This window comes from Siculibacillus lacustris, from assembly GCF_004328075.1.
Lineage (GTDB): Bacteria > Pseudomonadota > Alphaproteobacteria > Rhizobiales > Ancalomicrobiaceae > Siculibacillus > Siculibacillus lacustris.
This window is the reverse complement of the sequence record NZ_SJFN01000023.1, coordinates 1-55,826: the sequence shown is the minus strand read 5'-3', so window position 1 is coordinate 55,826 and position 55,826 is coordinate 1. Positions and strand designations below refer to the sequence as shown.

Annotated in this window: 52 protein-coding genes, 1 other RNA gene and 1 riboswitch (1 of these 54 running past the window's edge); of the genes, 15 read left to right on the top strand and 38 right to left on the bottom strand. The window is 69.7% G+C overall.

What is annotated here, in order from left to right:
• The 5 genes from EYW49_RS15250 to EYW49_RS15230 all read right to left on the bottom strand — a co-directional run.
• On the bottom strand, nucleotides 1–212 hold the 5' portion of the coding sequence (locus EYW49_RS15250) for a 2Fe-2S iron-sulfur cluster-binding protein (protein ID WP_407695478.1). The gene continues 112 nt to the left of window position 1, outside the view; only the first 212 of its 324 coding nucleotides appear in the window; its start codon is at nucleotides 210–212; the stop codon falls past the left edge of the window.
• Between the two features lie 145 nt (nucleotides 213–357).
• Nucleotides 358–861: a DUF934 domain-containing protein gene (locus tag EYW49_RS15245; protein ID WP_131310451.1), complete on the bottom strand. Its 504-nt coding sequence runs from the start codon at nucleotides 859–861 to the stop codon at nucleotides 358–360.
• 4 nt (nucleotides 862–865) lie between these two features.
• The gene (locus EYW49_RS15240; RefSeq protein ID WP_131310450.1) at nucleotides 866–1,648 is read right to left on the bottom strand and encodes a phosphoadenylyl-sulfate reductase; all 783 of its coding nucleotides are present in this window, start codon (nucleotides 1,646–1,648) and stop codon (nucleotides 866–868) included.
• Complete coding sequence (locus EYW49_RS15235) at nucleotides 1,635–3,296, bottom strand: nitrite/sulfite reductase (protein WP_131310449.1); 1,662 nt, start codon at nucleotides 3,294–3,296, stop codon at nucleotides 1,635–1,637. Before EYW49_RS15235 ends, EYW49_RS15240 begins: the two co-directional genes overlap by 14 nt.
• Nucleotides 3,297–3,318: 22 nt before the next feature.
• Nucleotides 3,319–3,618: a DUF2849 domain-containing protein gene (locus EYW49_RS15230; protein WP_131310448.1), complete on the bottom strand. Its 300-nt coding sequence runs from the start codon at nucleotides 3,616–3,618 to the stop codon at nucleotides 3,319–3,321.
• 300 nt (nucleotides 3,619–3,918) lie between these two features.
• Between EYW49_RS15230 and EYW49_RS15225 the strand changes: the two genes are divergently transcribed.
• On the top strand, nucleotides 3,919–5,532 hold the full coding sequence (locus EYW49_RS15225) for an inorganic phosphate transporter (protein WP_131310447.1): 1,614 nt from the start codon (nucleotides 3,919–3,921) through the stop codon (nucleotides 5,530–5,532).
• A gap of 79 nt (nucleotides 5,533–5,611) precedes the next feature.
• On the opposite strand, the gene EYW49_RS15220 is transcribed toward EYW49_RS15225, so the two are convergent.
• Nucleotides 5,612–6,799: an MFS transporter gene (locus tag EYW49_RS15220; protein ID WP_165498276.1), complete on the bottom strand. Its 1,188-nt coding sequence runs from the start codon at nucleotides 6,797–6,799 to the stop codon at nucleotides 5,612–5,614.
• A gap of 289 nt (nucleotides 6,800–7,088) precedes the next feature.
• On the opposite strand from EYW49_RS15220, the gene EYW49_RS15215 reads away from it, so the two are divergent.
• From EYW49_RS15215 to EYW49_RS23275, 3 genes are read left to right on the top strand one after another with little or no spacing between them, the layout of a single operon-like run.
• A complete protein-coding gene (locus EYW49_RS15215; protein ID WP_407695477.1) occupies nucleotides 7,089–8,237 on the top strand; it encodes a cell surface protein in 1,149 nt (382 codons plus the stop codon).
• 17 nt (nucleotides 8,238–8,254) lie between these two features.
• Nucleotides 8,255–9,229, top strand: a complete 975-nt coding sequence (locus EYW49_RS15210; protein WP_228259629.1) for a DUF6384 family protein — start codon at nucleotides 8,255–8,257, stop codon at nucleotides 9,227–9,229.
• 4 nt (nucleotides 9,230–9,233) lie between these two features.
• Nucleotides 9,234–10,673 carry a hypothetical protein gene (locus EYW49_RS23275; RefSeq protein ID WP_206365482.1) on the top strand — a complete coding sequence of 480 codons (1,440 nt, stop codon included), beginning with the start codon at nucleotides 9,234–9,236 and terminating at the stop codon, nucleotides 10,671–10,673.
• Here the strand turns inward: EYW49_RS23275 and EYW49_RS15200 are convergent, their stop codons facing one another.
• Nucleotides 10,674–11,597, bottom strand: a complete 924-nt coding sequence (locus EYW49_RS15200) for a DMT family transporter (protein WP_131310444.1) — start codon at nucleotides 11,595–11,597, stop codon at nucleotides 10,674–10,676.
• 132 nt (nucleotides 11,598–11,729) lie between these two features.
• Here EYW49_RS15200 and EYW49_RS15195 point away from each other — a divergent pair, with 132 nt between their 5' ends.
• On the top strand, nucleotides 11,730–13,541 hold the full coding sequence (locus EYW49_RS15195; protein ID WP_131310443.1) for an ABC-F family ATP-binding cassette domain-containing protein: 1,812 nt from the start codon (nucleotides 11,730–11,732) through the stop codon (nucleotides 13,539–13,541).
• A 592-nt stretch (nucleotides 13,542–14,133) separates the two neighbouring features.
• Here the strand turns inward: EYW49_RS15195 and EYW49_RS15190 are convergent.
• The 5 genes from EYW49_RS15190 to EYW49_RS15170 all read right to left on the bottom strand — a co-directional run bounded on the left by EYW49_RS15190 (nucleotide 14,134) and on the right by EYW49_RS15170 (nucleotide 19,995).
• On the bottom strand, nucleotides 14,134–15,078 hold the full coding sequence (locus EYW49_RS15190) for an ABC transporter substrate-binding protein (RefSeq protein ID WP_131310442.1): 945 nt from the start codon (nucleotides 15,076–15,078) through the stop codon (nucleotides 14,134–14,136).
• Between the two features lie 25 nt (nucleotides 15,079–15,103).
• Entirely contained in the window at nucleotides 15,104–15,958 is an 855-nt protein-coding gene (locus tag EYW49_RS15185) for an ABC transporter permease (protein WP_131310441.1), read from the bottom strand.
• Between the two features lie 65 nt (nucleotides 15,959–16,023).
• Nucleotides 16,024–16,134: riboswitch (TPP riboswitch) on the bottom strand.
• A gap of 86 nt (nucleotides 16,135–16,220) precedes the next feature.
• Nucleotides 16,221–17,030: a 3-methyl-2-oxobutanoate hydroxymethyltransferase gene (gene panB / locus EYW49_RS15180; protein ID WP_131310440.1), complete on the bottom strand. Its 810-nt coding sequence runs from the start codon at nucleotides 17,028–17,030 to the stop codon at nucleotides 16,221–16,223.
• 34 nt (nucleotides 17,031–17,064) lie between these two features.
• A complete protein-coding gene (locus tag EYW49_RS15175; RefSeq protein WP_131310439.1) occupies nucleotides 17,065–18,486 on the bottom strand; it encodes a hypothetical protein in 1,422 nt (473 codons plus the stop codon).
• A 213-nt stretch (nucleotides 18,487–18,699) separates the two neighbouring features.
• Nucleotides 18,700–19,995: an adenylosuccinate synthase gene (locus tag EYW49_RS15170; RefSeq protein ID WP_131310438.1), complete on the bottom strand. Its 1,296-nt coding sequence runs from the start codon at nucleotides 19,993–19,995 to the stop codon at nucleotides 18,700–18,702.
• 422 nt (nucleotides 19,996–20,417) lie between these two features.
• On the opposite strand from EYW49_RS15170, the gene EYW49_RS15165 reads away from it, so the two are divergent.
• The 3 genes from EYW49_RS15165 (at nucleotide 20,418) to EYW49_RS15155 (ending at nucleotide 23,356) form a co-directional block, all read left to right on the top strand.
• A complete protein-coding gene (locus tag EYW49_RS15165) occupies nucleotides 20,418–21,356 on the top strand; it encodes a GGDEF domain-containing response regulator (RefSeq protein ID WP_131310437.1) in 939 nt (312 codons plus the stop codon).
• A gap of 108 nt (nucleotides 21,357–21,464) precedes the next feature.
• Nucleotides 21,465–22,367, top strand: a complete 903-nt coding sequence (locus tag EYW49_RS15160) for a DMT family transporter (protein ID WP_131310436.1) — start codon at nucleotides 21,465–21,467, stop codon at nucleotides 22,365–22,367.
• Between the two features lie 86 nt (nucleotides 22,368–22,453).
• Nucleotides 22,454–23,356: a DMT family transporter gene (locus EYW49_RS15155; RefSeq protein ID WP_131310435.1), complete on the top strand. Its 903-nt coding sequence runs from the start codon at nucleotides 22,454–22,456 to the stop codon at nucleotides 23,354–23,356.
• 68 nt (nucleotides 23,357–23,424) lie between these two features.
• Here EYW49_RS15155 and serA read toward each other — a convergent pair whose 3' ends face one another.
• From serA to EYW49_RS15070, 17 genes are all read right to left on the bottom strand, one after another.
• Nucleotides 23,425–25,011, bottom strand: a complete 1,587-nt coding sequence (gene serA / locus EYW49_RS15150) for a phosphoglycerate dehydrogenase (protein WP_131310434.1) — start codon at nucleotides 25,009–25,011, stop codon at nucleotides 23,425–23,427.
• 133 nt (nucleotides 25,012–25,144) lie between these two features.
• Nucleotides 25,145–26,311: a phosphoserine transaminase gene (locus EYW49_RS15145; protein WP_131310433.1), complete on the bottom strand. Its 1,167-nt coding sequence runs from the start codon at nucleotides 26,309–26,311 to the stop codon at nucleotides 25,145–25,147.
• Nucleotides 26,312–26,512: 201 nt separating this feature from the next.
• The gene (locus tag EYW49_RS15140) at nucleotides 26,513–27,388 is read right to left on the bottom strand and encodes an outer membrane protein (protein WP_131310432.1); all 876 of its coding nucleotides are present in this window, start codon (nucleotides 27,386–27,388) and stop codon (nucleotides 26,513–26,515) included.
• Between the two features lie 582 nt (nucleotides 27,389–27,970).
• On the bottom strand, nucleotides 27,971–29,317 hold the full coding sequence (glmM, locus tag EYW49_RS15135; RefSeq protein WP_131310431.1) for a phosphoglucosamine mutase: 1,347 nt from the start codon (nucleotides 29,315–29,317) through the stop codon (nucleotides 27,971–27,973).
• Nucleotides 29,318–29,481: 164 nt separating this feature from the next.
• Nucleotides 29,482–30,834: a nucleobase:cation symporter-2 family protein gene (locus tag EYW49_RS15130; RefSeq protein ID WP_131310430.1), complete on the bottom strand. Its 1,353-nt coding sequence runs from the start codon at nucleotides 30,832–30,834 to the stop codon at nucleotides 29,482–29,484.
• 203 nt (nucleotides 30,835–31,037) lie between these two features.
• Nucleotides 31,038–32,966, bottom strand: a complete 1,929-nt coding sequence (ftsH, locus tag EYW49_RS15125) for an ATP-dependent zinc metalloprotease FtsH (protein WP_131310429.1) — start codon at nucleotides 32,964–32,966, stop codon at nucleotides 31,038–31,040.
• Nucleotides 32,967–33,101: 135 nt separating this feature from the next.
• Nucleotides 33,102–34,427, bottom strand: coding sequence for a tRNA lysidine(34) synthetase TilS (gene tilS / locus EYW49_RS15120; RefSeq protein ID WP_165498275.1), 1,326 nt, complete (start codon nucleotides 34,425–34,427; stop codon nucleotides 33,102–33,104).
• A complete protein-coding gene (ybgF, locus tag EYW49_RS15115) occupies nucleotides 34,414–35,409 on the bottom strand; it encodes a tol-pal system protein YbgF (RefSeq protein ID WP_165498274.1) in 996 nt (331 codons plus the stop codon). Before ybgF ends, tilS begins: the two co-directional genes overlap by 14 nt.
• Before the next feature lie 300 nt (nucleotides 35,410–35,709).
• On the bottom strand, nucleotides 35,710–36,216 hold the full coding sequence (gene pal, locus EYW49_RS15110) for a peptidoglycan-associated lipoprotein Pal (RefSeq protein ID WP_131310426.1): 507 nt from the start codon (nucleotides 36,214–36,216) through the stop codon (nucleotides 35,710–35,712).
• 231 nt (nucleotides 36,217–36,447) lie between these two features.
• Complete coding sequence (tolB, locus tag EYW49_RS15105) at nucleotides 36,448–37,824, bottom strand: Tol-Pal system beta propeller repeat protein TolB (RefSeq protein ID WP_131310425.1); 1,377 nt, start codon at nucleotides 37,822–37,824, stop codon at nucleotides 36,448–36,450.
• A gap of 59 nt (nucleotides 37,825–37,883) precedes the next feature.
• Nucleotides 37,884–39,083: a hypothetical protein gene (locus tag EYW49_RS15100; RefSeq protein ID WP_131310424.1), complete on the bottom strand. Its 1,200-nt coding sequence runs from the start codon at nucleotides 39,081–39,083 to the stop codon at nucleotides 37,884–37,886.
• Nucleotides 39,084–39,087: 4 nt separating this feature from the next.
• Nucleotides 39,088–39,537, bottom strand: a complete 450-nt coding sequence (locus tag EYW49_RS15095; protein ID WP_131310423.1) for an ExbD/TolR family protein — start codon at nucleotides 39,535–39,537, stop codon at nucleotides 39,088–39,090.
• Nucleotides 39,538–39,553: 16 nt separating this feature from the next.
• Nucleotides 39,554–40,270, bottom strand: a complete 717-nt coding sequence (tolQ, locus tag EYW49_RS15090) for a protein TolQ (protein WP_131310422.1) — start codon at nucleotides 40,268–40,270, stop codon at nucleotides 39,554–39,556.
• 285 nt (nucleotides 40,271–40,555) lie between these two features.
• Nucleotides 40,556–40,987, bottom strand: coding sequence for a tol-pal system-associated acyl-CoA thioesterase (ybgC, locus tag EYW49_RS15085; RefSeq protein WP_131310421.1), 432 nt, complete (start codon nucleotides 40,985–40,987; stop codon nucleotides 40,556–40,558).
• Between the two features lie 323 nt (nucleotides 40,988–41,310).
• Nucleotides 41,311–41,598 carry a GIY-YIG nuclease family protein gene (locus EYW49_RS15080; protein WP_131310420.1) on the bottom strand — a complete coding sequence of 96 codons (288 nt, stop codon included), beginning with the start codon at nucleotides 41,596–41,598 and terminating at the stop codon, nucleotides 41,311–41,313.
• Between the two features lie 183 nt (nucleotides 41,599–41,781).
• On the bottom strand, nucleotides 41,782–42,822 hold the full coding sequence (gene ruvB / locus EYW49_RS15075) for a Holliday junction branch migration DNA helicase RuvB (protein ID WP_131310419.1): 1,041 nt from the start codon (nucleotides 42,820–42,822) through the stop codon (nucleotides 41,782–41,784).
• 76 nt (nucleotides 42,823–42,898) lie between these two features.
• Nucleotides 42,899–43,996, bottom strand: coding sequence for an acyltransferase family protein (locus EYW49_RS15070; protein WP_131310418.1), 1,098 nt, complete (start codon nucleotides 43,994–43,996; stop codon nucleotides 42,899–42,901).
• Between the two features lie 147 nt (nucleotides 43,997–44,143).
• Here EYW49_RS15070 and EYW49_RS15065 point away from each other — a divergent pair, with 147 nt between their 5' ends.
• From EYW49_RS15065 to EYW49_RS15055, 3 genes are all read left to right on the top strand, one after another.
• Nucleotides 44,144–44,851 (top strand): helix-turn-helix transcriptional regulator, encoded by a 708-nt coding sequence (locus EYW49_RS15065; RefSeq protein ID WP_131310417.1) that lies wholly within the window; start codon nucleotides 44,144–44,146, stop codon nucleotides 44,849–44,851.
• 46 nt (nucleotides 44,852–44,897) lie between these two features.
• Nucleotides 44,898–45,266: a VOC family protein gene (locus tag EYW49_RS15060; RefSeq protein WP_131310416.1), complete on the top strand. Its 369-nt coding sequence runs from the start codon at nucleotides 44,898–44,900 to the stop codon at nucleotides 45,264–45,266.
• Nucleotides 45,267–45,383: 117 nt separating this feature from the next.
• Entirely contained in the window at nucleotides 45,384–46,217 is an 834-nt protein-coding gene (locus EYW49_RS15055; protein WP_131310415.1) for a hypothetical protein, read from the top strand.
• Between the two features lie 24 nt (nucleotides 46,218–46,241).
• On the opposite strand, the gene ruvA is transcribed toward EYW49_RS15055, so the two are convergent.
• The 4 genes from ruvA to EYW49_RS15035 form a co-directional block, all read right to left on the bottom strand.
• Nucleotides 46,242–46,862, bottom strand: a complete 621-nt coding sequence (gene ruvA, locus EYW49_RS15050; RefSeq protein ID WP_131310414.1) for a Holliday junction branch migration protein RuvA — start codon at nucleotides 46,860–46,862, stop codon at nucleotides 46,242–46,244.
• Between the two features lie 22 nt (nucleotides 46,863–46,884).
• Nucleotides 46,885–47,397, bottom strand: a complete 513-nt coding sequence (ruvC, locus tag EYW49_RS15045) for a crossover junction endodeoxyribonuclease RuvC (RefSeq protein ID WP_131310413.1) — start codon at nucleotides 47,395–47,397, stop codon at nucleotides 46,885–46,887.
• Nucleotides 47,398–47,454: 57 nt separating this feature from the next.
• Entirely contained in the window at nucleotides 47,455–48,078 is a 624-nt protein-coding gene (locus EYW49_RS15040) for a LysE family translocator (RefSeq protein ID WP_131310412.1), read from the bottom strand.
• A gap of 132 nt (nucleotides 48,079–48,210) precedes the next feature.
• On the bottom strand, nucleotides 48,211–48,960 hold the full coding sequence (locus EYW49_RS15035; protein ID WP_131310411.1) for a YebC/PmpR family DNA-binding transcriptional regulator: 750 nt from the start codon (nucleotides 48,958–48,960) through the stop codon (nucleotides 48,211–48,213).
• 541 nt (nucleotides 48,961–49,501) lie between these two features.
• On the opposite strand from EYW49_RS15035, the gene EYW49_RS15030 reads away from it, so the two are divergent.
• From EYW49_RS15030 to EYW49_RS23660, 3 genes are all read left to right on the top strand, one after another.
• Entirely contained in the window at nucleotides 49,502–49,864 is a 363-nt protein-coding gene (locus EYW49_RS15030; protein ID WP_131310410.1) for a hypothetical protein, read from the top strand.
• Between the two features lie 49 nt (nucleotides 49,865–49,913).
• Nucleotides 49,914–51,128 (top strand): sodium ion-translocating decarboxylase subunit beta, encoded by a 1,215-nt coding sequence (locus EYW49_RS15025; protein ID WP_131310409.1) that lies wholly within the window; start codon nucleotides 49,914–49,916, stop codon nucleotides 51,126–51,128.
• Nucleotides 51,129–51,320: 192 nt separating this feature from the next.
• On the top strand, nucleotides 51,321–52,574 hold the full coding sequence (locus tag EYW49_RS23660) for a methyl-accepting chemotaxis protein (RefSeq protein WP_131310408.1): 1,254 nt from the start codon (nucleotides 51,321–51,323) through the stop codon (nucleotides 52,572–52,574).
• Nucleotides 52,575–52,636: 62 nt separating this feature from the next.
• Here the strand turns inward: EYW49_RS23660 and EYW49_RS15015 are convergent, their stop codons facing one another.
• The 5 genes from EYW49_RS15015 to EYW49_RS14995 all read right to left on the bottom strand — a co-directional run bounded on the left by EYW49_RS15015 (nucleotide 52,637) and on the right by EYW49_RS14995 (nucleotide 55,003).
• Nucleotides 52,637–53,452, bottom strand: a complete 816-nt coding sequence (locus EYW49_RS15015) for a TIGR00282 family metallophosphoesterase (RefSeq protein WP_131310407.1) — start codon at nucleotides 53,450–53,452, stop codon at nucleotides 52,637–52,639.
• The gene (locus tag EYW49_RS15010) at nucleotides 53,449–54,060 is read right to left on the bottom strand and encodes a 5-formyltetrahydrofolate cyclo-ligase (RefSeq protein WP_228259627.1); all 612 of its coding nucleotides are present in this window, start codon (nucleotides 54,058–54,060) and stop codon (nucleotides 53,449–53,451) included. Before EYW49_RS15010 ends, EYW49_RS15015 begins: the two co-directional genes overlap by 4 nt.
• Before the next feature lie 40 nt (nucleotides 54,061–54,100).
• Nucleotides 54,101–54,257, bottom strand: a non-coding RNA gene (ssrS, locus tag EYW49_RS15005) — 6S RNA.
• Nucleotides 54,258–54,342: 85 nt separating this feature from the next.
• A complete protein-coding gene (locus EYW49_RS15000; RefSeq protein ID WP_131310405.1) occupies nucleotides 54,343–54,708 on the bottom strand; it encodes a cell division protein ZapA in 366 nt (121 codons plus the stop codon).
• 13 nt (nucleotides 54,709–54,721) lie between these two features.
• Nucleotides 54,722–55,003, bottom strand: a complete 282-nt coding sequence (locus EYW49_RS14995; protein WP_131310404.1) for a DUF4164 domain-containing protein — start codon at nucleotides 55,001–55,003, stop codon at nucleotides 54,722–54,724.
• Between the two features lie 576 nt (nucleotides 55,004–55,579).
• On the opposite strand from EYW49_RS14995, the gene EYW49_RS14990 reads away from it, so the two are divergent.
• Nucleotides 55,580–55,826: glyceraldehyde 3-phosphate dehydrogenase NAD-binding domain-containing protein (locus EYW49_RS14990; protein WP_228259626.1), on the top strand; the 247-nt coding region annotated here is incomplete at its 3' end.

Genomic DNA, 55,826 nt, shown 5'->3' with positions numbered 1-55,826 from the left:
TCGAGTTGGTCCATCTCTTCGTCGGTCGGCGGCGGCAGCTTGTCGACCCATTGCGGATCGACATAGACGTGGCAGGTGCCGCAGGCGCAGGCGCCGCCGCATTCCGCCTTGATCGGCAGACCCCAGTCGCGGATCACCTCCATCACCCGCCAGCCGTCGATCGCCTTCAGGGCATGGACTTCACCGGCGAAATCGGTGACCCGGATCTCGATGACACCGTCGTCGTAGGGATCGCAGGGATCGCCGCCGATCGCCTCGTCCACCGGTCCGTCCATGTGGGGAATCCTCTCACCGGCCGCGCGCGCCCCTCGGGGGGATCGGCGGGCTAGACTGCGCTCGCATCGGGCGATTGACCCGTCACCGACGGAACACCCAGGGCCGCCCCGGGACCGCGGTCTCGCCGTCGACGCCCACCGGTTGATAGCGCACCGCGAGGTTCGGCACGAGTCCCGCGGCGAGCCGCGCCCGGGTCGGCGCATGGGTGATCACCAGCGTGTCGAAGCCGACCCGCAGCAGCGCCTCGACCTGATCGAGCAGGATGTCGCCGATCGCCCGGATCTCGCCGGTGAAGCCGTAGCGATCGCGGGCGAGACGGGCGAGCGAATAGCCGCGCCCGTCGCCGAACTTCGGGAAGTCCACCGCCAGCGCGCCGATCCACGCGAGATCCTCGGCGAGGTCGTCGAGCCGGTCGCCGGGCTCCAGCACCACCCCGACGTCCGCGCCGCGGGGGCGCAACGCCGCTCGTTCGGCGAGGAACCGCGCCTTGGAGACGAAGACCGCGCCCGCCCCGACGGCCGCGTCGTCGGCGAGGATCGGTCGGGTGTCGGGCTGGAACGCCCCGTCGCGAAAGATGTCGCTCATCGCCTCAGATCCCGCTGCCGTCGAGTTCGTCCAGGGCCGAGAGGCCGAGATGAATGCCGCATTCGATCTTTTCCTGACCGCGCCACCGGCCGGCGCGGGCATCTTCGCTCTCCGCCACCCGGTCGGTGCAGGGCATGCAGCCGATCGACGGATAGCCCTGCGCCACCAGCGGATGGGCCGGCAGGTCGCGCAGCGCCACCCGTTCGGCGAGCCGCTCCGGCGTCCACGAAGCCAGCGGATTGATCTTGATCCGCGGCCCGTCGGCCTCGAAGGTCGGGATCGTCGCCCGCGTCGCCGCCTGGAAACGCTTGCGCCCAGAGAACCACGCGTCGAACCCGGCGACGGCGCGCGCCAGCGGCACCACCTTGCGCACATGGCAGCAGGCGTCGGCGTCGGCATGCCACAGGACGCCCATGGGATCGGCCGCCGCCACTTCGGTCGGATCGGGCGACAGGGTCCGCACGTCGGTGAGCCCGAGGTGCCGCACCAACCGATCGCGGTAGCGCAGCGTCTCGCCGAACAGTTTGTCGGTGTCGACGAACAGCACCGGCAGGCCGGGATCGACCTCGGCGATCAGATCGAGCAGTACCGCCGATTCCGCCCCGAACGACGACACCACCGCGATGCGGCCGGCAAACAGCCGTTCGGCGGCGAGGCGGATCAGGTCGTGGCTCGGCAGCGCACCGTACGCCGCCTCGAGTTCGGCCGCCTGCGCCGCGGCGGCAGCCGCCGCCGCGGTAACCGGCCGGGCGCCTTCGCCGCTGCCGATCAGCTCAACGCGCCCCATGGTCGAGCGCCTCCCTGAACGGCGCGAGGCCAACCCGCCGATAGGTGGCGAGGAAGGTCTCGGCCGGATCGCTGCGGAGCGCCAGATAGGTCGCGACCAGGGTCTCGACCGCACCCGGCACCTCTTCGGGCCAGAAGCCCGGGCCGGCGCTGTCGCCGATCGCCGCCTGTTCGTCGGCCGAGCCGCCGAGCGTGATCTGGTAGAATTCGCGGCCCTTGCGGTCGACCCCGAGGATGCCGATGTGGCCGACGTGGTGATGGCCGCAGGCGTTGATGCAGCCGGAGATCTTGATCTCCAGCGGCCCGATCTCGGCCTGGCGCGCCGCATCGCCGAGCCGGGTCGAGATCTCCTGGGCGATCGGGATCGAACGGGCATTGGCCAGCGCGCAGAAATCGAGGCCGGGGCAGGTGATGGTGTCGGTGATCAGCCCGGCATTGGCGGTGGCGAGCCCGGCGGCGACCAGTCCGGCGTACAGCGCGGGCAGATCGTCGCGGGCGACGTGCGGCAGGATCAGATTCTGGCGATGGCTGACCCGGATCTCGCCGAAGCCGTGGGCGTCGGCGAGGGTCGCGACCGCCTCCATCTGCTCGGCGGTGGCGTCGCCCGGCACGCCGCCGATGGGTTTGAGGGAAATCGTCACCGAGGCGTGGCCGGCGACCCGATGCGGCCGCACGTTGCTCGCCACCCAGCGCGCGAAACCCGCATCTGCGGCGCTCGCCGCCGCCTCGATCGCGCTCTCGGGCACCCGCTCGGCGAACACCGGCGGCGCGAACTGCGCGGCGATCGCCGCGACGTCGGCGGGCGCGAGCTTCAGGGCGCCGTCGCGGATCTCGGCCCATTCGGCCTCGACCTCGGCGCGGATCTTGTCGAGCCCGGCCTCGTGCAGCAGGATCTTGATCCGCGCCTTGTACTTGTTGTCGCGCCGTCCGTAGAGATTGTAGACCCTGAGGATCGCCTCGACGTAGCTGAGCAGGTCGGCCTGGGGCAGGAAGTCCTTGAGCTTCCAGGCGACGAAGGGCGTGCGCCCCATGCCGCCGCCGACGTGAACCTCGAAGCCGATTTCGCCGGCGGCGTTGCGCACCACGACGAGACCGATGTCGTGGAAACGGATCGCCGCCCGATCGGCGGCCGCCCCGGTCACCGCGATCTTGAACTTGCGCGGCAGGTAGGTGAACTCCGGGTGCAGCGACGACCACTGCCGAAGGATCTCGGCATAGGGCCGGGGATCGGCGACTTCGTCCGGATCGGCCCCGGCGAAATGGTCGGCGGTGACGTTGCGGATGCAGTTGCCCGAAGTCTGGATGGCGTGCATCTCGACGTCGGCGAGCGCCTCCAGGATGTCCGGGATCGCCTCGAGCTTCGGCCAGTTGAACTGGATGTTCTGGCGCGTGGTGAAATGGCCGTAGCCCTTGTCCCAGACCCGCGCGATGTGGGCGAGCCGCCGCATCTGCCGGCTCGACAGGGTGCCGTAGGGGATCGCCACCCGCAACATGTAGGCATGGAGCTGCAGATAGACGCCGTTCATCAGCCGCAGCGGCCGGAACTGCTCTTCCGTGAGCTCGCCGGACAGCCGCCGGTTCACCTGGTCGCGGAACTGCGCCACGCGAGCCGCGACGAACCGATGATCGAAGGCGTCGTAGACGTACATGATCGCTCCGCAGTGCGAGGTGTCAGGCGTCGCGGCCGAGGGCGGCGAGCGCTACGGCTTCCGACCCGGCGGTCGGCCCGGAGGCGCGGATTCGTTCGCGCATGGTGCGCGGCACGATCGCCGCGGCCTCGGTCGCCACGTCGATCGCATAGGGCTCGACGATCAGCCGCGCCGCGACGTCGGCCGCCGACGCCGCCACCGCCGCGGCCGCCGCGCCCTCCTCGAGCACCACCGCCGCGCCGATCGTCTCGACCCAGCCGCCGTCGGCGCCACGGAACACGACGCGTCCGTCGATCAGACGGTTGGCGGTGACGACCTGCATGGATCCGGCTCCTCCGACCGATGACGAGGGTCCGCGATCGTCACCCCACGATCGCTGGTCCGAACGGGTGTTCTAGACGAGCGGCGCCGCCCCCGCACCACCGGACTTTGCGAAAGACCGACCTTTCGGGAAATAGCATTTCTCCAAAAGCCCCTTCGACGAAATCGACGCCCGAGCTACGCCGTCGCCGGCCGTGTTCCGGCGCGGCATCCGTCATTTCCCTGTCGTCGAATGCGGCGATCAAGAAGGGCGTCGACCGGGCGGGCCCTTCGGCTCGGTCTCAGTGTGAGAGAGGCGTTCATGACGGACATTGCCCTGACTCCGAGCGAATTGTCGCACAGCAGCGCCAAGCCCAAACTCGACGCCGGCCTCGGCCCGACGGCCCTGATCCTGTTCGTCGGCCTTTTGACCGCCGGTGTCCTGTTCACCGCCTGGTCGATCTGGAACGACGTCACCGCCGCCGATGCCCCGACCACCACGTACCTGCCCTTCGTCCTGCTCGGCGTGGCGCTGGTGATCGCCCTCGGCTTCGAGTTCGTCAACGGCTTCCACGACACCGCCAACGCGGTCGCCACCGTCATCTACACCCACGCCCTGCCGCCCAACGTCGCGGTGATGTGGTCGGGGTTCTGGAACTTCCTCGGCGTGGCCTTTTCGACCGGCGCCGTGGCCTTCGGCATCGTCACCCTGCTGCCGGTCGAACTGATCCTCCAGGTCGGCTCCGACGCCGGTTTCGCGATGGTCTTCGCCCTGCTGATCGCGGCGATCATCTGGAACCTCTCGACCTGGTGGTTCGGCATCCCGGCCTCGTCGTCGCACACCATGATCGGCTCGATCATCGGCGTCGGCGTCGGCAACGCGCTGCTGCGCGGCCGTGACGGCACCTCCGGCGTCGACTGGGGCAAGGCCACCGAGATCGGCTATTCGCTGCTGCTGTCGCCGGTGTTCGGCTTCGTCTGCGCCGCGGTGCTGTTCCTGGTGCTGCGCTTCCTGGTCAAGTCGCCGGCCCTCTATGAGGAGCCCAAGGGCCACCAGCCGCCGCCGTGGTGGATCCGCGCCATCCTGATCTTCACCTGCACCGGCGTGTCCTTCTTCCACGGTTCCAACGACGGTCAGAAGGGCATGGGCCTGATCATGTTGATCCTGATCGGCACGGTCCCGACGGCCTATGCGCTGAACCGCGCCATGCCGGAGAGCCACACCCTCGCCTATCAGCAGGCCTCGGCCGGCGCGGTGGTCGCCATGGCGCCCTTCGTCAAGGCGCCGGCCGCCGCCGACGTGCGCGCCGACCTCACCGAGTTCGTCCGCACCCGCAAGACCACCGACACCACGGTCGCCTCGTTCCAGAAGCTGACCCTCGAGATCTCCGACGTGGTGGCCCAGAACGGCACCCTCGGCAAGGTCCCGGCGGCGGCGGTCGGCAACGTCCGCAACGACATGTACCTCGCCTCCGAGACCGCGCGCTTCCTCTTGAAGACCCACGGCGCCGGCATGGACGCGCAGTCCGAAGCCAAGATCAAGACCCTGCAGAAGGCCTTCGACGACTCGACCAAGTTCATCCCGCTGTGGGTCAAGATCGCCGTCGCCATCGCGCTCGGCCTCGGCACCATGGTCGGCTGGAAGCGCATCGTCGTCACCGTCGGCGAGAAGATCGGCAAGACCCACCTGACCTATGCGCAGGGAGCCTCCGCCGAGATCGTCGCCATGGCGACCATCGGTGCCGCCGACGGCCTCGGCCTGCCGGTCTCGACCACCCACGTGTTGTCGTCGGGCGTCGCCGGCACCATGACCGCCCACGGCTCGGGCCTCCAGCTCGCCACCTTGCGCAATCTGCTGATGGCCTGGGTGCTGACCCTGCCGGTGGCGATCCTGCTGTCGGGTTCGCTCTACGCGCTGTTCCGCCAGGTGTTCTGAACCGCGGACCGGAACGACGCCTTCATCGAAGACGAGGGCCGGGGCGCGATTCCCCGGCCCTTCGCGCATCCCCCTCGCCTCACCCCGGCCGGGCGTCGCGCGAGCCGAGATAGACCGCCAGCGCCGCGCCGAGCGCCAGGGCGAAGGCGCCGTAGAGCGCGCCATGGGCCTCGGCGATCGACAGGCCGCCCGCGGTCAGGCGGTCGACGAACAGGCCCGAGGCCGGCTGGATCAGCGCCGCGCCGCCGACCAGCGCCATGTTCATCAGGGTCAGCCCGCGCCCGAGCAGGGCCGGCGGCAGGAAGGCCCGGGCATGGGCCATCAGCACGCCGTAGGTCAGGCCGAACCCGCCGACCACCCCGAAGGCCAGGCTCGCCGCGACCACCGGCATGCGCGGCGCCAGCGCCAGCGCCGCCAGTCCGGCGATGGTGGCGAGCGTGCCGCCGACCACCACCCATTTGCGGGTGCCGAACCAGCGGTCGAGCGGCCCATAGGCGAAGGCGCCGGCGATCATCGCCACCACCATCACCGACACCGCCGTGCCGCGCTCGACCGGCGCCAGCCCGTGCACCTGCGCGAAATAGGGACCGATCCACAGGCCCCGCACCGCCAGCACGATCGGATAGCTCAGCAGGGCGATCGGAAACAGCGGCCACAGTTCGCGGATCGCCAGCACCGCGCCGATCCCGGTCGGCGCATCCGCATCCCCGCGGGTCGCCAGCGGCGGCGGATCGCGCACCACCACCGCCACGGCGAGCGCCGACAGGAGCGTCGCCCCGGCGATGCCGAGCATCGTCGCGCGCCAGCCCCAGGCCGCGGCGGCGGCGGCGAGCGGCGTCGATCCGGCGAGATTGCCGAGCGACCCGACCCCGACGATCGCCGACGACCACAGCGCGAAACGCGCCGGAGAGGTGGTGCGGCCGATCACCCACAGCGCGCCCATGTAGATCGGCGAGCAGCCGAGCCCGATCAGCACCATCGCGGCGATCGAGGTGGCGGGTGCGTGGGCCTGGGAGAACAGCACCGCCCCGACGACCGCCGACAGCATCGGCAGCGCCACCGTGCGCCGCGCCCCGAAACGGTCGAGCGCCACCCCGACCGGCAGCTGCACCGCCGCGAAGGCCCCGAAGAAGGCGGCCGAGACCAGCCCCAGTCCGCGCCCGTCGAGCCCGACGTCGAGCGCCAGTTCCGGCGCGATCACCGCCAGGAACGACCGGTAGAACTGGCTGAGGAGATAGCCGAAGACCAGGACGACGAGGGTGGGCAAGGGGGCGATCCGCTGAGCGAGGGACGGCGACCATATCCGAGCCGGGCGCCCGCGCCATCCCCGACGAGAGGCCCGTCGGTTCATCGCGGCAGGCCGAGATCGTCATGAAGACCAGCTAGGAAACGACGAGCGAGCGTGCTGGAATCCGTCGGCGGTTCGTGGCAGGGTCCTGCCGTCGACATCTGGAGAAATGCTCGCACCATCACCATGTTTCGCGCGATCGACCGGTGATCGCCGGCGAAACGCCCAGGGAGGCTGCCCCGTGTCCGACGTCCTCGTGAAGACCCCGATGCAATATCTCGACAAGGCGATGGGAACCCTGCGGGATCTCGGCCTCGCGCCGCCGGCCACCCAGGATGCGCCGATCGTCGGCCTGCTCGAGAAGATCTCCTCGCTCGATCCCGACAAGATCGTGGTCATCACCCGCACCCTCGGCCAGACCGAGGTGTTCAACGAGGTGGTGCGCAACCAGATCTCCGGCATGGAGATCGGCGAGCGCTACAAGCAGGTCACCGCCGGCTTCGACTCGATCCGCGACGACGCCAAGAAGATGGTCGACCAGATCGCCGACGGCAAACTCGACATGTTCGAGCGCACCACCAACGCCTGGATGAAACTGACCCGCGGCGACATCGCCGACCGCTTCGACAAGATCCGGGCGATCTATCTCGACGTCTCCAAGGAGACCAAGAACCAGATCGAACGCGAGGGCGCGATCCTGGAGGCTTATCGCGACTTCCGCGGCGCGATGAAACAGGCCGAAGTGCTGGCTCTCGAGGTGCTCAAGGCCGGCGAGGCCAAGTGGAACGACGCCAAGGCCGAGCTCGACGCCGCCGGCCAGAAGGTCGCCGCCTTCACTGGCGAAGCCGCCGAGCGCGCCCGCCTCGAGCTCGAGCGCGACGAGCGCCTGCGCCTGACCCAGGACGAGGAGAAGCGCTACCAGATCGCCAAGGACCTCTCCGACAACCTGACGATCGGCTACAACACCTCCGAAGTGATCATGGCGCGTCTGATGCAGACGACCAACGCCAAGGAACGGGTCTATCAGCAGGCGGTCAGCTTCTTCTCGACCAACGATTCGGTGTTCACCGCGCTCAAGGCGTCGTTCACCGGCATGTTCGGCCTCAACGAGGCGACCCGCACCCTCGACGCGATGAAGGAAGGCGTGTCGAAGAGCCTCGAGGCCCTCGCCGAGATCGGCGACAAGGTCCAGGAGGCGGCGGTCCGCTCCGGCTACGGCCCGACCATCCGCGCCGACGCGGTCAAGAAGCTGGTCGATTCGGTGGTCAACTTCCAGGAGAAGTCGACCGAGATCATCGCCGAAATGCGCGACCTCTCGACCAAGAACTCCGCCGAGATCCGTGACGCGGTGGAAGACGGCAAGAAGCGCATCGCTCGCCTCGTCGCCGCCGGCGCCACCCTCGACAAGCCCAACTGACCCCCGAGGTCCGATCCATGGCCGATGCCGCCGCCACTGCCGGACCCCCGGCCGGAACTCCTCCGGCCGCGGCCCCCGCGCCCCAGAAGCTCGACGACCTCATGCTCGCCATGGACGTGGTCGACACGCTGCGGCATCAGGAGAGCCTCGCCACCAAGGAGCTCGACGACGACGCCCGCAAGGCCGAGCTCGTCGAGCGCCTGAAGCGCATCTACGCCGGTCAGGGCATCGCGGTGCCCGACGCGATCGTCGCGGCCGGCGTCAAGGCGCTGGAAGAGAGCCGCTTCGTCTATACCCCGACCCCGCCGAGCCTCGCCCGCACGCTGGCGCTGCTGTGGGTCGATCGCCGCCGCTGGGGCCTCGCCGCCGGCGCGGTGGCGCTGGCCCTGGTGCTCGGGATCGGCTCGTACTCGTATTTCGTGGTCGGCGGCGCCCGCCGCACGGCCGAAGCCGCCCGCATCGAGATCACCGAGACCTTGCCGGCCAACGTCGCCAAGCTGAAGCGCACCGCCCTCGACGAGGCGGTGACGCCGGAAGCCAAGGCCCGCGTCGGCGAGATCGCCGGCCGCGCCGAAGCGGCCCTCGCCCGCCGCGACGTCGCCGCGGTCAAGGCCGGACTGACCGAGCTCGACTCGGTCGTCGCCACCTTGCGCGACGTCTACCAGATCCGCATCGTCACCCGCCCCGGCGAGCGCTCCGGCGTGTGGCGTCAGCCGCCGAGCAAGTCCTCGCGCAACTATTATCTGGTGGTCGAGGCGGTCGGCGCCGACGGCCGCGTCCAGCCGCGATCGATCACCAACGAAGAAGACCAGACCACCACGACGGTCACCAAATGGGGCCAGCGCGTGCCCCAGTCGACCTACGACACCGTGGCCCGCGACAAGCAGGACGACGGCATCATCCAGATGACCCGCCTCGGCGAGAAGCGTCGCGGTGACGTCGACGTCCGTTGGACCCTGCCGGTGCAGACCGGCGCCATCACCAAGTGGTGACCCCATGATCTCCGGACGCGACGCCCTCGCCCAGATCGACCAGGCGATCTATGCCACCCGCGCCGACGAGAGCCGCCTCGACGCGACCCTCGCCTCGGCGATCGACGACGCGGCCCGCGCCCGCGCCGGCCAGCTCGACGCCTATCGCGCGCTCGCCCGCCTCCATGTCGACAGCCTCGCCGGCAGCACCGCCACCGGTTCGCTCGACGCCGCCGAATCCCGCGCCCTGGCGCTGCTCGCCGAACAGCGCGAGCGCCTCGCCGGCCTCGCCGAGCGACGCGCCCAGGCCGCCCGCACCTTGGCCGACGGCCAGTCGCGCCGCCACGACGCCGCCGGCCGGCTCGAGGACGTCATCCACCGCATCGACGCGCTGACCGCCGCCACCCGTGCCCGCCTCGCCGGCGACGCCGATTGGCAGGCGGCCGATGCCAAGGTCACGGAAGCCCGCACCGTCGCCGACCGCGCCGCCGCCAAGGCCACCCAGGCCGAGGCCGACCGCGTGACCAAGGGCGCGCCCTACGAATCCGACCGGCTGTTCATGTATCTGTGGGGCAACGGCTTCGGCACCTCGCGCTATGCCGCCACCGGCCTGGTGCGGGCCCTCGACCGCAAGGTCGCGCAGGTCGCCGACTTCATCGCCCAGCGCCCCAATTACGCGATGCTCAACGAGATCCCGCTGCGCCTGCGCGAGCACGCCAGCCGCCTCGCCGACGAGGTCGCCACCCGCACCCAGGCCCGCACCGCGATCGAGCGCCACGCCCTCGAGGCCGACGGGATCGGCAAACTCGAGGCCGAATTCGCGGCGATCAAGGCCGAGATCGACGGCGGCAACGCCGATCTCGCCTCGGTCCAGAGCGAACTCGCCGGCCTCGACGCCAGCCACGGCGCGCTGATCGGCGGCGACACGCCCCAGGTCGTCGAAGCCCTCGACCAGGTCGCCGAGACCCTCGCCCACCAGGACCTCCAGACCCTCTACGCCCGCGCCTTCGCCACCCCGACCCCCGACGACGAGAAGATCGTCCGCCGCATCGAGGAGCTCGGCAATGCCGTCGCCAAGGCCGAGGCCGAGGTCGCCGCGACCCGCGAGACCATCCGCGCCACCGCCGCCCACCGCGCCGAGCTCGAGGACACCCGCGAGCGCTTCCGCACCGCCGGCTGGGACCGGCCGGGCGTCAGCTTCGGCAACGACGCGGTGATCGGCAATCTGGTCGGCGGCGTGGTCGGTGGCCTGATCGGCAACGCCCTGTGGAGCGTGCTGGCCTCCGGCGTCCAGACCCATCGCCCCTCCGGCGACATCTTCGGCGGCGGCCCGCGCCTGCCCGGCGGCTGGGGCGGGTCGTCCGACGGCGGCTCGTCCGGCGGTTTCGGCGGGGGCGGCGGCTTCACCACGGGCGGCGGTTTCGGCGGCGACGGCGGCGACAGTTCGACCGGCGGCGGCTTCTGATCAGCCCTGCAGCACGCCGATCACCCCGGCGATCAGCAGGGCGATTCCGAACAGTTCGCGCGCGGTCGGCCGCTCCTTGAGCATCCCCCGCGACAGGACCTGGGCGTAGAGGATCTCGATCAGCCCGAGGGTCCGGACCGCCGCGACCGGCGCCAGCGCAAAGCCGAGGAACCACATCTGCGAGGCGAAGGCGCCGAGGAACCCGGCTCCGACCGACGGCCGCCAAGCCTTGGCGATCGCCCACAGCACCGCCCGGTCGCGGGCCAGCAGCCACAGCGTCAGGACCAGGGTCTGGATCGCCAGCGAGGCGGCGAGCGCGGTCGTCGCCGCGGCGACGAAATGCTCGGTGCCGGCCGCCCGGATCGCGCCCTTGAAGAACACCGCCGACAGGCCGAAGAACCCGCCCGCGGTGATGCCGAGCACCGCCGCGCCCCAGCCCGCCGGCTCGCCGCCGTCCGACCGCGCCAGCAGCCCGCCGCCGGCGCCGCCGCCGCGCGGCCACGACAGGATCATCACGCCCGTCGTCGCCACCGCGATCGACACCATGGCGATCACCGACGGCACCTCGCCGAGGAAGGCGAGGCCGAACAGCGCCACCTGCACCGGCTCGGTCTTGGTATAGGCGATGGTCACCAGGAACGAGCGATCGCGCATGGCGTGCAGCATGCAGGCGGTGGCGGCGATCTGTCCGACCCCACCGAGCCCGGCCCAGCCCCAGAAGGCGAGGCTCGGCACCGGCCGTTCGCCGGTGACCACGAGCACGCCGGCGAGGAACAGCAGCGCGAAGGGCAGGCCGAACAGGAAGCGCACATGGGTCGCGCCGATCGTCCCCAGCGTGACGGTCAGGCTGCGTTGCAGCGCATTGCGCAGCGACTGAGCGCCGGCGGCGACGATCGTCGTGACGATCCAGAGGGAGGCGAACATCGAGGGGTCCCGGAGCCGCACGGAACGGCGGCCGGCCCTTCTACGACGCCGAGGCGCTCCCGTCGCGCGGAAATGCACGGCAATCGCGCGCGACCGTGGCGTTCGCCGCCGGGATCGGCTAACTCAGGCGCCATGGCAGCACCTCTCCTGACGCTTCGCGACATCCGCCTGACCTTCGGCGGGCCGCCCCTCCTCGATGGCGCCGAACTGGCGGTCCACGAGGGCGACCGCATCTGTCTGGTCGGCCGCAACGGCTCGGGCAAGTCGACCCTGCTCAAAGTCGCCGCGGATCTGCTGGCGTCCGACGGCGGCGAACGCGTCGTCCAGGGCGGCGTCACCATCCGCTATCTGCCGCAGGAGCCCGACCTCTCGGCCTTCGCCACCACGCTGGCCTATGTCGAGGCCGGCCTCGGACCCGGCGACGACACCCACCGCTGCCTGCGCCTGCTCGAAGACCTCGGTCTGACCGGCGAGGAGAACCCCAAGACCCTGTCGGGCGGCGAGATCCGCCGGGCGGCGCTGGCGCGTGTCCTGGCGCCCGAGCCCGACGTGCTGCTGCTCGACGAGCCGACCAACCATCTCGACCTGCCGGCGATCGAATGGCTGGAAGCCGAGTTGAAGTCGATGCGCTCGGCGCAAGTCCTGATCTCCCACGATCGTCGCTTCCTGCAGAACCTGTCGCGCATCACCGTCTGGCTCGACCGCGGCCGCACCCGCCGCGTCGACCGCGGCTTCGGCGGCTTCGAGGCCTGGCGCGACGAACTGCTCGAACTCGAGGAGAAGGAGCGCCACAAGCTCGAGCGCAAGATCGCCATGGAGATGGACTGGCTGCGCTACGGCGTCACCGCCCGGCGCAAGCGCAACCAGCGCCGGCTCGGCGAGCTCGGGGCGCTGCGCGAGAAGCGGCGCACCGATCGCGGCGCCCAGGGCACGGTGCGCATGACGCTGACCGAGGCCGAACAGTCGGGCAAGCTGGTGATCGAGGCGGTCGGGGTGTCCAAGGCCTGGGACCGGCCGATCGTCACCGATTTCTCCGCCCGCATCGCCCGCGGCGACCGCATCGGCGTGGTCGGCGCCAACGGCACCGGCAAATCGACGCTGCTCGGGCTGCTGACCGGCCAGCTCGCCCCGGATTCCGGCCGGGTGTCGATCGGCGCCGGGGTCGAGATGGTCACGCTCGACCAGAAGCGCGAGGCGCTCGATCCCGAGCGCACCTTGCGCGAGACCCTGACCGGCGGCTCCGGCGATGCCGTCGAGGTCGGCGGCGAGATGCGCCACGTCATCGGCTACATGAAGGACTTCCTGTTCTCCGCCGATCAGGCCGGCACCCCGGTGGCGGTGCTGTCGGGCGGCGAGCGCGGCCGGCTGATGTTGGCGCGGGCGCTCGCCCGTTCGTCGAACCTGATGGTGCTCGACGAGCCGACCAACGACCTCGACCTCGAGACCCTCGACCTGCTCGAGGAGATGCTCGGCGACTATCCCGGCACGGTGATCGTGGTCAGCCATGACCGCGACTTCCTCGACCGCGTGGTGACCTCGGTGGTGATGTCGGAGCCGGGCGGCCGCTGGGTCGAATATGCCGGCGGCTATTCCGACATGGTGTCGCAACGCGGCGCCGGCGTCGCCGCCCGGGTGGTCGAGAAGGCCGACGCCCCGGCCCGCATCGCCAAGGCGCCCGCCGAGGCGTCGACCGAGCCGGCGAAGAAGCGCCGCCTGTCGTTCAAGGAGAAGCACGCGCTGGAAACCCTGCCGGCGCGCATCGAGGCACTGCAGAAGGACCTCGCCCGCCATCACGCGGCGCTCGCCGATTCCGGGCTCTACGCCCGCGATCCCGCCCGCTTCGCTGCCGTCTCCAAGGCCTGCGACGAGACCGCCACGGCGCTGGCGACGGCCGAAGACGAATGGCTGGCGCTGGAGATGCTGCGGGAAGAGCTGGAAGACTGAGGGGGGCGTCGGCGGGGCGCCTCATGTGGGAGCCGCGAGGAGCGCGGAGCGTGGAGCCGCGAGGCGGAGCCACCCCTCTCCGTCTCGAAGGCCGAGCCCCCCTCTCTGTCTCTCCCCCTCGAGGGGGGAGAGGACCCTGTGGCAATGACCTTCGGATCATCCCTGCTCGGCCGTTACGGTGCGGTGGCTCTTCGAATTCCGAACGCCCCAGCCACCGCGTCCCCTCCCCCCTCGAGGGGGAGGGACAGGGAGGGGGGGCCACAGCGCATCCGCATTGCAAATTCCGCTGATGTGGGAACGGGTTGATCCTCCCCGCACCCCCCTCTCTGTCTCTCCCCCTCGAGGGGGGAGAGGACCCTGTGGCGATGGCCTTCGGATCATCACCGCCCAGCCATTGCGGCGCGGTGGCTCTTCGAGGGCCAATCACCCCATCCACCGCGTCCCCCCCCTCGAGGGGGAGGGGCAGGGAGGGGGGCGGGACGCCCGATCATCGAGTTGTACACGACGGGGGAGAGAACCCTGTGGCGATGGCCTTCGGAACGCGCCATCCCTCCGGGAAAACCCGGCCGAGGCGCCGCCTCGGCCGCCCTCGTCACTTCACCACCACCGCATAAGTCTCGATCGCCGGCACCGCGTCGATCAGCCCGCGCGCCTTCATGTAAGCCGCGAAGCGTTCCGTACGCGCGACGTCGAGCGCGCCCGGGCGCTTGGCGAAGCGCGGCAGGGTGTCGAAGAAGGCGCGCTTGTTGAGTTCGTCGTCGAGCTTGGAATCGGCCTTGCGCAGCACCTCCCAGGCTTCCGCCGGATGGTTGGTCGCCCACAACGTCGCCTCTTCGAGCGCCGCCACGAAGCGCGGCAGGCGCGGATCGCCGGCCTTGGCTTTGGCCACCGCGAAGATCAGCTCGTCATAGGCCGGCACGCCGTGCTCTTCCGGAAAGAACACCCGCGCCTTGGTCTTGCCCTCGAGCTCGATCTCGGTCGCCTCGAAATTGCGGAAGCCCCCGACCACCGCGTCGACCTGACCCGACAGCAGCGCCGCGGTCAGGGCGAAATTGACGTTGATCAGCGTCGTGTCGGAGAGCTTGACCCCGGCGGACTCCAGCATGGTCGCCAGCACCGCGTCCTCGAAGCCCGACACCGAATAGCCGATCTTGCGGCCTTTGAGGTCGGCGAGGGTCTTCACCGGGCTGCCGTCGAGCACCATCACCGTGTTGAGCGGCGTCTCGACCAGGGTGGCGAAACGGACCAGCCCCAGCCCTTCCTTCACCGACAGGTGCAGGTCGGGCTGATAGGTCACCGCGACGTCGGCCTGACCGGCGGCGACCAGACGCGGCGGCGCCGACGGATCGGCCGGAGCGATCAGCTCGACCTCGAGCCCACGGGCCGAAAACATCCCCTTGTCGCGGGCGATCACCAGCGGCGCATGGTCGGGATTGAGGAACCAGTCGAGCACCACCGACAATTTGTCGGCGGCGGCGGCCGGCTGGGCGGCGAGGAGCGAGAACGCGAGCCCGAGGGCGGCGGCGAAGCGGTTCATGGCAGATCCTGGTTCTGGAGGACGGTCAGAGACGGGTGAGGCCGGTGTCGGGCGCCCAGGGCGCCCAATGCCGGGTGAGGAGGTCGACCGCGGCGCGGCCGGCGAGCGCGATCACCGCGAGCACGGCCAGCGCCGCGAACATCACGTCGGTCTGCAGCCGAGCGTTGGCGTGCATCATCATCAGGCCGAGCCCCTGCGAGGCGCCGACCCATTCACCGATGATCGCACCGATCGGCGCCACCCCGGCGGCCATCTTGAGGCCGGCGATCAGCTGCGGCCGCGCCGACGGCCAGCGGATGAGCACGAACGTGCGCGCCCGCGTCGCGCCGTGCAGCCGGGCGAGGTCGAGCAGACCCGAATCGGTGCGCGACAGGCCCTCGTGCAGGCTCGACGCCACGGGGAAGAAGATCACCAGGCTGGCCATCACCACCTTGGAGGCGAGACCGAAGCCGAACCACAGCACCAGGACCGGGGCGATCGCGAACACCGGCAGCGCTTGGACCACCACCACCGCCGGAAGGATCAGCCGCGCCGTCCACGGCATCAGCGCCATCGCCACCGCCGTCGCCCCGCCGAGCACCACGCCGAAGGCGAAGCCGAGCAGGATCTCGACGAGCGTCACCGCCCCCGCTTGGGAGAGGTCCCCGGCATGGGCGACGATCGCCCGCGCCACCCGGTCGGGACCGGGCAGCAGGAACGGCGGCGGCGCGGCGATCAGCACCACCGCCCACCACAGCAGCACGCCGACGAGCAGCACGGTGACGAAGGAGCCGACACCGCCGGCCGCGGCGAACCCGCGCCGACGGGACGCGGCGGCCGGCACGCGCGCGGCACGGACCGACGGCGAAGCCGCGGAACGGACGATCAGGGGTTCGGACATGAGGATCTCCGGCGCCACACGGGAGGTGGGGCGAGACATGGAGATCCGGGGGGAAGCGTCGCGGCGGTCATTTGAGGTCCCGTCCCTTCGCCGGCATGACCCGGATCAGGTTCGAAGGGTTCGACGCGGGATTGCGCCATCTCAGTTCTCTCTCGAGAACACCCCTCGGAACCCCCCGACCATGACGGAAAGGCGACGACGATGCAAGTCGGGACGAGGCTCGGCGAGATTCCCGTTTACGACGCCGTTTGCGGCGGGGCCGTCACACCACGTGTTCGGGCCCGGGAAAGCGGCGCTCACGCACGTCTTCGGCATAGGCCGCGACCGCCGCGTCGAGGATGCCGGCGAGATCGGCGTAGCGTTTGACGAAGCGCGGGGTGAAGTCCTGGAACAGGCCGGTCAGGTCGTCGGTCACCAGGATCTGGCCGTCGCAGGCGACCGAGGCGCCGATGCCGATGGTCGGGATCGCCAGTTCACCACTGATCCGGCGCGCCACCGATTCCATCGTCCCCTCGATCACCACCGAGAAGGCTCCGGCCTCGGCGACCGCGCTCGCATCGGCGACGATCGCTGCTGCGGCCTCCGCCGCGCGTCCCTGGGTGCGATAGCCGCCCTGAGCGTTGACCGACTGCGGCAGCAGCCCGACATGGGCCATCACCGGAATGCCGCGCTGGGTCAGAAAGCGGATGGTCGGCGCCATCTCGGTGCCGCCCTCGAGCTTCACGGCCTGCGCGCCGGTCTCGACCATCACCCGCGCGGCGTTGCGGAAGGCCTGTTCCGGGCTCTCCTGATAGGTCGCGAAGGGCAGATCGATCACCACCAGCGCCCGCTTGGAGCCGCGCACCACCGCCGCGCCATGGGCGATCATCATGTCGAGGGTGACCGGCAGAGTGCTCGAAAAGCCGTAGACCGCCATGCCCAGCGAATCGCCGACCAACAGCAGATCGACATGAGCGTCGAGGATCCGCGCCATCGGCGCCGAATGGGCGGTCAGGCAGACGATCGGCGCCCCGCCCTTGGCGGCGCGGACATCGCGGATGGTGCGCCGCTTGTCGGAGGCGACGAGGCTCATCGACGGTTTCTCCTTCGGAGCGCGGCCGCGCCGCTCACCCGCCCTGCCCCCAGGCGGTGAGTGCATCGGCGACGGCCCGCTCGCCGGCGCTGCCCTTCTCGATGGTCAGAATCGCCCGCCGGCCGCTCTCGTAGAGCACCGGCAGATCGATCCAGCCGCGTTCGCGCAGCGACTTCAGATTGCGCTGCTTGTCGGCCTCGGTCGCCGACAGGGCGATCCAGAAGAAGTTGTCGGAGACCTTGGCCGCGGCGCCGGTCAGGGCGTCGCCGCGCGCCTGTTCCGAGGCCTTCATGATCAGTCCGGGGACGCTGCCGATCGACTTGCCGTCGAAGTCCGGCGGCAGATTGAACTTGATCTCGACCATGTGGCTGGCCGGGAACGAGGTGTCGCCGTTCGGGTGCATCTGGATCAGCACCACGACGTTGCGGTCGGGGATCTCGACCCGCGCCTTGAGCAGCATCGCCCCGGGCTTGGGATCGGTCGGATCGGGCTGGACCTGCCACACCACCTTGCCCGGCGAGATCTGCGCCTGTCCGCCCCCGGCCTTGCCCTCCTCGTAGAGGATGGCGCTCTGGGCGACCAGCGGCACCGCCTGCTGCGGCACCGGATCGGGTTTGACCGCATCGCCGCCCGCCGCCTGCAACTGCGGCGAGGGGGTGATGATCTGGGTCGGCACCGGCTTGGCGCCGTTCGTCGCCGCTTTCGCGCCGGTGTCGTCGGCGCCGAGCCGATCGGTCGACTTCGGGATCAGCTTGTCGCCGGCCGACCGTGCCGCCAGATCGACCGCCGGCGCCTTGGCCGAGCCGAAGAAGGCCGAGATCGCCTCGCGCTGCGACCACAGCGCGACCACGCCGACGCCGATCACCAGGATCGCCACCAGCACGCCGATGATCACCGGCAGCCGCGCCTTCAGGCCGGCCCCGACCATGGGATCACGCCGGCGCGCACGCTTGGCTGGGCGTCCCGGCTTCACCGCGGTGGTCTCGCGCGCGAAGGCGGTGGGCGGCGGTTCGGCGACGGTGAGGAGCTCGCGATTTTGCCGGCCGGCCTCGGCGGCGGTGCCGGCGTCCGCGGCGGTGGCGACCTTCTTCAGCGGCACGCCGGGCGGCGGCGAGGCGACGAAGGGGGCCCCGGGCGCCGGATCGACGGGGTGGGGTGCGGCGGCGGGCGGCGGCGCGGCCTCGACCGGCGCAGGGGCCGCGACCGGCAGGTCGGCGGGGGCCGCGGGCTTGGCGCGCAGCAGCCCCTTGGCCGCTTCCGATTCGACCTTGCGGATGGCGTCTTCGAGCTGCAGGCGTTGCTGCGTGATCTCCGAAGCGCCGAGCGGCGGATCGAAGGACTTCAGCTGATTGACCAGTGCGGTCCGAGCCTTCTCGTAGACCGCCCGCCGCGCCTCGCCGGTCGGCGAGGGCAGCGACGAGATCGCCCGTTTCAAGATCGCATGATAGTCAGCCATCAGCCGCCTCTGAAGAGATCCGCCCCGCCGGGCCGCCACGCCCGCCGAGAAACCGCACCGGCGGTCGTCGGATCTCGAGATCTTCTCGTTCTGCCGCCGCGCGCAGCCACGCGGCGGGTATCCTCTCCCGCGAACCTATCGATCCTCGCGGCAAAACGGAACCCGCCGAACGGCCGGCCCGCGACGATTCGCGCCGGGGCCGACTCCGCGGGCTCAGTCGCTGAACGGATCCTGGACCAGGATCGTGTCTTCGCGCTCCGGGCTGGTCGACAGCATCGCCACCGGCGCGCCGATCAGTTCCTCGACGCGACGCACGTACTTGACCGCCTCGGCCGGCAGATCGGCCCAGCTGCGCGCGCCGCGGGTGGACTCCTTCCACCCGGGTATCGATTCGTAGACCGGCACGACCCGCGCCTGCTCGAACTGCGACGCCGGCAGATGGTCCATCTCGCGGCCGTCGAGCAGATATTTGACGCAGACCTTGATCTCGTCGAGCCCGTCGAGCACGTCGAGCTTGGTCAACGCGATGCCGTCGATCCCCGAGACCCGCACCGTCTGGCGCACCAGCACCGCGTCGAACCAGCCGCAGCGCCGCTTGCGCCCGGTGACCGTGCCGAATTCGTGGCCCTTGGTGCCGAGGAACTCGCCGATCTCGTCGTCGAGCTCGGTCGGGAAGGGACCACCGCCGACCCGCGTCGTATAGGCCTTGGTGATGCCGAGCACATAGCCGATCGCCCGCGGCCCAAGGCCGGAGCCGGCGGCGGCCTGACCGGACACCGTGTTGGACGAGGTCACGAAGGGATAGGTGCCGTGATCGACGTCGAGCAGCGCCCCTTGGGCGCCTTCGAACAGGATCCGCGCACCCGCCCGGCGCCGCTCGTCGAGCAGCTTCCAGGTCACGTCCATGAACGGCAGCACCTGCGGCGCCACCGAGATCAGTTCGTCGATCAGGGTCTGCGGCGCCACTTCCGGCAGGCCGAGGCCGCGCCGCAGTGCGTTGTGATGGGTCAACAGCCGGTCGATCTTGGCCGGCAGGGTCGTGGGATCGGCGAGATCGGTGAGGCGGATCGCCCGCCGACCGGCCTTGTCCTCATAGGCCGGGCCGATGCCGCGGCCGGTGGTGCCGATGCGCGCGCCGGCGCTGGCGGCGGCCTCGCGGGCCTGGTCGAGTTCGCGATGCAGCGACAGGATCAGCGCGCAGTTCTCGGCGATCCGCAGATTGGCCGGACCGACCACCACGCCCTGTACCGCCAGACGCCCGATCTCCGCGACCAGCGCATGGGGGTCGAGCACCACACCGTTGCCGATCACCCCGAGCTTGCCCGGACGCACCACGCCCGAGGGCAACAGCGACAGCTTGTAGGAGACGTCGTCGATCACCAGCGTATGGCCGGCGTTGTGGCCGCCCTGATAGCGCACCACCACGTCGGCGCGCTCCGACAACCAGTCGACGATCTTGCCCTTACCCTCGTCGCCCCACTGCGACCCCACCACCACTACGTTGGCCATGTCTCTCTTTCCTGGGTCCGGAGCCGATGCCGGACGTTCGCACGAAGTCGGCCGACGTCGCCGCGCGCCGACCCGGCGAGGCCGACGCATTCGGCGGCGGACGCAACCTGCGCGCGCCCCGCGATCCGACCGAACCTGCCCGTTCCGCGCCGCGATCGGCGGGTCGGCAGGAGCGCGCGGACTATAACCGCATTCCCCGGGCCGCGCGACCCCATGTCGGGGCGGTGAAACCGCCCGAACGCGCGACGATCGGCCGTGCCGGAGCTGCAGGAATTGCCATGCGCTTCGTGCGATTACGCAACGGAACCGTAACGACTCCCGCCCCTAATGGACGGCGCGCCATCAGAGCAGGCACCGCGTCATTCCATCCGATTCGACGCGACGATCCCGACCCTTCCTCCCGAATACGAAGACGATCTTCGATGCGGATAGTACTGGTGGATCCCAGCCGGATCGGCCTGAAACTGATGACCAAGATGCTCGTCGACGGCGGGCACTGTGTGCTGCCGTTTTCCGACGGCGCCGCCGCCCTCGAATGCCTGCGTGGCGACGAAGACATCGACGTGCTGATGACCAGCTTCGAGATTCCCAATGTCTCGGGACTGGAGCTGTGCTGGGAAGCACGCCTCATCGCCAACGGCGGCCGCCCGATCTACGTCGTGGCGATGTCGTCGAGTCATGACCGCGACCGCCTGATCGAGGCGCTCGATTCGGGCGCCGACGACTTCATCACCAAACCGCCGATCGCCACCGAACTCTATGCCCGGCTGCGCGCCGCCGAGCGCATGACCCACGCCCAGCGCGAGCTGATTCGCCTCGCCACCATCGATCCGCTGACCGACCTGCCCAACCGGCGGGAGTTCTTCGAACGCGCCGGCGCCGCCTGTCACCGCGCCGACGGCAGCGAACCGCTGTCGATGGTGATGTTCGACATCGATCACTTCAAGGCGGTCAACGACACCTGGGGCCACGATTCCGGCGACGTGGTGCTGCGCGTGGTGGCCGCCGCGCTGCGCCGCTGCCCCGGCCATCCGGCGCGGATCGGCGGCGAGGAATTCGCGCTGCTGCTCGAAGGCTGGGATCTGCTCGACGCCTATCACGAGGCCGAACGCCTGCGGCTGGCCCTCCAGGAGCGGCCGATTCGCCTGCCGATGGGCGCGGTGGCGATCACCGTGTCGCTGGGGGTCGCCGAACATGTGCCGGGCCAGTCGGTCGACCTGTTGCTGAAGAACGCCGACGTCGCCCTCTATGCCGCCAAGACCAGCGGTCGCAACCGCGCCATCGCCGCTCAGGGCGCGTCCTACGCCGAGCGCCGCTCCGCCGAGCCCGCCCATCCCCAGACCATCTTGCTGGCCTGCTGAGCCGACGCCGGTCGTGGGCCCCTCCTCTGCGACAGGGAGCGCTTTACAACGCCCCCCCGCCTCGGCTTCTCTCGCCGGTGAAACCTCCTCGACCGAGCGGCGGGTGCCATGTCCGATGCGCGAGCCGTCCTCGCCTCCTTCCTGCGTCGTCCCTATCTGATCCTGACGCTGGCCTCCCTGCAGTGGGGCGCCAACACCGTGATGGGGCGTCTGGCGGTCGGCGAGATCGCGCCGATGTTGCTGGTCAGCCTGCGCTGGGCGATCGTCGCGGCGGTGCTGCTGGTGATCAACCGCCGCGGCTTCGCCGCCGACTGGCCGCAGTTGCGCACCCGCCTCGGGCTGCTGCTGCTGCTCGGCCTGACCGGCTACACCGGCTTCACCGCCCTGTTCTACGCCGCCGCGCATTTCACCACCGGCGCCAACATGTCGATCATCCAGGGCGCCATGCCGTTGTTCGTGTTCTCCTTCGCCTTCGTGGCGCGGGGTCGGCCGATCGGCGGCGCCCAGGCGGTGGGCATGACCCTGACGCTGGTCGGCGTCGCCTTCGTCGCCACCCGCGGCAATTTCGAGGTGGCGCGGACCCTCGCCTTCAATCTCGGTGACCTGTTCATGGTCGCCGCCACCATCCTCTATGCGATCTATGCCGTCGGCCTCGAGGATCGCCCGGCGGTCGGCGCCCTCTCCTTCTTCACCGCCATGGCCGGTGTCGCCTTCCTGACCTCGCTGCCCCTGACGCTCGCCGAGGCGGCGATCTTGCCCGTCACTTGGCCGACTCCCAGGGGCTGGCTGCTGACCGCGCTGATCGCCATCTTCCCGTCCTTCGTGGCCCAGATCTTCTTCATCCGCGGCGTCGAACTGATCGGCCCGGGGCGCGCCGGCGTGTTCATCAATCTGATCCCGATCTTCGGCGCCGCCATGGCGGTCGCCTTCCTCGGCGAGCCCTTCGGCTGGTACCAGGGCGCCGGCCTCGCTCTGGTGATGGTCGGAATCGTCCTGGCCCAACGGCGATGAGCGATCCGGTCGAAAATCGGGTGGCGTCCGGACCGCCGAAGGTGTCGGATCCACCGGCTCTCCGCCTCCCGCGATCGGATACCGTCATGCCCACCCGCGCCTGGGGAATGCTCCTGGTCCTCTCCGTCCTGTGGGGCGGATCGTTCCTGTTCAACCGCATCGCCGTCGCCGAGATCCCGACCCTCACCGTGGTGCTGTCGCGGGTCGCGCTGGCCTCGGCACTGCTGCTGATCGCCGCACGCCTGACCGGGGTGGCGATGCCGGCGGACGCCCGCGGCTGGCGCGATCATCTGGTGATGGGCGTCCTCAACAACATCATTCCCTTCGTGCTGATCGTCTGGGGCCAGCGCACCATCGGTGCCGGCCTGGCCTCGATCTTCAATGCGACCACGCCGATCTTCGGGGTGATCATCGCCCACCTGTGCACCCGCGACGACAAGGCGACGCCGCTCAAGGCCGCCGGCATCGCCGCCGCTTTCCTCGGCGTGGCGGTTCTGGTCGGCCTCGACGCGCTGGCCGGTCTCGGCGACCACCTCGCCGCCGACCTCGCCTGCCTCGCCGCGGCGGTGTCCTACGGCTTCTCCGCCCTGTGGAGCCGCCGCTTCCGCGGCCGCCCACCGATCGCCACCGCCGCCGGCCAGCTGCTGTGTTCGACGATCCTGCTGACTCCGGCGGTGCTGTTGATCGATCGACCCTGGACCCAGCCGTTGCCGAGTGCTGCGGCGGTCGCCGCGGTGGTGGCGCTCGCCGCCCTGTCGACGGCGGTCGCCTATATCCTGTTCTTCCGCCTGACCACCCTGGTCGGCCCGACCAACACCATCCTGGTCACCTTCCTGATTCCGCCCAGCGCCATCCTGCTCGGCATCGTGGTGCTCGGCGAGCGTCCCGCCCCGCAACATTTCGTCGGCGTCGCGCTGATCGGTCTCGGCCTCGCGGCGATCGACGGCCGCCTGTTCCGCCGGTGGCGACGCGCGCCCGAACGGGCCTGACCCCGAAAACGCCGACGGCGGCGGGATCGCTCCCGCCGCCGTCGATCGTTCGAATGGAGCCGCTTCGCTCAGAAGGTGACGCGCTTGACCTGCACCACGTTCTCGAGCTTCGCCACGTCGGCGAGCAGCGCGTCGTCGGCCACCGCGTCGATGCCGATCAGCGCGATCGCATCCGCCCCCGCCGCGGTCCGGCCGAGCGCGAAGGTGGCGATGTTGACGCCGCGCGCCCCGAGCAGGGTGCCGAGCCGGCCGATGAAGCCCGGCTTGTCCTTGTTGGTGACGTAGAGCATCGACGGCTGGAATTCGGCGTCCATCTGGATGCCCTTGATCTCGACGATGCGCGGCTTGCCGTCGGCGAACACCGTGCCGGCGACCGAGCGCTCGAGCTTCGGCGTCTTGACCACCAGGCGGAACAGGCTGTCGTAGGTCCCGGCCACTTCGCGCCGCATCACTTCGACGGCGATGCCGCGTTCCTTGGCCATCACCGGCGCCGACACCATGTTGACGGTGTCGAGCTGCGGCTTGAGCAGGCCGGCCAGCGCCGCGGCGCCGAGCGCCCGGGTGTTCATCTCCGAGACTTCGCCCTCGTATTCGAGGCGCACGCCGGTGATGCCGTCCTCGGTCAGCTGACCGGCGAAGGAACCGATCAGTTCGGCCAGCCGCACGAACGGGGTGAGCTTGGGGGCTTCCTCGGCCGTCACCGACGGCATGTTGAGAGCGTTGGTCACCGCGCCCTTCAGCAAGTAGTCGGACAGCTGTTCGGCGACCTGCAGCGCGACGTTCTCCTGGGCCTCCGAGGTGGACGCCCCGAGATGCGGCGTCGCCACCACGTTCTTGTGGCCGAACAACGGGTTGGCGTTGGCCGGTTCCTCGGTGAAGACGTCGAAGCCGGCACCCGCCACGTGGCCGGAGTCGAGCGCGGCGCGCAGCGCCACCTCGTCGACCAGACCGCCGCGGGCGCAGTTGATGATCCGCACGCCCTTCTTGGTCTTGGCGATGTTCTCGGCCGACAGGATGTTGCGGGTCTTGTCGGTCAGCGGCGTGTGCAGGGTGATGAAGTCGGCGCGCTTCAGGAGATCCTCGAGCTCGACCTTCTCGACGCCGAGTTCGATCGCCCGCTCCGGCGACAGGAACGGATCGAAGGCGACCACCCGCATCTTCAGGCCGACGCCGCGCTCGGCGACGATCGAGCCGATGTTGCCGCAGCCGATGATCCCCAGCGTCTTGCCGGTGATCTCGACGCCCATGAACTTGTTCTTCTCCCACTTGCCGGCCTGGGTCGAGGCGTCGGCGGCGGGGATCTCGCGGGCCAGCGCGAACATCAGCGCCACGGCGTGTTCGGCGGTGGTGATCGAATTGCCGAAGGGGGTGTTCATGACGATCACGCCCTTGGCCGAAGCCGCGGGGATGTCGACGTTGTCGACGCCGATGCCGGCGCGGCCGACCACCTTGAGGCGGGTCGCCTTCTCCAGCAGCTTGGCGGTGACCTTGGTCGCCGAGCGGATGGCGAGGCCGTCGTAGTCGCCGATCACTTCGGCGAGCTTTTCCTTGTCCTTGCCGAGATCCGGCAGGTAGTCGACGTCGATGCCGCGATCCTTGAAGATCTGCACGGCGGCGGTGGACAGCGAATCGGAGATCAGAACGCGCGGAGCCATGGGAGCACCTCGGGGGTTGGGTCGCGGGCGAGCCTCGGCACGCCGCGTCGACACCGGAAACGGGACATTCGAAATTACCGGAGATCGGGGTCCGGGGACGGCCGGGGGCCGTCCGCCGGAGAAGCGCACGCGATCAGAGCGTCGCCTTGGCTTCCGCCAGGGCCCAGTCGAGCCAATGGGTGAGCGCGACCACGTCGGCCGCCTCGACCGTGGCGCCGCACCAGATGCGCAGACCGGCCGGGGCGTCGCGATAGGCGCCGATGTCGTAGGCGACGCCCTCCTTGTCGAGCGCCGAGACGATCGCCTTGGCGACCTTGGCCACCGCGTCCGCCCCCTTGGCCACCACGTCGGCGTCGACGATCGACAGGCAGACGGAGGTGTTGGAGCGGGTCGCCGGGTCCTTGGGCAGGAAGGCGAAGGCCTTCGACGCCGCCACCCAGTCGGCGATGACCTTGGTGTTGGCCTCGGCGCGGGCCATCAGGCCGGCGAGCGAGCCGACCGACTGCGCCCACTTCAGCGCGTCGAGATAATCCTCGACCGCCAGCATCGACGGGGTGTTGATCGTCTCGCCGACGAAGATGCCGTCGATCAGCTTGCCGCCCTTGGTCATACGGAAGATCTTGGGCAGCGGCCACGCCGGCTTGTAGCTCTCGAGGCGGGCGACGGCGCGCGGACTGAGGATCAGCATGCCGTGCGCGGCTTCGCCGCCCAGCACCTTCTGCCAGGAGAAGGTGACGACGTCGAGCTTGGCCCAGTCGAGGTCCTGCGCGAAGGCGGCCGAGGTCGCGTCGCAGATGGTCAGGCCTTCGCGGTCCGCGGCGATCCAGTCGGCGTTCGGCACGCGGACGCCGGAGGTGGTGCCGTTCCAGGTGAACACCACGTCGCGGGTCGCGGTGTCGACCTGGGTCAGATCCGGCAGCTCGCCGTAGGGGGCGGTGAAGGTGCGCGCGTCGGTGAGCTTGAGCTGCTTGACGACGTCGGTGACCCAACCCTCGCCGAAGGACTCCCAGGCGAGCAGATCGACGCCGCGGGCGCCGAGCACCGACCACAGCACCATTTCGACGGCGCCCGTGTCGGAGGCCGGAACGATGCCGATCTTGTAGTCCGCCGGCACGCCGAGGACGTCGCGGGTCAGATCGATGGCGAGTTGGAGCTTGGCTTTGCCCGGCTTGGCGCGGTGCGACCGGCCGACGAGGGCGCCCGAGAGGGCTTCGAGGCTCCATCCGGGGCGCTTGGCGCAGGGGCCGGAGGAGAAATTCGGCGAAACGGGCTTGGCGCCCGGACGGGTATTCGTCGTCATGTCAGACCATCCTTTCAGATGGGTGCCCTTCGGTGGGGAAGGGTGTCCCGCCGACGCTGGTAGCCGGTTTGTCCGACAAACGCAACCGCACGCCACCGCTGTCATGAGGAATTTCACGAAGCCCCGTCCGCCGCCCGATACGAAGAGGGCGCGGACCCTGCGGTCCACGCCCTCCCCCCGTCGATGGTGCTGTCGATGCGATCAGTACTTGGCCACCACCGGCGCATAGGCCGGGGTCTTGGCGACCGGGTCGAGCATCCAGCGGGCGCCGACGTGCACGTCGTGCACCGCGATCCGCTTCAGGTTGAACGAGTCGTCCGGGCAGTAGCTGTTGGCACAGACCGACCCACCGTTCTCCTTGATGCCGCCCAGATCCTTGTAGCTGTAGCCGACGTCGAGCTTGAGGTTCGACGCGAGGTCGTAGGACACGCCGGTATGGAGCGCCCAGGCGAAGTTCCACTTGTCGCTGCCCTTGAAGATGCCGACGTCGTTGCCCGACGCGGCCAGCGTCCCGAGCGGATTGGTCAGGCGATCCCAGTGGGAGCCTTCGCTCATCGACAGCGAGTGGTGCACTGCACCGACACCGGCGCCGACATAGGGCGTGAGGCCGGAATACTTGCCGAGGTCGACATAGGCGTTGGCCAGGAACAGCATCGACGACAGGCGGCCCGCATAGAGGTTCTGGTTGGCGGTCAACCCGTTGGCGACACTGCCGCCGGTGAAGGCGACCGACCCGGTGGTGTTGCGGGTCCCGAACATCTCGCCGGTGATGTCGCCACGCAGATAGGAATTGAACTGGTAGCCGATGCCGAGGGCGATCGTGCCGGTGGTGCCGACCTTGTCCTCGGTCGTCGTCTTGACGTAGCTGTCTTCGGTGGCCTTGAACTTCGACTTGGTGCCGAAGTCGACCCCGACGTCGCCGCGCAGGTACCAGCCGCTCGACGTCGCCGCCGGATCCGAAAGCGGCTGCACGACACTCGGGCCGCGGAAGCCACCACCCAAGTCGGCCGCCATCGTCTCCGCGCCGAAGCCGAGAAGGGCCGTTGCGGCCAAGAGGTGAATCGCGATCTTGTTCATGGGTGAGATCCCGTCTCGTCTGGAGCGTTTCTTCGAATGCCGTTCCCGTCCGGCTTACTGAAGGTCACTCCAACATGACCATGGTTAAAACGTCGTAAACAGCCGAGATTTTTTCGCACATACTCGGAATTCTGCACGAAAAATACACATCGAGAGTTCGGGTGAATTTCGACGATGGCGACGCTTTACCGCTATAGGCTCGGATTACTCCGAGTTGAACGGTCACAAAGGATCGTCACCAATCCGCCGAGGCCCCCCTCGCGTCGCGATCACCCCGCCCGAAGCATCGGCGATCCCAACTCGTGGATAATGGCGCGTAAATCTTAAGGGAGACTTAACCGTGTCCTTTAACCACGACACACGCACGCGATCGCGCGGCCGCGCCGCCGCCCACCGAACGCCGGCGACCCGCCGGTGCGCGACGACGACCCGGCCGTCGGGCGAAAACCCGCCCGCACCAAAAATCGGAATGATTTGCAGGTAGATGCGGCGCGATCACCGCCCGCTCCGAGGGCGAACCGTCGGCGCGGACCGGCCGGGCCGAGGCTCGCGCGACGGCCCCGCCGGCTCGGGTCGTGGGCCTCAGCCCGCGACCTTGCGCACCGCCCCGACGATGTCGTCGACGACGTCGCGCAGCAACACGCCGTCGTCGGCTTCACCCATCACCCGAATCAGCGGCTCGGTGCCCGAAGGGCGAATCACCAGCCGCCCGATTCCGGCGAGGCGCTTCTCGCCGGCGGCGATCGCCGCGATCACCGGCGCCGCGTCGAGCGGCCGGCCGCCGGAAAAGCGGATGTTCTCGAGAATCTGCGGCACCGGTTCGAAGCGATGGCACACTTCCGAGACCGAGCGGCCCTGGCGTTGCACCACGCTGAGGACCTGCAACGCCGCGATCAGTCCGTCGCCGGTGGTGCCGTAGTCGGACAGCACGATGTGGCCCGACTGCTCGCCGCCGACGTTGTAACCGCCCGCCCGCATCTGCTCGACCACATAGCGGTCGCCGACCTTGGCGCGCACCAGTTCGAGGCCGAGGCCGGCGAGATGGCGTTCGAGTCCGAGATTGGACATCACCGTCGCCACCACACCGCGCCGCGCCAGCCGGCCGTCTTCGGCGAAGCTCTCGGCCACCAGCGCCATCAACTGGTCGCCGTCGACCAGATGGCCCTTCTCGTCGACGATGATCACCCGGTCGGCGTCGCCGTCCAGCGCGATGCCGATGTCGGCACCGATCTCGACGACCTTCTTCTGCAGCGCCAGCGGTGCGGTCGAGCCGCAGTCGAGATTGATGTTGAACCCGTCCGGCTCGGTACCGATCCGATGGACTTCGGCCCCGAGTTCCCACAGCGCTTCCGGCGCCACCCGATAGGCGGCGCCGTTGCCGCAATCGATCACCACCTTGAGACCGGCCAGCGACTGGTTGCGCGGCAGCGTCCGCTTGGCGAATTCGATGTAGCGGTCATGGACGCCGTCGATGCGCTTGGCCCGTCCGAGATCCGCCGAACCGGCCAGCCGCGACCCGAGGTCCTGGTCGACCAGAGCCTCGATCTCCGCTTCGATCTCGTCGGAGAGCTTGTAGCCGTCCGGGCCGAAGATCTTGATGCCGTTGTCTTCGTAAGGATTGTGCGAGGCCGAGATCATCACCCCGAAATCGCAACGCAGGGAGCGCGTCAACATCGCCACCGCCGGTGTCGGGATCGGGCCGGTCATGAACACGTCGACGCCGACCGCGGTGAATCCGGCGACCATCGCCGTCTCGATCATGTAGCCCGACAGTCGTGTGTCCTTGCCGATCACCACCCGGTGGCGGTGCCGACCACGCTGGAACACCAGACCGACGCTCATCGCCACCCGCATCGCCAGATCCGGCGTGATCGGCCACCGATTGGCGCGGCCGCGGATACCGTCGGTCCCGAAATATTTCCCAGCCATCTGTCCCCGGTTCCCATCGACAGGCAGACCCGCAATCCGCGAGTCCAATTCACCGGTACTCGCTATATCATCGCGTCAGGGACGGAAAGATACCGAGGGCGGAATTCCAGGACCGCCCCCGGTCGATGACGAAAGTTTGCTTCGCCGTTGCCGACGACGCGCGATCAGGCGTGGTCGACCGCCTTGGCCGCCTGCGCCGCCGCTGCGAGCGGATCGGCCGCGCCGCGGACCCCGTTGAACCAGGCGTTGAGCGCCACCGCCGAGATCGAGGCCAACAGGATCCCCGATTCGAGCAGCGGATGCATCGCATTGGGCATGCGGTCGAAGAACTTCGGCGCGACCAGCGGGATCATGCCGAAACCGATCGACAGGGCGACGATCAGCAGATCGTTCTTGCGGGCCTTGAAGTCGACCCCCGACAGGATGCGGATGCCGGTCGCCGCGACCATGCCGAACATGCACAGGCCGGCGCCGCCGAGCACGAACTGCGGCACCGCCTCGACCAGCGCCGCGAGCTTCGGCACCAGACCGAGCACCAGCATGATCAGGCCGCCGACCACCGCCACCCAGCGCGACTTGACCCCGGTGATGCCGACCAGACCGACGTTCTGGGAGAAGGACGTGTAGGGGAAGGTGTTGAAGATGCCGCCGATCAACGTGCCGAGCCCGTCGGCGCGCAGGCCCCGGGTGAGCTTGGCCTCGTCGACCGGGGTCCCGGTCATCTCGCCGACCGCCAGGAACATGCCGGTCGATTCGATCATCACCACCACCATCACCAGACACATGGTCAGCGCCGAGGCGACGTCGAACTTCGGCACGCCGAACTGGAACGGCAGGATCAGCCCGAACCACGGGGCGGAGGCGACCTTGTCGAAATGCATCTGGCCGAGCGCCGTCGCCACCACGCAGCCGACGACGATGCCGATCAGCACCGAGACGGCGGCGAGGAAGCCGCTGCCGTATTTGGCCAGCGCGAGAATGACGAACAGCACGAAGGCGGCGACGCCGAGATAGAGCGGATCACCGAAACTCGGGTTGCCGATGCCGCCGCCGGCCCAGTTGACCCCCACCCGCATCAGCGAGATGCCGATCACCGTGATGATCGTCCCGGTCACCACCGGCGGAAAAAGAGGCAACAGACGGCTCACGAAGGGGGCAATCAGCAGCCCGAACAGGCCGGCGACGATCACCGACCCGTAGATCGTCAGCAGTCCGAGGTCCGGCGCCGCACCGATCGCGATCATCGGTCCGACCGAGGCGAAGGTCACGCCCATCATCACCGGCAGGCGGATACCCACTCCCGGCAGGCCCCAGGCCTGGATCAGCGTGGCGATGCCGCCGGCGAACAGATCGGCGTTGATCAGCAGCGCCACCTGATCCGGCGGCAGTTTCAGGGCGCGTCCGACGATCAACGGCACCGCCACCGCACCGGCATACATCACCAGCACGTGCTGGAGCCCGAGCGCCGTCAGGCGCGGCAGCGGCAGCCGTTCGTCGACGGCGGACACGACGGACATGGCGAATTCCCTCCGAACTTCCTCGGGCGCGGCCCCCGGCCCGCCCTTCGGACCCGGCGAGATCACCCCCTTCGTCCGCCGACTTAGCAAACCCGGGGCCATCCTCGCGCGCGACTTTCGTCGCCCCCCGGACACGACGACGCCCGCCGGAGGGGGCGGGCGTCGAATGAGGCGCGGAAAGGCTCGGGGACGACGGCTCGCCGTCAGCTCGGCTGCGGCACCACGCCGCCTTCCGGCTCGCCACCCTTGGCGTCGCGGCCCTTGGACCCGGCCGGCGGCACCGCCGAGGAACGCGGCGTCGCGGTGTCGTCACCGCCGTCGCGCTTCGGCGGCTTGCCGTCGAGGATGTCCTTGATGTCCTCGCCGCTCAGCGTCTCGTATTCGAGCAGCGCTTCCGCAACGCGCACGAACTGGTCGTGGCGTTCGGTGAGGATGCGCTTGGCCTCGCGATAGGCCTGCTCGACGATGCGCCGCACTTCGCTGTCGATCTTCTGGGCGGTCGATTCCGACATGGTGGTCTGGCGGCCCATCGAATAACCGAGGAACACCTCTTCCTGGTTGTCGCCGTAGGCCACGGTTCCGAGTTCGTCGGAATAGCCGAAGCGCATCACCATGGCGCGGGCCATCTTGGTCGCCTGTTCGATGTCGGAGGCCGCACCCGAGGTGATGTTCTCCTTGCCGAAGGTCAGCTCTTCCGCCGCGCGTCCGCCCATCGCCGAGGTCAGGCGCGAGGTGAACTCGACGTATTTGGTCGAATAGCGATCGCCCTCCGGGAGATAGGCGACCATGCCGAGCGCCCGACCGCGCGGGATGATCGTCGCCTTGTGCACCGGCCAGCCGAGCGGCACGGCGAGACCGACGATCGCGTGTCCCGCCTCGTGATAGGCGGTGAGCCGCTTCTCCTCTTCGGACATGGCCATCGACTTGCGCTCGGCGCCCATCATCACCTTGTCCTTGGCGTCTTCGAACTCCGCCATGGTGACCATGCGCTTGTTGCGCCGGGCGGCGAGCAGCGCGGCCTCGTTGACGAGGTTCATCAGATCGGCGCCTGAGAAGCCGGGGGTGCCGCGCGCCAGCACGCGCAGATCGACGTCGGGCGCCACCGGCACCTTGCGGACATGGACCTTGAGGATCTTCTCGCGGCCGTTGACGTCCGGATTGGGCACGGTGATCTGACGGTCGAAACGGCCGGGACGCAGCAGCGCCGGATCGAGCACGTCGGGCCGGTTGGTGGCGGCGATGATGATGATGCCTTCGTTCTGTTCGAAGCCGTCCATCTCGACCAGCAGCTGGTTCAGCGTCTGCTCGCGTTCGTCGTTGCCACCGCCGAGGCCGGCGCCGCGATGGCGACCGACCGCGTCGATTTCGTCGATGAAGATGATGCAGGGCGCGTTCTTCTTGGCCTGCTCGAACATGTCGCGGACGCGGGAGGCGCCGACGCCGACGAACATCTCGACGAAGTCGGAGCCCGAGATGGTGAAGAACGGCACGTTGGCCTCGCCGGCGACCGCACGGGCGGTCAGCGTCTTACCGGTACCGGGAGGGCCGACCAGCAGCACGCCGCGCGGGATGCGCCCGCCGAGCCGCTGGAACTTCTGCGGATCGCGGAGGAACTCCACGATCTCCATCAGATCTTCCTTGGCCTCGTCGATGCCGGCGACGTCCTCGAAGGTGACGCGGCCGTGGGCTTCGGTCAGCAGCTTGGCCTTGGACTTGCCGAAGCCCATCGCCTTGCCGCCGGCGCCGCCCTGCATCTGGCGCATCACGAACAGCCAGATGCCGATGATCAGCAGCATCGGCATCCACGAGATCAGCGCGCCGATCAGGCTGAAGCTCTCGCCGGCCGGCCGCGCCGCGATGGCCACGTCCTTGGCCCGCAGGATGTCGAAGAACTGCGCGCCGTTGGGCGCATAGGTCTGGAACGTGCCGGCGGCCTTGTAGCTGCCGGTGATCTGCTGGTCGGTGATCACCACCTGCTTGACCTTGCCGGCCTCGACGTCGTCGAGGAACTGCGAGAACGACACGTCGTTCGTCCCCGCGGTGCGGCCCGGGTTCTGGAACAGCTGGAACAGCGCGATCAGCAGCAGTCCTATGATCACCCAGAGGGCGAAATTCCGGAAATTGGCGTTCATCGGTGATCCCATTTCGACCGCGACACGCCGTAGCTGGCGCCAGCCGACCCACATCTCGTTCCTGCGAAGATAGGTCTCGCCGGGGCGAATGCCAAGATGACCACACGGACCATCGACCAAGGACTGTCGATTTCGTTAGCGATCCGCCGCGCAATCGGCTCCGAACAGCGCGCCCGACCAGTCGTGGACCGCGTCCGGGGCCCGCCAACCGAGCCCCGGCACCGCCACCAGACGCCCGTCGACCGACAAAGCGGTCGCCGCGGCGATCACCTTCGCCGACGGCCGCACGCCCGAGGGCGCGCTCGCCCGGCCCCAGGCCGCCGAATCGAGACGCCCACGCCCGGCCTCGCCGAGCAGCCCGACGGTCACCATTCCCGGGGCTTCCCACGCGAGCCGCAGGCGCCGCCCGGCCCACCACGCCGACGCCCCCGGCCGCAGTTCGATCGGCGCGGCCACCCGCCCCTCCTCCGGCGCCAGCCACACCAGCCCGCGCCGCAGTTCGATCCGTACCCCGCCGAGGGTCCGCACCAGGGCGGAGCCCCCGGCGCGCGCGCCGATCAGCGCCGCATCGAGCCGTTCGACGTCGTCGAGGCGCGGTCCGTAGTCGCCACCGCCGACCCGGGCGATCGCCCGCGACAGGCAGCGCAGGCGGATCTCCTCCGGGGCCGCCGCCCAGGTCGCGGCGTCGAGGGTCGTCCAGCCGGCCGGATGCACGACTTCCGCGGTAGCCGTGAGCGCCTCGCCGAGCCCGTCGAGGGCCACCGCCGCCCGGGCCATCGCCCGCGCCGTCGCCACCAGGCGCTCGCGCGTCAGCCCCAGGGCGGCGAGATCGGGCATCGCCGCCCGCCACCGCGCCCGGTCGAACCGCCGATCGGCGTTGGACGGGTCTTCGATCCAGTCGATGCCGGCCGCGGTCAGCGTCGCCGTCAGCCGCCGCTTGGGCAGCGCCAGGAACGGCCGGGCGATCCACATCCCCTCGGCGCGGTGCAACGGCGCCATCGCCGCCAGCCCGACCACGCCGCTGCCGCGCGCCAGACGCGCCAGGAAGGTCTCGGCCTGATCGTCGGCGTGATGGGCGAGCACCAGGGTGTCCCAGCCGCGCGCTTCGAGCGCGTCGCGCATCAGCGCCCGGCGGGCGCGGCGGGCGGAGGCCTGCAGATCGCCGGCGGGCTTGGGGCCGGTCCAGGCGAGGGTTTGATGGGGAAGGCCGAGAGCCGCGGCGCGGGCGGCGACGATCGCCGCCTCGGTGGCCGATTCGGCGCGCAACCGATGGTCGACGCTCAGCACCATTGCCGGCGGCAGGGCGGGGTCGACGGTGCGGGCACGGGCCCAGAGATGAAGGAGAGCGGAGGAATCGGCGCCCCCGGAAACGCCGAGGGCGACGCCGGCGCGGTCTCGGAGCGGCGCGAACAATTGCGCGGCCTCACGGTCCGAGACGGGGGCGTCGTCAGCACTTGACACGGGTCTTCTCGGCCGCGGCGCGATCGCGCACGGCCTTGGCGGCTTTCGGGTACTTGACCAGCAGCTCGTCCCAGGAGGCGCAGGCGGCCTTCTTCTCGCCGAGGCCGGTGAGCGCCAGGCCGAGCTTCAGCAGGCTGTCCGGCGCCTTGGCACCGTCGGGAAACTGGGTGTAGCTCTTGAGGAAGGCGTCGGCCGCCTCCTTGTGGCGGGCGCGGGCATAGTAGCTCTCGCCGAGCCAGAACTGGGCGCTGCCGATCCGCCGGTCGGTCGGATGGTTGGCCAGGAAGGTCTTGAAGCTGGTTTCGGCCAGCGCGTATTCGCCGTTGAGGATGTAACCGTAGGCCGCGTCGTATTCGTCGCGCGGGCTGGCGGTCGGCGGCACCGAGGCGTAGCGCGGATCGACCCCCGGCGGCACCGCGGCCATCGTCGGATCGGTGATCGGCCCGACGCTGCGGCCTTCCGTGGCGACGCCCGGCTGGGCGGTCGCCCCGAGGTCGAGCGGCGCGGTACCGATGATCCCGCCGATCGGATCGTTCGACGACAGCTGGCCGAGCGAGGCCGGCGGCGCCCCGCGCGGCGCGGCCCGGGTCGTCTCCGGGGCCGACATGGCGTTCGGCGGCATCCCGGTCGGGGCCGCCGCCATCACCGCGTCGGCGCCGCTCGGCGCGACGTCCGACCGCTTCTGCGGCGGCGGCGCCGGAGGCGGACGACCGGCCCCGGCCCGCGCCGTGCCGTTCTCGATCTCCTGCAGACGGAACTCGTAGTCCTTCTGCATCCGCGTCATCGAATCCTGGAGCTGCCGGATCTGGAAGGTCAGTTGCTCGATCTGGCCGTTGAGGCCGCGCATCTGATTCTCGATCTGGTTCATCCGGAGGCCGACCTCGGCATTGCGCCGATCGCCGTCGTCGGAGCCGCCGAACAGGCCCTGGGCGCTCGCCGGACGGCCACCCGGCGCCAGCACCAGGAGGACCGCGAGGCACATCACCGCGATCGTTCCTCCCCCACGGCACCCCGGTCCTCGAAACATCGTTCTCGTCCAAACCGACATGATCGAAATTGCTCCTTTCCCGTCACGCGGGGACCCTCGGGAGCCGCGCGTCTTTCGGGAATTTCCCTAACATGGCGCGCCGCTTTCGGCCAAAGTTTGTCGGCCGCATGGCCGACCTCGGCCGCCGATGGGATTTCACGGGACAATCGCCGCCGATATGCCGACGGCGGCCCCGTTCCGGGACCGCCGCAGCTTCAGGTCGTCGCACCGGCCCGCGCGGGGCCGGAGCCGAGATCAGTTGGCGCCACCGAGCACCGTGACGGCGCGGCGGTTCTGGCTCCAGCAGCTCTCCTCGTCGCAGACCGCGACCGGGCGTTCCTTGCCGTAGGAGATGGTCTTCAGCCGGGTCGACGGCACGCCGCGCGAGATCAGGTAGTCGCGGGCGGCGGCGGCGCGGCGGGCGCCGAGCGCGATGTTGTATTCGCGGGTGCCGCGCTCGTCGGCATGACCTTCGATGGTCACGGCGTAGCGCGGATACTTGGCGAGCCAGCCGGCCTGACGGTCGAGGGTGGTGCGCGCCTCGGCGGCGACGTCCGACGAATCGTTGGCGAAGAAGATGCGGTCGCCGACGTTGACCACGAAGTCCTGCTGGCTGCCCGGCGTCGCCGCACCGGCGCCACCGAGACCGCCGGCGCCGTCGCCAGCGCTGTCCTGCTGGCTGGCGCAGGCGCCGAGCGTCAGCGTCGCCGCGATGATCGCCGCGAACTTCACGCCGCGAACGAAGCCCATTTCAATCGACATCCCGTATGCTCCTTCGGATGGACCCGATGACCTGCCGGTATCCCTAACGGACCGTGGTTAAACCGGGGTGCAGAAACGTGGTGAACGAAACCTTGATTCGGCGGTTTTCCGCCGCGCCCGAGGCCTCGTCGTCCGAAGTCGACGGTAGCGATCCGAACATGGTGGAAAGGTGTCGCAGGCCCGGCGGTTCCGGGGAGGCCCGCGACGTGTCTGGACTGTTGCCCGAATGTCTCACTTGAGCAGCGGCGACCAGGCCGGATCCGAAGCGCCGCCCGGGGTCTTGATCGGCGTCAGGACATGACCGGTGACGTCGGCCAGCCACAGCTGCGACTCGCCGCCGCCTTCGCGGAAGAACATCACGTAGCGGCCGTTGGGCGCCCAGGTCGGGCCTTCGTTGTGGAAGCCGTCGGCGAGGATCCGCTCGCCCGAGCCGTCGGGCTTCATCACGCCGATCTTGAAGCCGCTGCCGTCCTGCTTGGTGAAGGCGATGAACGGATTGTCGGGATCGGGCGACCACACCGGCGTGGCGTAGCGCCCGGCGCCGAAGGAGATGCGCTTGGCGCCGCCGCCGCCGCGATCCATCACATAGAGCTGCTGCACGCCGCCGCGGTCGCTCTCGAACACGATCTGCGAACCGTCCGGCGAGAACGACGGCGAGGTGTCGATCGACGCGCCCGAGGTCAGCTGGGTCACGCCGCGTCCCGAAAGGTCCATCTGGAAGATGTTGGCGTTGCCGTCCTTCTGCATCGAGAACACCAGACGTCCGCCGTCCGGCGAGAAGCGCGGGCTGAAGGTCATGTTGGCGAAGTCGCCGAGCAGTTGGCGGGCGCCGGTGGCGACGTTGAGGATGAACACCTTGGGGTCGCCGGCGCCGTAGGCCATGTAGGCGACCTGCTGGTTGGACGGCGAGAAGCGCGGGGTCAGCACCAGTTCCTGGCCGCGGGTGAGGTAGCGCACCCCGGCCCCGTCCCAGTCCATGATCGCCAGCCGCTTGACCCGGTTGGTCTTCGGCCCGGTCTCGTCGACGTAGACGATGCGGCTGTCGAAGAAGCCCTTGAAGCCGGTCAATTGCGCATAGGCCGCGTCGGCGACGATGTGGGCGAGGCGGCGCACCGCGTCCGGCGAGGTGCCGAACTGCGAGCCGACCAGCTGGGTGCCGCCGAACACGTCCCACACCCGGACCTGAGCCTGGATCTGCCCGCCGGTCTGGGCGACCGTGCCGGCGACCAGCGCCTGAGCATTGATGCCGCGCCAGTTGTTGAAGTTCGGCGTCACCCCGGCGCCGACGCTGCGCTCCAGATAGGAGGCGGGATCGAGCACCGTGAAATAGCCCGAAGCCTTGAGGTCGGCGGCGACGATCTGTGCCACCTGCGCGCCGAGCGTCGGATCACCGGCGAACTCCGGCACCGCGATCGGCATCGGCTGGAACGCCGCGCCGGGGGTGACGGTGATCTTGAGCTGCGCCGCGGCGGGACCCGCGCCGGCCACCAGGGCACCGGCGACGGTGGCGAGCGCCACCAACGCGGCGGTCGACAGGCGCGCCATGCGGCCGAAGAGCGAACGGTCTCCGGCTGCGCGCAGCGGAGCGGAAGTCGGAGTTGCGATCATGTCTGTCCTCGTCGTCGCCGATGCCCGGGAGTCGACCACGTCCGTGTGAACGCCGTGCATCAGAAGATGTCCTTGGGATCGAAGGTCGCTTCCACCGACTGCCAGGCGGCGAACTTGTCGGCCGGCATCCGGTAGGGACCACATTGAATGAGCGCGCGCTGCGCCGAGCGGGCGAGCCCGACGCCGAGCGGATGCTGCGGCGTCTGGATCGGTTCCGGCGAGCCGTTGAGCGTGCCGTCCTGGTTGAGCGAGAAGCGCAGCGTCACCTTGATCGCCGCTTCCGCCGCCCCGATCGGCGGATTCCAGCAGCGCTTGATCTGGCCGATCAGCGCGTCGGTCTCCGACTGCGTCATATGGGTGACGTTGAGCTTGCCGGTCGGCGAGCCGAGGCTCGCGACCTTGGCCTGCGCCCCGGCCGAGGAGCCGGTGGCATTCTTGTTGAGCACGTCGGAGATCTGGCCGGCGAAGGGCTTGGCGTTGGCGGTCGAGGCGGTCTGCGCCGCCGCCCGGTCCGCCGCCGCCTTGGCCTCGGCCGCGGCCTTGTCGGCGGCCGCCTTCGCCGCCGCGACCTTGGCCGCCTTGTCCGCCGCGGCCTTGTCGGCCGCAGCCTTCGCCGCCTTGGCGTCGGCCGCGGCCTTGGCGTCGGCCGCCTTCTTCTCGTCGGCCTTCTTCTGATCGTCGAGCAGTTTGTCGAGCGCCTGGGTGTCCTTGGGCGGATCCTTGACCACCGGCGGCTTGCCTTCGCCGACGTCCTTGGCCTTCTCCGCCTCCTTGGGCAGGTCGGGCTTGGGCTCCGGCGCCTTGATCGGTTCGGGCTTGGGCAGCGGTTTGGGCTCGGGCGCCTTGACCGGCTCGGGCTTCGGCGGCTCGGGCTTGGGCGGTTCCGGCTTCGGCTCCGGCGGCTTCGGCAGTTCCGCGACCTTCTGCGGCGGCGTCGGCTTGGCCTCGGGCACCGGCGGCGTCGGCTTCGCCTCAGGCATCGGCGGCGGCGGCTCCTCGCGCGCGTCGGTGCCGGCGCGGGTGCCGTCGGTCTCCTTCGGCGCCTGTTTGACGTCCTTGGGGGCGATCTCGTCCTTGGGTTTGGCGGTCTTCTGGCCGAGCCTGATCTGGCTCGTCGCCGCGACGGGGACGAACTCGATCGGCATGGCATCGACCACCACCGCATCCTCGAGCGGCTTGGGCTGCGGGAAGGCGAACAGGATCCACGCGAACAGCGCGACGTGCAGCACGGCCGATGTGGGCAGACCCGGACGAATCACGTCGTCACCTCGCCCCCGACAGCGACATCAGGCCGATCTTGGTGAAGCCGGCGCCGCTGAGCATGCCGAGCACCTTGTTGACGGTCCCGTAGTCGGTCGCCTTGTCGCCGCGCACCTGGATGCGCTCGTCGACGCCGTTCTTGGCGATCGCCTGCAGCTTCGGAATCAGATCGTCGGCCTTGACCTCGGCATCCTGAATGAAGATCCGGCCCTGGGCGTCGATCGACACGGCGATCGGCTTGACCTGGCCTTCGAGCGGCTTGGCGCGGCTCTCCGGCATCTCGATCGGCACGCCGACCGTCATCATCGGCGCCGCGACCATGAAGATGATCAAGAGCACCAACACGACGTCGATGAACGGCGTCATGTTCATTTCGCTCATCACGCCGGCCTTGCCGCGCCGCCGACCGCGTCGCCCGCCTCGCCCGCCGTTGCTGACCGCCGCCATCGCCATGGTCTCTGCTCCCCGCTCAGGCCGCCTGCCGCTCGTCGATCTGACGCGACAGGATGGCGGAGAATTCGTCGGCGAAGGTCTCGAGCCGGCCGCCGAGCGCGCCCGCGTCCGACGACAGCTTGTTGTAGGCGATGACCGCGGGGATCGCCGCGACCAGACCGATCGCGGTGGCCAGCAGCGCCTCGGCGATGCCCGGCGCGACCACCGCCAGCGAGGTGTTCTTCGAGGCGGCGATGCCCTGGAAGGCGGTCATGATGCCCCACACCGTGCCGAACAGGCCGATGAACGGGCTCGACGAGCCGATCGTCGCCAGCACCAGCAGGTTCGACTGGAAGCGATCGACCTCCCGGCCGATGGTCACGTCCATCACCTTGTCGATGCGCTGCTGCAGGCTCCCGATCGCCGGGCGTCCGCCCTCGTGGCTGCGCTTCCATTCCCGCATCGCCGCGACGAACAGCGCCGGCATGCCGTGGTTGGCGCGCGAGGCGAGCGTCCGGTAGAGGTCCTCGAGGCTCTGGCCCGACCAGAACACCTGCTCGAAATTGTCCATCTGCCGACGCGTCTTCATGAACAGGAAGAGCTTGTCGACGATGATCGCCCAGCACCACACCGAGGCGGAGAACAGGCCGAGCATCACCAGCTTGACGACGATGTGCGCGCTCCAGAACATCGAGAGCAGCGTCATGTCGACATGGGGTGCGGCCAGGGCGGCCTGGGCGACTTCGGGATTCATGAGCAGCGTTCCTTACGGCCGAGGATCGACCTGGGCGGGTTCCGATCGCCGCGAGCGGCGGGTCAGGGTCGAGGGTGGGGAGTTCCGGTCGGCGACCTCGGCAGGCGCCCGTGCCGACCCCGATCGCGCCGGGCGGTTCCCTGGCTCTCCGGCATCGGATCCGTGAAGATCTTCTGCCCGTGGAATATGACCAAACGAGGGCTCCGCCGGAGCCCGCGCCGGTTCAGCAAGCCATTGTCAAGGTTAAAGAATGGTTACGTCGTCCCACTTTCGGCGGACGTCCCGTCATTCCGGGTGGCCGAAGCGGTGTCGGAGATCGGCCGGCACCCGATGCGGCCGCCCGTCGGGACCGACCGCCACCACCGTGACCACCGCCGTGGCGATCACCTCGTCACCCCGCCGCAACACCTGATCGAGGATCATCCGCGCCCCCCCGACCTCGCGCGTGGTGGTCGCCACTTCGAGCAGGTCGTCGAGGCCGGCGGTCTTGAGATAGTCGATCTCCAGCCGCCGCACCGCGAACAGCAACGGGTGCTCCGAGGCCTTCATCGCCGACTGGCTGATGCCGAGCGCCCGCAGATATTCGGTGCGGCCGCGCTCGAAGAAGCGGACGTGGGAGGCGTGATAGACGATGCCGCCGGCATCCGTGTCCTCGTAATAGACGCGGACGGCGAGGCGGTGATCCGGTCGATCGGAGACGGGCAGTGTCGCGGTCATTCCTCGTCAATGCCCGCAGCCGGCCGCGGGGTCAAGTGCTGCGGTGCAGCAGAGGGGCGAGGGAGACGCACATGAGCCCGCCCACCCCTCGGCCGTCATCCCCGGCCGGAGCCGGCCTGCCGGCGGAGGGGAAGGGATCCAGGGGGTAGCGGAGAACTCTCGGCGGTTTCCCGTGTGGCCTCTGGATCCCCTTCCCTCGCCCTTCGGGCTCGCCGGGGATGACGGGGAGAATTCTCCCCACGCCTCCTCCGTCATCCCTGGCCGAGCGCAGCGAGGGGAAGGGGATCCATCTTTCGCATGCAGGCGACGATCCGCACCGCCCCTCACGACCAGGGAATGTCGCCGCCGACGTCGCGCCACTCCGGATTGGAGGCTTCGATCAGGCGAATCTTCCAGGTTCGGTTCCAACCCTTCAATTGCTTTTCCCGAGTGATCGCCTCGTCGATGCGGTCGTAGATCTCGAAGTACACCAACCGCGTGACTCCGTAGCGGCGGGTAAATCCCGGCACAGCGCCGCTGCAATGTTCACCGATCCGTCGGACGAGATCGTTGGTGACGCCGATATAGAGAGTTCCGTTGCGACGGCTTGCGAGAATGTAGACGAAATACATGGGGCTCTCCCCGATGGATCCCCTTCCCTCGCCTTCGGCTCGCCGGGGATGACGGAAAAACGCCGACCGTCGCCCCCTCCCGTCATCCCCGGCCGAGCGCAGCGAGGGGAAGGGGATCCATCTTGGTCCTCCCACGCTCCGACTTCGACGCCTGCGAGCGCCGCCGATGTGTCCTCCGGAGCGTCACTCCTCCTCGTCGAGCCCCAGGCCGAGCTGTTCCGGCCGGCTCGGCGGCGGGGTCAGGCCGAGGTGGCGGAAGGCGGCCTGGGTCATCATCCGGCCGCGCGGCGTGCGCTGCACCAGGCCCTGCTGGATCAGATAGGGCTCGACGATCTCCTCGATCGCGTCGCGCGGTTCCGACAGCGCCGCGGCGATGGTCTCGATGCCGACCGGGCCGCCCGAGAACGACACCGCGATCACCTCGAGATAGCGCCGATCGAGCTGGTCGAGGCCGGCCCGGTCGACCTCGAGGCGCAGCAGCGCGCGGTCGGCGATGCCGCGGTCGATCGCCTCGTCCCCGGCCACCGCGGCGAAGTCGCGCACCCGGCGCAGGAGCCGCCCGGCGATGCGCGGCGTCCCCCGCGACCGGCGGGCGATCTCGTTGGCGCCCTCCTCGGTGATCGCCAGACCCATCAGCCGAGCGCCGCGCTTGACGATGAATTCGAGCTCGCCGACGGTGTAGAAGTTGAGCCGGATCGGGATGCCGAAACGGTCGCGCAGCGGCGTGGTCAGGAGCCCCAACCGGGTGGTCGCGGCGACCAGCGTGAAGCGGGCGAGATCGATCTTGACCGAGCGCGCCGCCGGACCTTCGCCGATGATCAGATCGAGCTGGTAGTCCTCCATCGCCGGATAGAGGATCTCCTCGACCGCCGGCGCCAGCCGATGGATCTCGTCGATGAACAGGACGTCGCGGTCCTCGAGATTGGTCAGCAGCGCCGCGAGATCGCCGGCCTTGGCGATCACCGGCCCGGAGGTCGAGCGGAAATTGACCCCGAGTTCGCGCGACACGATCTGGGCGAGCGTGGTCTTGCCGAGCCCCGGGGGCCCGACGAACAGCACGTGGTCGAGCGCCTCGCGCCGGGTCTTGGCGGCCTCGATGAACACCGCGAGGTTGTCGCGCGCCGCCACTTGGCCGACGAAGTCGCCGAGCGTCTGCGGCCGCAGCGAGGCATCGAAGTCCTCGTCGCGTTTCTCTCCGGAGATCAGGCGTTTGGGTGTGGCCATCGAATCGCGTGTCCGTCGCAGCGGGGTTCGGAGCCGCTTCTAACACGCCGCCGCGCCGCCGAAGAAGCGAGCGACCTCAGATCGGCCGCCCTTCGACGCGCACGAAGGCCTCGCGCAGGCGCAGGAACCACCGTTCGAAACCCCAATAGGACACCGCGGCGACGGCGATCGTCAGGGCGAGCGCGAGGATCGCCGCGGCCACCGATCCCGGCGGCGCCATGTGGCCGGCCACGCGAATGGCGAGGAGGTGGAACACGTAGAGCCCGAACGAGATCCGGCCGAGGATCACCAGCGGGCGCGGCAGCGCCCGCGGCGTGTCGAGCACCGCCGCCACCAGGGCGACGCAGCCGAGCACCGCCGTGGCATGGCCGAGCACCACGCTCGCCCCCGAGGTGGCCTCCGCCATGCGTTTGCCCTCGAAGACGTGCGCGGCGACGAACAGCGCGGCGAGGCCCGTCAGAGCGAGGCCGACCCGCAGCCCCGCCCCCGCCACGAAGCGGCGCCCGAACGACACCGACGCGAGCACGATGCCCGCCCCGAAGGCGAGGCCATGGGTCGCGGTGTTCACCCAGATCGCCGTGTCGATCGCCAGATGCCGGTCGCCCTGATGCCACAGGCTCGCCGCCGACAGGACCATCGCCCCGACGCCGAGCCCGACCGCCCGGTCGCGACCGACCATCGTGAGCACCACCGGCAACACCAGATAGAACTGCTCCTCGACCGAGATGCTCCACAACGGCGCCATCGGATTGCCGTTCCAACCGTGATCGAGAAAGAACCAGTTGCCGGCGAACCCCGCGAACCACGCGAACATCTGCATCTGATCGGCACCGTCCGACGGGTCGACCAGCGCCAGGCCGATGCCGAGCCCGACCACGTAGAGCGGCCAGATCCGCAGGACCCGCCGGGCGTAGAAGTCGCCGATGCGCAAGCCGCCGGTGCGCTCCTGCTCGGCGAGCAGCAGCCGGGTGATCAGGAAGGCCGAGAGGAGGAAGAACAGCGTCATGCCGAAACCGAAGGCATTGGTCACCGAGGCGACCGAGGCGCGCCACGCCGGGGCGATGGCCGCGAGATCTCGCGGCTCGCGCGGCAGGACATGATGGAGAAACACGAAGAAGAAGGCGAAGAAGCGCAAGACGTCCAATTCGGGCCGGTAGAGCGGTCGCGAGGACATGCGGCGAACTCTCCCCTTGCGACGCGCCGCTCGGTCGCCCCGGCGATCCGGCCCTTTCGATCGACCGCAGATTGAGCGACAATTCGCAAGATCGACTTAACGGACCCGGCGCCCGCTGGTGTCGGAGCCGACGACCGCGATCCGCCCATGTCCCGCAGCGCCCGCCTCCTCGATCTCGTCCAGATCCTGCGCCGCCATCGCCGGCCGGTGACCGCCGCGGCGCTCGCCGCCGAGCTCGGCATATCGCCGCGCAGCCTCTATCGCGACGTCGCCACCTTGCGCGGCCAGGGTGCGCCGATCGACGGCGAGGCCGGGCTCGGCTACGTGCTGCGCCCCGGCTTCACCCTGCCGCCGCTGATGTTCGGCGACGAGGAACTCGAGGCGCTGGCCCTCGGCGCGCGCTTCGTCGCCGAGCACGGCGATCCCCGCCTCGCCGCCGCCGCCCGCGACGCGCTCGCCCGCATCGCCGCGGTGCTGCCGGACGGCCGCGGCGATCCGCGCGACGCCGACGCGCTGCTGGTCGGCCCGGGCAAGGGCCGCGCCGCCGAGACCGTCGATCCGCAGGTCCTGCGCGACGCGATCCGCGCCGAGACCCGCCTGGCGCTGACCTACCGCGACGCCGCCGGCCGCGAGAGCCGGCGCATCGTCTGGCCGATGGCGCTGGCCTTCTTCGAACGGGTCCGCATCCTGGTCGCCTGGTGCGAGACCCGCGCCGCCTTCCGCCATTTCCGCCTCGATCGGATGATCGCCGCGACCCCGACCGGCGAACGCTACCCGCGCCGACGCCGCACCCTGATGCGCGACTGGCGCCGCGCCGAAGGCATCACCGGACCCGGCGCTGCTGACGAAAACTGACGCGGGCCTCGGCGAAGATGGCCTCCGACCCCAACGGAGACCGCCCATGCCCGATGCTTCCATGCTCATCCTCTATGTCGATGCCCCCCGCGCCGCGGCCACCTTCTGGTCCGGCCTCCTCGGCCGCGAGCCGGTCGAGCTCTCCGATACCTTCGCCATGCTGCCGCTGCGCCCCGGCCTGATGCTCGGATTGTGGTCGCGCCACACCGTCGAACCGGCCGCGGCGGCGGCCGGTGGCGGCGGCGAGGTGGTGTTCGGGGTCGCCGATCCGGCGGCGGTCGACGCCACCCATGCCGATTGGGTGGCGCGCGGTCTGCCGATCCTCCAGAGCCCTTGCGACATGGACTTCGGCCGCACCTTCGTGGCGCTCGACCCCGACGGCCACCGCCTGCGGGTCTACACCCCGGCCGCCTGAGCGTGCGCCGACGCCGCCCGCTCGGGGAAACCGCCGGCGGGCGGCGACGCGGTTGCGGCCGGCGTCGCGATCGGTGATGATCGCCGCACACGGGCCAGCGGGCGGCGGAGGGTTGCCATGACGATCGTGCGGTGCGCCGCGACGGCGATCGGGGTCTTTCTGCTCGTCGCCGATGGCGCGGCCGCGGCCGAGCGGCAGATGATCGTGCGCTACCGCATCGTCTACGAACAGATCGCCCCACCCTTGCCCGACGGCCGCCGCGTCCGCAGCGAGAACACCGCGCTGCGGCTCACCGTCACCGACGACCGGCGGATGAAGATCGAAGCGGTGCTCGGCAGTGCCAAGGACAAGGTGGCGACCGTCTATCGCCGCGATGGCGAGGTCGTCGACGCCGGCGGCTATCGCGCCACCTACCGGATGCCGTCCAAGGACGTCGTGGTCATCCGCTCCGACTTTCCCGACTTCACCCTCGAACGCACGATCCGGTTCGGCGCGGACGCCTGCGAGGCCTCGGTGACCTATGGCCTGAAACCCGGACACGCGACCGTCACCCTGGCGGGACCGAACGGCCCCACCACCTCGAGCGACATTCGGGCGACCGGCGTCAACTGCCGGCTGATCACCGACGCCGCCGACGAGCCCGCGACGCTCGAGGCCGGCTGCGCGATCCATTTCGACGAGGAGAGCAAGCATTATGCGATGCGCGTCTCCGGCGGCGCCAGCTGCGGCAGCCGCACCCTCGGCAAGTCCTTCGAGAATCGCACCATCCGGGTGGCGATGCCGCCGTCGCACGGCGAGACGCGGATCCAGCCGCCCGACATCCTCTATGTGCGGTATCGCCCGGCGCCAGGCTATTTCGGACCCGACACCTTCGCGATCGAGATCGAGGGCGAGCGCGACGGCGAGCGCAAGCGGGTGCGCCGCATCGTCGACGTCGACGTGGTCAAATGAGCGGGCGACGGCCTCGATGCACGGTCAGCCCGACGTGAGTTCCTTGAGGCCGAGGCGGATCAGTTTCTCGGTGGTGGCCCCTTCGCCGGCGCTGCGCGCCGCCGCGGCCACCGCCGCCGAGGCCTGGATCTGGGCATAGCCGAGATTGACCAGGGCGGAGACCGCGTCGGCCATCGGCTTCGGCGCGGTCTTGTCGGCGATGCCGCCGGCGAGCGACACCACCGCCGGATCGACCGAGCCGAACACCGGCGCCTTGTCCTTCAGTTCCTGGACGATGCGTTCGGCCAGCCGCTTGCCGACCCCGACCGCGCGGGCGAGCGCTGTGACGTCCTTCAGCGCGATCGCCGAGGCGAGCTCGATCGGCCGAAGCACCGACAGGATCGCCAACGCCACCTTGGCCCCGACCCCCTGGACGGTGGTCAACAGACGGAAGCCGTCGCGCTCGTCGGCATCGGCGAAACCGTAGAGGCGGATCATGTCCTCGCGGACGATGGTCTCGATCGCCAGCACCGCCGCTTCGCCCGGCCGCGGCAGGTCTTGCAGCGTCCGCGCCGAGCAGAAACAGACGTAGCCGACGCCGTGGACATCGAGAATCACGAAGTCCTCGCCGTATTCGTCGACGACGCCCTTGAGTTTGCCGATCATTCCGTCCCCTCCCCCGTCGCCGTCACGACCCGGCCAATCGCAGCATCCGCGCCGCCGAACCGCGATGATGAGCGTGGCAGATGGCGATGGCGAGCGCATCCGCCGCGTCCGCCCCGGTCCACACCGCCTTGGGCAGCAGGATGCGCACCATGTGCTGAATCTGCGTCTTGTCGGCGTGGCCGGCCCCGACGATCGCCTTCTTGACCGCGTTGGGCGCGTATTCGGCGACGGTGAGCCCGGCCTTGGCCGGCACCAGCAGGGCGATGCCGCGGGCCTGCCCGAGCTTCAGCGTCGCGGTCGGATTGGTGTTGACGAAGGTGTGCTCGACCGCCGCCTCGTCGGGGGCATGCGCGGCGATCACCGCGACCAGCCCGTCGTAGAGTTCGACCAACCGCGGCGCGAGCTCGTCGGCGGCCGTCGAGGTGATGGTGCCGCAGGCGACGAAGGACAGCCGATTGCCCGTGGCGTCGACGACGCCCCAGCCGGTGCGTTGCAGTCCGGGATCGATCCCGATGATTCGGACGACGGAGCTCATTCCGTCATCGGTACATGTTCTCGGTTCGTTTCGAAAGAGGGGGGAGGCCGTCGCGCGTCAATGGCTCTCGGCGAAGACCGCGGTGGCGAGACCGGCGCAGACCAGCGCCGTTCCGCCGGCCCGGTTGACCCGGCCGATCATCCGCCCGTCGCCGAACAGGCGGCCGGCCCGCGCCGCGCAGGCGGTGTAGGCGAGGACGTTGGCGAAGGCGATGGTCACGAAGGTCGCCTCGAGCAGCAGCCATTGGCCGACCAGCGGCGCGTGCGGGTCGACGAACTGCGGCAGGAACGCCACGAAGAACAGGATGCCCTTGGGATTGAGCGCGGTCACCAGCCAGGCATGGACCACCAGCATCCCGCCGACCGAGCGATCGCTGCGCGCCGGCGTCGTCACCGTCCCACCGGCCCGGAACAGCCGCACGCCGAGGAACACCAGATAGGCCGCACCGATCCATTTGACGGCGAGAAACACCGTCGCCGAGGCCTGGAGCAGCGCGCCGACGCCGGCCAGCGACGCGGTCATCGCGGTGACGTCGCCGAGCGCCACCCCGACCGCCAGCGGCAGGGTCGATCGCCAGCCCTGGCCCAGCGCGTGCGAGACGATCAGCAGCACCGTCGGCCCGGGGATCACCACCAGCACCGCCGAAGCCGCCACGAAGGCCAGCCACACCGTCCAGTCCATCCTCGCTCCTCCGCTTGCGATCCACGGCCGCGGCCCCGACGGTAACCGCCCGAACCGGCGCCGTCGATGCCCCGAAACGCCGACGGGCGAGGATCGCTCCCCGCCCGCCCGAAAACCGCACTCCGCGCCCGATCAGGCGGCGGTCAGCTTGGCCATCACTTCGTCGGAGATTTCGAAGTTGGTGTAGACGTTCTGGACGTCGTCGTCGTCTTCGAGCATGGCGATCAGCTTCATCAGCGACTGCGCCCGCTCTTCGTCGACCGGCACGGTGTTCTGCGGCCGCCAGTTGGCCTTGATCGAGGTCGCCGCGCCGATCGAGCTCTCGAGCGCCTTGGACACTTCCGACAGGCCTTCGAAGGTGGTGATGATGAGGTGGCTCTCGGCGTCGGACACGACGTCGTCGGCACCCGCCTCGATCGCCGCTTCCAGCACCGCGTCGGCGCTGCCGGCCGAAGCCGGGAAGGTGATTTCGCCGATCCGGTCGAAGGAGAAGGACACCGAATTGGTCTCGCCCAGCGCCCCGCCGTATTTGGTGAAGGCGGCGCGGACGTTGCCGCCGGTGCGGTTGCGGTTGTCGGTCAGCGTCTCGACGATCACCGCGGTGCCGCCCGGGCCGTAGCCCTCGTAACGGACCTCTTCGTAATTGTCGCCGTCGGCGATCGACGCCTTCTTGATCGCCCGCTCGATGTTGTCCTTGGGCATGTTCTCGGCGCGGGCGTTGAGGATCGCCAGCCGCAGCTTGGCGTTCATCGAAGGCTCCTGCCCGCCCTGCTTGGCCGCGACGGTGATCTCGCGCGCCAGCTTGGAGAACAGCTTGGACCGCACCGAGTCCTGCTTGCCCTTGCGGTGCATGATGTTCTTGAACTGTGAATGTCCGGCCATGGTCGTCTCTCGTCGGCAGGTCGAAGGGATCGCTCCGGGAGCACTCTCGGTCGCCCGCCCGGCGGGTGTCGACACACGGCGCGCGAGGCGAGGGATCCGGGGGGATGAGCGCGTCCCCCGGCGGGCATCGTCGGGAAGCCGTGCGCTTATAGGCGGGTCGAACGGGGAAATCCAGCATTCCCGCATCGCCCGCAGCGGTCACCGGCCGATCTCGAGGCGGCATAGCGAATTCCGCAGCCCCGCCCGCAAAGGCCCCCCGTAGGAATGCGATCCGGCATCGCCCGCAGCCGGCTCGCGCCGTGGCCGATCGATTGATTGATCACGATCTTTTCGCGCCTCGGCGCCCCGCGCCGGCGGTCCGGCGCACGACGGCCGATCGCCACGCCCCCGGACGCCTTGAGGCGCGCGAGGTCTCTGATAGGGTCGGCGCGCCCGCAGCCTCGGTCGCGCGCGTCGCCGCCGATCGGGGACCCGGGGACGACGACGAGAAGAAGAACACGTCGCCCGCCTTCCGGGGTGAGACGGCTGGAGAGTTGCGGGAATGCCAGTCGAATCTCTGGTGACCGTGGCGATCGGAAAATCGCTGTTCAGCTTCGGCCTGATGGCCGTCATCGCCATGCTCTCGGCGGTGTTCATCCACGCTCTGGTCGCCGGTCTCGGCGCGGTCAAGCGCCGAGCCGAACGCCGCGCCGCCCCGCTCCCGGTGCCGGCCGTCGCGACGCCGAAGCCGTGCGTCGCCGGGATCGATCCGGCGGTGGTCGCGGCGATCGCCGCCGCCGTCCACGCCACCCTCGGCGCCCGCCATCGCATCGTCTACATCGGCGACACCGCCCAACCGTCGTCTTGGACCGCCGAGACCCGCGCCCGTCAGCACGGTTCGCACGATCCCCATCGCGAGCACTGACGCCGCCGCCCCCGCGCGCCGGCAGGCGCCCGCCCAGAGGATCGCCGCCATGTTCGACGCCTCCTATCTCGAGATCTTTCAGGGCATCGCCACCCTGGTCGACAGCGAGCCGCACATCATGATCGGCCGCATCGGCCTGATGTTGCTCGGCTTCGTGCTCATCTGGCTCGGCCACAAGGGAGTTCTCGAGGCGCTCCTGATGATCCCGATGGGCCTCGGCATGGCCACCGTCAACGCCGGCGTCCTGACCTTCGCCGGCGGCAAGAAGGGCACGCTGTTCCTCGATCCGCTCGCCGCCACCACCGATCAGGTGGTCACCCAGATGCAGATCGATTGGCTGCAGCCGATCTATTCGCTGATGTTCTCCAACGGCCTGATCGCCTGCCTGGTGTTCCTCGGCATCGGCACCCTGCTCGACGTCGGCTTCCTGATGGCGCGGCCCTATCGCTCGATGTTCCTGGCGATCTGCGCCGAGGCCGGCACGCTGGTCACCTTCCCGCTCGGCGTCGCCATGGGCCTGCCGATGGGCGAGGCGGCGGCCACCGCGACGATCGGCGGCGCCGACGGTCCGATGGTGCTGTTCTCGTCGCTGATGCTGGCGCCGCAGATCTTCGTGCCGATCACCGTGGTCGGCTACCTCTACCTGGGCCTGACCTACGGCGGGTATCCCTACATCGTGAAGGCCCTGGTCCCCGCGAGGCTGCGCGCCATCGAGATGCCGGTCGAGTCCACGAGGCCGATCTCCTCGGGCGAGAAGCTGGTCTTCGCGGTGGTCACCTGCGTGCTCCTTTCGCTGCTGTTCCCGGTCGCCGCGCCCCTGTTCCTGTCGGTGTTCCTCGGCGTGGTGATCCGCGAGAGCGGCCTGAAATACTTCTACGAGCTGTTCTCCAACCAGGTGCTCTACGGCGCCACCTTCTTCCTCGGCCTGGTGCTCGGGGTGCTCTGCGAAGCCAGCACCATCCTCGATCCCAAGGTGCTGATCCTCCTGGTCCTCGGCATCGTCGCCCTGACCATCTCGGCGATCGGCGGCCTGCTCGGCGGCTACGTCCTGTGGTTCGTCTCGGGCGGCAAATACAATCCGGTGATCGGCATCGCCGCGGTCTCCTGCGTGCCGACCACCGCCAAGGTCGCCCAGAAGCTGGTCAGCGCCCAGAACCCGTCGTCGATCATCCTGCCCCACGCGCTCGGCGCCAACATCTCCGGCGTCATCACCACCGCGATCTTCGCCGCGGTTCTGGTCTCGGTGGTGCGTCTGCCCGGCTGAGCAGCGCGGGCGCGGCGGCGGGATAGCGATCCCCGCCGCCGGCCGTTGCACATCGTCAAATCTCACCGTCGGAATTTACCCGACCGTAACCGGATTCTGCAAAGAATTCCTGATGCTTCGCGTGTTTCCCGACAGAGTTCGCGCGTGCAATCCCAGGTGGGCATTCGTGCGCCGCGAAATGAGGAAACAGCCATGTTCGGTCGATTCGGGCGCAAGACGGTGATCGCGGAGAGCACCGAGACGACGGTGAGCGGGGTCTCGTCGGCGACCCTCGCGGCGATGCTCGACCAGATGCCGTTCAACGTTCTCCTCGCCGATCCCAAGACCGGCGACATCCTCTACGTCAACCGCAAGAGCGTCGAGACATTGAAGTCGATCCGCCACGAGTTGCGCGCCGACGTCGACCCCGATCGTCTGGTCGGCCGCTCGATGGACGTCTTCCACAAGAACCCCGCGCACCAGCGCCGCATCGTCGCCGACCCGAAGAACCTGCCCTGGACCACCAAATTGCGGCTCGGCGCCGAACGGCTCGACCTCAAGGCCTCGGCGATCACCGACGCCTCCGGCGCCTATCTCGGTTGCATGGTCACCTGGTCGGTGACCACCGCCCTGCAGAACGCCGTCGAGACCTTCGAGACCCAGGTCAAGGCCGCCATCGACAGCGTCGCCGAACAGGTCGTCGAACTGCGCGGCCACGCCGACGGCATGACCAAGATCGCCGGCGACACCGCCGCTCAGGCCAACCAGTCGGCCGGGGCCGCCGCCACCGCCACCGACAACGTCGAGAGCGTCGCCGCCGCGGTGCACGAACTCGATTCCTCGATCGCCGAGATCGCCCGTCAGGCCGGCATTTCCGCGGAAGTGGCGCGCGGCGGCGTGCTCCACGCCGGCGACGCCCGCGACAAGGTCCACCGCCTGACCGAGGCCTCCGAGCGCATCGGCCGCGTCGTCGGCCTGATCCAGGACATCGCCGCCCAGACCAACCTGCTGGCGCTCAACGCCACCATCGAAGCGGCGCGCGCCGGCGACGCCGGTCGCGGCTTCGCGGTGGTCGCCTCCGAGGTCAAGAGCCTCGCCGGCCAGACCACCAAGGCGACCGAGGAGATCACCGGCCAGATCCAGACCATCCAGGCGGCGACCCGCGAGGCGGTCCATTCGATGGCCGAGATCTCCGGCACCATCGATCGCATGAACGAAGTCGCCAGCGGCATCTCCGCCGCGGTCGAGGAACAGTCGGCGACCACCGCCGAGATCAGCCGCGCCGTCCAGGGCGCGGCCGGCGGCACCCGCGCCGTCGCCGCGACCATGGCCGAGTTGGAACACGACGCCGGACAGACCGGTCGCTCGGCGGCCGGCGTCGCCACCGCCGTCACCCTCACCGCCAAGGAGGCCGAGGCCATGCGCCGCGAGATCGACCGCTTCCTGGAGATCATCAAGAAGGTCTGACGGCCGCCCCTCAGGGGTCACGCCCTCGCGCCGTCGGCCCGCCCGGGTCGGCGGCGTTCGCGTCAGAAGCGCGGCATCGCCGGGGCGAGACGTCCGCCGAGCCGGATCGGTTCGATCGTGGTGGCGAGCCCGCTGACCTCGTCGACGTCGACCACGACCCCGCACAGCGTCGCCTCGCCGTTGGCCGGCTCGAACCGCGCCCGCCCGATCTTGGTGGTGAAGCGGTGGAGCGGCTCGTCCTTGTCCATGCCGATCACCCCGTCGTAGTCACCGCACATCCCGACGTCGCTCTGGAAGGCGGTGCCGTGCGGCAGGATCTGATGATCGGCGGTCGGCACATGGGTGTGGGTGCCGACGACCAGGCTGGCGCGCCCGTCGAGGAGATGGCCCATCGCCTGTTTCTCGCTGGTCGCCTCGGCATGGACGTCGACGATCACCGCATCGGCCTGTTCGCCGAGCGGACAGGCGGCGATCTCGCGCTCCATCGCCGCGAAGGGATCGTCGAGCGGATCCATGTAGATCCGGCCCATGACGTTGACCACCAGCACCCGGGCGCCGTTGCGGGCCATGTAGAGCCCGGCGCCGCGCCCCGGCGTGCCGGCCGGATAGTTGACCGGGCGCAGGAGCTTGGGCTGGCGTTCGATGAACACCAGCGCCTCGCGTTGATCGAAGGCGTGGTTGCCCAGCGTGATCGCGTCGGCGCCGGCGTCGATCAGGTCGCGGGCGATCTCCTCGGTGATGCCGAAGCCGCCCGCGGCGTTCTCGCCGTTGACCACCACGAAGTCGAGCGCGAGGTCGACGATCAGGCCCGGCAGGCGCTCCACCACGATCCGCCGCCCGCTGCGGCCGACCACGTCGCCGAGAAACATCACTCTCATGAAGGGAAATCCTTCGGCCGCACCGGGCCGCGTTCGGTGAGGACGAGATCGAGGCGCCGGTCGTGCGCCGCGTCGGGGACGCGGTCGACCTGCTGCACGGCGAAGGCGAGGCCGATCTTGCGGCGCGGGCCGGTCGCTTCCAGCCCTTCGAGGGCGCGGTCGTAATGGCCCTTGCCCCAACCGATCCGTCGTCCGGCGGCGTCGAAGGCGGCGAGCGGCATCAGGATCAGGACGGGATCGACCAGATCGGTCCCCGGGGGCGGCACCGACAGGCCGAAGGCCGCGCTCTCCAGCGCGCCGCCGAAGCGCCAGTGGCGGAATTCGAGAGTCAGCCCGTCGTCGCGCACCGCCGGCAGCGCCAGGATCGCCCCGCGCGCCGACAAGGCCGCCATCAGCGGCCGCGGATCGATCTCGCTGCGGATCGGCAGATAGCCGGCGACCACCGTGCCGGCGGCCGCGCCGAGATCGTCGGCGAAGGCGGCGAGAGCCTCGGCGCCGGCGCGCCGCTCGACCACCGACAGCGCGTCGCGCGCCGCCAGCGCGTCGCGCCGCAGCGTCGCCTTGATCGTCGATGCGTCGGCGGTGACGTGGTCGGTCGGCTCGGTCACCGCGAACATCGATCCTGGCGGGAAGAGGGAAGAAGAGGGTGACGAAGCCACCTCGACCGGTGGAGAATCGATCCCGGGAAACCTACACTGTAGGTGGGTGCCGTGTGGGGCGGCCCACGAGCCGCCTCAGGTACAGCCCCCGTTCGGATCGATAAGGCCCCGGGGATGCTGTCTCCTGCCGGGTCGCGCAGCCTCGTCACTTGCGAATATAGGGAGGCGCGGCCTTTCCCGCCAGTCGTTCCGCGACGATCTCCACCGTCCGCGCCGAATTCTCGCGGCCGATCACGTGCGTCGGGTGGCCAAGACCCCGGCGAGGGCCTCGATGCGCCGCGCCGCCTCGTCGACCCGCTGGACCATCTCCGCCTCCAGCGCCTCGCGCCGCTCCACCGCCGCCGCGCCGGTCTCGCGCAGGGAGCGGTTCTCGGCCTCCAGCGACCTGATCTTGCGCTGCAACTCGTCCTGCTCGTCCATGGTCATGACCGCGGCCATCACCGTCAGGCGCTGGTCGCCGATCTCGCCGAACGAGCCCCGCAAGGTGTGGATCAGGTCGTCGAGTTTCTGCGCCAATCCCTGGAGATGGGCTTCCTGACCGTCTTCGCAGGCCATGCGGTAGACACGGCCGTTGATGGTCACGCTCACTTGAGACATCGCGCCGCCACCCTCAACCGCCATGCACGTCGAGCACCGACCGGATCGATTCCATCGCAGCCACCAACCGGCGCGAGACCTCGCGGTTGGTGTCCTCGAGACGAGTCGCCCGGGCCTTCTCCTGGTCGAGCGTCTCGGCCAGCCGTGACCGGTCGTCGCCGATCCGGGAGATCTCCGCCTCGAGTTCGACGGCCGAACGATCCAGTTCGAAGCGCCGTTCGACCGACGCCTCCAGGGTCTCCAGGGCTGCCGCCAGTCGTCCGAGCGCGGCCTCGACGGCCGGTGCCTGACCCATTCCGTCCCCCGTTGCCGGTCCGTCGCACCCGGTCGCTCGCCGGCCGCCGCGGCGGACGCCCGTCGCGACGCGACGCCGCGCGCCGCCGAGATCGATGCCCGATCCGCGGCCCGACGTCATCCCCTGCGCTCGTCGCAACCGATTCGACCGGCCGGCGCCTCACGCCCGAACAGTAGGCCGTGGCGAAAGCGAGGGTCAATGCCGCAACGTCGGCTCGCGCGTCGCACCGACCGCGCTCCCTCGGGTGCCGAGCGGCGGAAAGAGCGGACAACGCCGGATTGACAGCCCGACCGGCCCTGCTAACAGTGCCCCCATTCGACGTCACCGCTCGCCGCGGCGCCTCCGGCGCGTCCGCGCCAGCGGGAGGTCGACGCGAATCGGGTTCGTCAGCGCAGCGATGCCGCCGATGGCTCGATGGGCGCGCGAGAAGGGTCCGGAAGACTCTCCGCCGACGGTCGCCCGATCGCGGCCGAAGAGAGCGAGGACCTTCACCGCGCTCCGGGGGCGGAAGGAACGTGGCAGGCGGCCGAATCCCCGGTCCGACCGAAGCCCGAGACACTCGAGAGGAGTTCGAACATGACTGTCCGTGTAGCGATCAACGGGTTCGGCCGCATCGGCCGCAATGTCCTGCGGGCGATCGTCGAGTCGGGACGCACCGACATCGAAGTGGTCGGCATCAACGATCTCGGCCCGGTCGAGACCAACGCCCATCTGGTGCGCTACGACAGCGTCCACGGCCGCTTCCCCGGCGTGGTCACCGTCGCCGGCGACACCATCGACGTCGGCCGCGGCCCGATCAAGGTCACCGCCATCCGCGATCCGG

Coding starts and splice junctions, on each gene's coding strand:
- EYW49_RS15245 (WP_131310451.1), bottom strand. CDS start 861: ATGAGCGACATCTTTCGCGACGGGGCGTTCCAGCCCGACACCCGACCG.
- EYW49_RS15240 (WP_131310450.1), bottom strand. CDS start 1,648: ATGGGGCGCGTTGAGCTGATCGGCAGCGGCGAAGGCGCCCGGCCGGTT.
- EYW49_RS15235 (WP_131310449.1), bottom strand. CDS start 3,296: ATGTACGTCTACGACGCCTTCGATCATCGGTTCGTCGCGGCTCGCGTG.
- EYW49_RS15230 (WP_131310448.1), bottom strand. CDS start 3,618: ATGCAGGTCGTCACCGCCAACCGTCTGATCGACGGACGCGTCGTGTTC.
- EYW49_RS15225 (WP_131310447.1), top strand. CDS start 3,919: ATGACGGACATTGCCCTGACTCCGAGCGAATTGTCGCACAGCAGCGCC.
- EYW49_RS15215 (WP_407695477.1), top strand. CDS start 7,089: ATGCAATATCTCGACAAGGCGATGGGAACCCTGCGGGATCTCGGCCTC.
- EYW49_RS15210 (WP_228259629.1), top strand. CDS start 8,255: ATGGCCGATGCCGCCGCCACTGCCGGACCCCCGGCCGGAACTCCTCCG.
- EYW49_RS23275 (WP_206365482.1), top strand. CDS start 9,234: ATGATCTCCGGACGCGACGCCCTCGCCCAGATCGACCAGGCGATCTAT.
- EYW49_RS15200 (WP_131310444.1), bottom strand. CDS start 11,597: ATGTTCGCCTCCCTCTGGATCGTCACGACGATCGTCGCCGCCGGCGCT.
- EYW49_RS15195 (WP_131310443.1), top strand. CDS start 11,730: ATGGCAGCACCTCTCCTGACGCTTCGCGACATCCGCCTGACCTTCGGC.
- EYW49_RS15190 (WP_131310442.1), bottom strand. CDS start 15,078: ATGAACCGCTTCGCCGCCGCCCTCGGGCTCGCGTTCTCGCTCCTCGCC.
- EYW49_RS15185 (WP_131310441.1), bottom strand. CDS start 15,958: ATGTCCGAACCCCTGATCGTCCGTTCCGCGGCTTCGCCGTCGGTCCGT.
- panB (WP_131310440.1), bottom strand. CDS start 17,030: ATGAGCCTCGTCGCCTCCGACAAGCGGCGCACCATCCGCGATGTCCGC.
- EYW49_RS15175 (WP_131310439.1), bottom strand. CDS start 18,486: ATGGCTGACTATCATGCGATCTTGAAACGGGCGATCTCGTCGCTGCCC.
- EYW49_RS15170 (WP_131310438.1), bottom strand. CDS start 19,995: ATGGCCAACGTAGTGGTGGTGGGGTCGCAGTGGGGCGACGAGGGTAAG.
- EYW49_RS15165 (WP_131310437.1), top strand. CDS start 20,418: ATGCGGATAGTACTGGTGGATCCCAGCCGGATCGGCCTGAAACTGATG.
- EYW49_RS15160 (WP_131310436.1), top strand. CDS start 21,465: ATGTCCGATGCGCGAGCCGTCCTCGCCTCCTTCCTGCGTCGTCCCTAT.
- EYW49_RS15155 (WP_131310435.1), top strand. CDS start 22,454: ATGCCCACCCGCGCCTGGGGAATGCTCCTGGTCCTCTCCGTCCTGTGG.
- serA (WP_131310434.1), bottom strand. CDS start 25,011: ATGGCTCCGCGCGTTCTGATCTCCGATTCGCTGTCCACCGCCGCCGTG.
- EYW49_RS15145 (WP_131310433.1), bottom strand. CDS start 26,311: ATGACGACGAATACCCGTCCGGGCGCCAAGCCCGTTTCGCCGAATTTC.
- EYW49_RS15140 (WP_131310432.1), bottom strand. CDS start 27,388: ATGAACAAGATCGCGATTCACCTCTTGGCCGCAACGGCCCTTCTCGGC.
- glmM (WP_131310431.1), bottom strand. CDS start 29,317: ATGGCTGGGAAATATTTCGGGACCGACGGTATCCGCGGCCGCGCCAAT.
- EYW49_RS15130 (WP_131310430.1), bottom strand. CDS start 30,834: ATGTCCGTCGTGTCCGCCGTCGACGAACGGCTGCCGCTGCCGCGCCTG.
- ftsH (WP_131310429.1), bottom strand. CDS start 32,966: ATGAACGCCAATTTCCGGAATTTCGCCCTCTGGGTGATCATAGGACTG.
- ybgF (WP_165498274.1), bottom strand. CDS start 35,409: ATGTGCCTCGCGGTCCTCCTGGTGCTGGCGCCGGGTGGCCGTCCGGCG.
- pal (WP_131310426.1), bottom strand. CDS start 36,216: ATGTCGATTGAAATGGGCTTCGTTCGCGGCGTGAAGTTCGCGGCGATC.
- tolB (WP_131310425.1), bottom strand. CDS start 37,824: ATGATCGCAACTCCGACTTCCGCTCCGCTGCGCGCAGCCGGAGACCGT.
- EYW49_RS15095 (WP_131310423.1), bottom strand. CDS start 39,537: ATGGCGATGGCGGCGGTCAGCAACGGCGGGCGAGGCGGGCGACGCGGT.
- tolQ (WP_131310422.1), bottom strand. CDS start 40,270: ATGAATCCCGAAGTCGCCCAGGCCGCCCTGGCCGCACCCCATGTCGAC.
- ybgC (WP_131310421.1), bottom strand. CDS start 40,987: ATGACCGCGACACTGCCCGTCTCCGATCGACCGGATCACCGCCTCGCC.
- EYW49_RS15080 (WP_131310420.1), bottom strand. CDS start 41,598: ATGTATTTCGTCTACATTCTCGCAAGCCGTCGCAACGGAACTCTCTAT.
- ruvB (WP_131310419.1), bottom strand. CDS start 42,822: ATGGCCACACCCAAACGCCTGATCTCCGGAGAGAAACGCGACGAGGAC.
- EYW49_RS15070 (WP_131310418.1), bottom strand. CDS start 43,996: ATGTCCTCGCGACCGCTCTACCGGCCCGAATTGGACGTCTTGCGCTTC.
- EYW49_RS15065 (WP_131310417.1), top strand. CDS start 44,144: ATGTCCCGCAGCGCCCGCCTCCTCGATCTCGTCCAGATCCTGCGCCGC.
- EYW49_RS15060 (WP_131310416.1), top strand. CDS start 44,898: ATGCCCGATGCTTCCATGCTCATCCTCTATGTCGATGCCCCCCGCGCC.
- EYW49_RS15055 (WP_131310415.1), top strand. CDS start 45,384: ATGACGATCGTGCGGTGCGCCGCGACGGCGATCGGGGTCTTTCTGCTC.
- ruvA (WP_131310414.1), bottom strand. CDS start 46,862: ATGATCGGCAAACTCAAGGGCGTCGTCGACGAATACGGCGAGGACTTC.
- ruvC (WP_131310413.1), bottom strand. CDS start 47,397: ATGAGCTCCGTCGTCCGAATCATCGGGATCGATCCCGGACTGCAACGC.
- EYW49_RS15040 (WP_131310412.1), bottom strand. CDS start 48,078: ATGGACTGGACGGTGTGGCTGGCCTTCGTGGCGGCTTCGGCGGTGCTG.
- EYW49_RS15035 (WP_131310411.1), bottom strand. CDS start 48,960: ATGGCCGGACATTCACAGTTCAAGAACATCATGCACCGCAAGGGCAAG.
- EYW49_RS15030 (WP_131310410.1), top strand. CDS start 49,502: ATGCCAGTCGAATCTCTGGTGACCGTGGCGATCGGAAAATCGCTGTTC.
- EYW49_RS15025 (WP_131310409.1), top strand. CDS start 49,914: ATGTTCGACGCCTCCTATCTCGAGATCTTTCAGGGCATCGCCACCCTG.
- EYW49_RS23660 (WP_131310408.1), top strand. CDS start 51,321: ATGTTCGGTCGATTCGGGCGCAAGACGGTGATCGCGGAGAGCACCGAG.
- EYW49_RS15015 (WP_131310407.1), bottom strand. CDS start 53,452: ATGAGAGTGATGTTTCTCGGCGACGTGGTCGGCCGCAGCGGGCGGCGG.
- EYW49_RS15000 (WP_131310405.1), bottom strand. CDS start 54,708: ATGTCTCAAGTGAGCGTGACCATCAACGGCCGTGTCTACCGCATGGCC.
- EYW49_RS14995 (WP_131310404.1), bottom strand. CDS start 55,003: ATGGGTCAGGCACCGGCCGTCGAGGCCGCGCTCGGACGACTGGCGGCA.